Origin of the sequence: Nonomuraea sp. NPDC049637, from assembly GCF_040675235.1 — a bacterium.
In the GTDB taxonomy this organism is placed as follows: Bacteria; Actinomycetota; Actinomycetes; order Streptosporangiales; family Streptosporangiaceae; genus Nonomuraea.
Map to the genome: position 1 here is coordinate 167,505 of NZ_JBFAOM010000012.1, position 53,386 is coordinate 220,890.

64 protein-coding genes and 1 pseudogene (1 of these 65 running past the window's edge) are annotated in these 53,386 nt (G+C 70.3%); 15 read left to right on the top strand and 50 right to left on the bottom strand.

Annotated elements, in window-relative coordinates; genetic code table 11:
• The 4 genes from AB0J71_RS19090 to guaB all read right to left on the bottom strand — a co-directional run.
• A protein-coding gene (locus tag AB0J71_RS19090) for an SDR family NAD(P)-dependent oxidoreductase (protein WP_364415216.1) crosses the window boundary here: on the bottom strand, positions 1–612 show its 5' portion. It extends 75 nt beyond the left edge of the window; only the first 612 of its 687 coding nucleotides appear in the window; it begins with the start codon at positions 610–612; its stop codon lies beyond the left edge, outside the window.
• Between the two features lies 1 nt (position 613).
• Entirely contained in the window at positions 614–1,825 is a 1,212-nt protein-coding gene (locus AB0J71_RS19095; RefSeq protein ID WP_364415218.1) for a sigma-70 family RNA polymerase sigma factor, read from the bottom strand.
• A 198-nt stretch (positions 1,826–2,023) separates the two neighbouring features.
• On the bottom strand, positions 2,024–3,145 hold the full coding sequence (locus AB0J71_RS19100) for a GuaB3 family IMP dehydrogenase-related protein (protein ID WP_352318695.1): 1,122 nt from the start codon (positions 3,143–3,145) through the stop codon (positions 2,024–2,026).
• Positions 3,146–3,149: 4 nt separating this feature from the next.
• Positions 3,150–4,631 (bottom strand): IMP dehydrogenase, encoded by a 1,482-nt coding sequence (guaB, locus tag AB0J71_RS19105; RefSeq protein ID WP_352318693.1) that lies wholly within the window; start codon positions 4,629–4,631, stop codon positions 3,150–3,152.
• Positions 4,632–5,066: 435 nt separating this feature from the next.
• On the opposite strand from guaB, the gene AB0J71_RS19110 reads away from it, so the two are divergent.
• Positions 5,067–6,077, top strand: a complete 1,011-nt coding sequence (locus AB0J71_RS19110; RefSeq protein WP_352318691.1) for a LuxR C-terminal-related transcriptional regulator — start codon at positions 5,067–5,069, stop codon at positions 6,075–6,077.
• Positions 6,078–6,116: 39 nt separating this feature from the next.
• The gene (locus AB0J71_RS19115) at positions 6,117–6,494 is read left to right on the top strand and encodes a DUF5319 domain-containing protein (protein WP_090930411.1); all 378 of its coding nucleotides are present in this window, start codon (positions 6,117–6,119) and stop codon (positions 6,492–6,494) included.
• On the opposite strand, the gene AB0J71_RS19120 is transcribed toward AB0J71_RS19115, so the two are convergent.
• Positions 6,455–6,637 (bottom strand): hypothetical protein, encoded by a 183-nt coding sequence (locus tag AB0J71_RS19120; protein ID WP_352318689.1) that lies wholly within the window; start codon positions 6,635–6,637, stop codon positions 6,455–6,457. The genes AB0J71_RS19115 and AB0J71_RS19120 overlap by 40 nt on opposite strands.
• A complete protein-coding gene (locus tag AB0J71_RS19125; protein ID WP_090930520.1) occupies positions 6,634–7,269 on the bottom strand; it encodes a sigma-70 family RNA polymerase sigma factor in 636 nt (211 codons plus the stop codon). Before AB0J71_RS19125 ends, AB0J71_RS19120 begins: the two co-directional genes overlap by 4 nt.
• Before the next feature lie 551 nt (positions 7,270–7,820).
• Here AB0J71_RS19125 and AB0J71_RS19130 point away from each other — a divergent pair.
• Positions 7,821–8,061, top strand: a pseudogene (locus AB0J71_RS19130) (hypothetical protein); the annotation flags it as partial.
• Here the strand turns inward: AB0J71_RS19130 and AB0J71_RS19135 are convergent.
• The 5 genes from AB0J71_RS19135 to AB0J71_RS19155 form a co-directional block, all read right to left on the bottom strand.
• Positions 8,028–8,333 carry a GNAT family protein gene (locus AB0J71_RS19135; RefSeq protein ID WP_364415244.1) on the bottom strand — a complete coding sequence of 102 codons (306 nt, stop codon included), beginning with the start codon at positions 8,331–8,333 and terminating at the stop codon, positions 8,028–8,030. The pseudogene AB0J71_RS19130 and the gene AB0J71_RS19135 sit on opposite strands and share 34 nt — an antisense overlap.
• A 9-nt stretch (positions 8,334–8,342) precedes the next feature.
• Complete coding sequence (locus AB0J71_RS19140; RefSeq protein ID WP_364415220.1) at positions 8,343–8,585, bottom strand: hypothetical protein; 243 nt, start codon at positions 8,583–8,585, stop codon at positions 8,343–8,345.
• A 218-nt stretch (positions 8,586–8,803) separates the two neighbouring features.
• Positions 8,804–10,423 carry a chaperonin GroEL gene (gene groL / locus AB0J71_RS19145; RefSeq protein WP_352318685.1) on the bottom strand — a complete coding sequence of 540 codons (1,620 nt, stop codon included), beginning with the start codon at positions 10,421–10,423 and terminating at the stop codon, positions 8,804–8,806.
• Positions 10,424–10,492: 69 nt separating this feature from the next.
• Entirely contained in the window at positions 10,493–10,807 is a 315-nt protein-coding gene (gene groES, locus AB0J71_RS19150) for a co-chaperone GroES (protein WP_226899011.1), read from the bottom strand.
• A gap of 171 nt (positions 10,808–10,978) precedes the next feature.
• A complete protein-coding gene (locus tag AB0J71_RS19155) occupies positions 10,979–11,833 on the bottom strand; it encodes an NAD-dependent epimerase/dehydratase family protein (RefSeq protein WP_352318683.1) in 855 nt (284 codons plus the stop codon).
• Between the two features lie 104 nt (positions 11,834–11,937).
• On the opposite strand from AB0J71_RS19155, the gene AB0J71_RS19160 reads away from it, so the two are divergent.
• The 3 genes from AB0J71_RS19160 (at position 11,938) to AB0J71_RS19170 (ending at position 15,698) form a co-directional block, all read left to right on the top strand.
• Positions 11,938–12,432: a MarR family transcriptional regulator gene (locus tag AB0J71_RS19160; protein WP_352318681.1), complete on the top strand. Its 495-nt coding sequence runs from the start codon at positions 11,938–11,940 to the stop codon at positions 12,430–12,432.
• A gap of 98 nt (positions 12,433–12,530) precedes the next feature.
• Positions 12,531–13,694, top strand: coding sequence for a class I SAM-dependent methyltransferase (locus AB0J71_RS19165; protein ID WP_364415222.1), 1,164 nt, complete (start codon positions 12,531–12,533; stop codon positions 13,692–13,694).
• A gap of 258 nt (positions 13,695–13,952) precedes the next feature.
• Positions 13,953–15,698: a hypothetical protein gene (locus AB0J71_RS19170; RefSeq protein ID WP_364415224.1), complete on the top strand. Its 1,746-nt coding sequence runs from the start codon at positions 13,953–13,955 to the stop codon at positions 15,696–15,698.
• A gap of 80 nt (positions 15,699–15,778) precedes the next feature.
• Here the strand turns inward: AB0J71_RS19170 and tsaD are convergent, their stop codons facing one another.
• From tsaD to AB0J71_RS19230, 12 genes are all read right to left on the bottom strand, one after another.
• Positions 15,779–16,810, bottom strand: coding sequence for a tRNA (adenosine(37)-N6)-threonylcarbamoyltransferase complex transferase subunit TsaD (tsaD, locus tag AB0J71_RS19175; protein ID WP_352318676.1), 1,032 nt, complete (start codon positions 16,808–16,810; stop codon positions 15,779–15,781).
• Positions 16,803–17,234 carry a ribosomal protein S18-alanine N-acetyltransferase gene (rimI, locus tag AB0J71_RS19180; protein WP_352318789.1) on the bottom strand — a complete coding sequence of 144 codons (432 nt, stop codon included), beginning with the start codon at positions 17,232–17,234 and terminating at the stop codon, positions 16,803–16,805. Before rimI ends, tsaD begins: the two co-directional genes overlap by 8 nt.
• 11 nt (positions 17,235–17,245) lie before the next feature.
• Entirely contained in the window at positions 17,246–17,890 is a 645-nt protein-coding gene (gene tsaB / locus AB0J71_RS19185) for a tRNA (adenosine(37)-N6)-threonylcarbamoyltransferase complex dimerization subunit type 1 TsaB (protein WP_352318674.1), read from the bottom strand.
• 27 nt (positions 17,891–17,917) lie between these two features.
• On the bottom strand, positions 17,918–18,847 hold the full coding sequence (locus tag AB0J71_RS19190) for an aminoglycoside phosphotransferase family protein (protein ID WP_364415226.1): 930 nt from the start codon (positions 18,845–18,847) through the stop codon (positions 17,918–17,920).
• Positions 18,848–18,857: 10 nt separating this feature from the next.
• Positions 18,858–19,394, bottom strand: coding sequence for a class F sortase (locus tag AB0J71_RS19195; RefSeq protein ID WP_352318670.1), 537 nt, complete (start codon positions 19,392–19,394; stop codon positions 18,858–18,860).
• Between the two features lie 3 nt (positions 19,395–19,397).
• Positions 19,398–20,057 carry a hypothetical protein gene (locus AB0J71_RS19200; protein WP_364415228.1) on the bottom strand — a complete coding sequence of 220 codons (660 nt, stop codon included), beginning with the start codon at positions 20,055–20,057 and terminating at the stop codon, positions 19,398–19,400.
• Between the two features lie 211 nt (positions 20,058–20,268).
• A complete protein-coding gene (gene tsaE, locus AB0J71_RS19205) occupies positions 20,269–20,721 on the bottom strand; it encodes a tRNA (adenosine(37)-N6)-threonylcarbamoyltransferase complex ATPase subunit type 1 TsaE (RefSeq protein WP_364415230.1) in 453 nt (150 codons plus the stop codon).
• On the bottom strand, positions 20,721–21,773 hold the full coding sequence (locus tag AB0J71_RS19210; protein WP_352318664.1) for an alpha/beta hydrolase: 1,053 nt from the start codon (positions 21,771–21,773) through the stop codon (positions 20,721–20,723). Before AB0J71_RS19210 ends, tsaE begins: the two co-directional genes overlap by 1 nt.
• A gap of 19 nt (positions 21,774–21,792) precedes the next feature.
• On the bottom strand, positions 21,793–22,941 hold the full coding sequence (alr, locus tag AB0J71_RS19215) for an alanine racemase (protein WP_352318787.1): 1,149 nt from the start codon (positions 22,939–22,941) through the stop codon (positions 21,793–21,795).
• Between the two features lie 61 nt (positions 22,942–23,002).
• Entirely contained in the window at positions 23,003–24,466 is a 1,464-nt protein-coding gene (locus AB0J71_RS19220; RefSeq protein ID WP_364415232.1) for an NAD(P)H-hydrate dehydratase, read from the bottom strand.
• A 113-nt stretch (positions 24,467–24,579) separates the two neighbouring features.
• Positions 24,580–24,930, bottom strand: coding sequence for a holo-ACP synthase (locus AB0J71_RS19225; RefSeq protein ID WP_352318661.1), 351 nt, complete (start codon positions 24,928–24,930; stop codon positions 24,580–24,582).
• Between the two features lie 13 nt (positions 24,931–24,943).
• Positions 24,944–26,347 carry an alkaline phosphatase PhoX gene (locus tag AB0J71_RS19230; protein WP_352318659.1) on the bottom strand — a complete coding sequence of 468 codons (1,404 nt, stop codon included), beginning with the start codon at positions 26,345–26,347 and terminating at the stop codon, positions 24,944–24,946.
• Positions 26,348–26,551: 204 nt separating this feature from the next.
• On the opposite strand from AB0J71_RS19230, the gene coaA reads away from it, so the two are divergent.
• Positions 26,552–27,454: a type I pantothenate kinase gene (coaA, locus tag AB0J71_RS19235; RefSeq protein WP_352318785.1), complete on the top strand. Its 903-nt coding sequence runs from the start codon at positions 26,552–26,554 to the stop codon at positions 27,452–27,454.
• Here the strand turns inward: coaA and AB0J71_RS19240 are convergent.
• The gene (locus tag AB0J71_RS19240) at positions 27,426–27,560 is read right to left on the bottom strand and encodes a hypothetical protein (RefSeq protein ID WP_352318657.1); all 135 of its coding nucleotides are present in this window, start codon (positions 27,558–27,560) and stop codon (positions 27,426–27,428) included. The genes coaA and AB0J71_RS19240 overlap by 29 nt on opposite strands.
• 63 nt (positions 27,561–27,623) lie before the next feature.
• Here AB0J71_RS19240 and AB0J71_RS19245 point away from each other — a divergent pair, with 63 nt between their 5' ends.
• Genes AB0J71_RS19245 through AB0J71_RS19265 form a run of 5 tightly spaced genes read left to right on the top strand, consistent with a single transcriptional unit; the run spans position 27,624 to position 31,974 of the window.
• The gene (locus AB0J71_RS19245; protein WP_352318656.1) at positions 27,624–28,550 is read left to right on the top strand and encodes a DUF389 domain-containing protein; all 927 of its coding nucleotides are present in this window, start codon (positions 27,624–27,626) and stop codon (positions 28,548–28,550) included.
• A gap of 40 nt (positions 28,551–28,590) precedes the next feature.
• Positions 28,591–29,499 (top strand): ABC transporter ATP-binding protein, encoded by a 909-nt coding sequence (locus tag AB0J71_RS19250; protein WP_352318655.1) that lies wholly within the window; start codon positions 28,591–28,593, stop codon positions 29,497–29,499.
• A complete protein-coding gene (locus AB0J71_RS19255; RefSeq protein WP_352318653.1) occupies positions 29,492–30,346 on the top strand; it encodes an ABC transporter permease in 855 nt (284 codons plus the stop codon). The genes AB0J71_RS19250 and AB0J71_RS19255 overlap by 8 nt, the downstream gene beginning before the upstream one ends.
• Positions 30,343–31,257 (top strand): ABC transporter ATP-binding protein, encoded by a 915-nt coding sequence (locus AB0J71_RS19260; protein ID WP_364415233.1) that lies wholly within the window; start codon positions 30,343–30,345, stop codon positions 31,255–31,257. The genes AB0J71_RS19255 and AB0J71_RS19260 overlap by 4 nt, the downstream gene beginning before the upstream one ends.
• On the top strand, positions 31,258–31,974 hold the full coding sequence (locus tag AB0J71_RS19265; protein ID WP_352318650.1) for an ABC transporter permease subunit: 717 nt from the start codon (positions 31,258–31,260) through the stop codon (positions 31,972–31,974).
• Positions 31,975–32,017: 43 nt separating this feature from the next.
• Here AB0J71_RS19265 and glmM read toward each other — a convergent pair whose 3' ends face one another.
• The 3 genes from glmM to rplM are packed head-to-tail and all read right to left on the bottom strand — an operon-like array spanning position 32,018 to position 34,360.
• The gene (gene glmM / locus AB0J71_RS19270) at positions 32,018–33,367 is read right to left on the bottom strand and encodes a phosphoglucosamine mutase (protein WP_364389329.1); all 1,350 of its coding nucleotides are present in this window, start codon (positions 33,365–33,367) and stop codon (positions 32,018–32,020) included.
• Position 33,368: 1 nt separating this feature from the next.
• On the bottom strand, positions 33,369–33,890 hold the full coding sequence (gene rpsI / locus AB0J71_RS19275) for a 30S ribosomal protein S9 (RefSeq protein ID WP_125644639.1): 522 nt from the start codon (positions 33,888–33,890) through the stop codon (positions 33,369–33,371).
• 26 nt (positions 33,891–33,916) lie between these two features.
• A complete protein-coding gene (gene rplM, locus AB0J71_RS19280; RefSeq protein ID WP_352328322.1) occupies positions 33,917–34,360 on the bottom strand; it encodes a 50S ribosomal protein L13 in 444 nt (147 codons plus the stop codon).
• Between the two features lie 322 nt (positions 34,361–34,682).
• Here rplM and AB0J71_RS19285 point away from each other — a divergent pair, with 322 nt between their 5' ends.
• The 3 genes from AB0J71_RS19285 to AB0J71_RS19295 all read left to right on the top strand — a co-directional run bounded on the left by AB0J71_RS19285 (position 34,683) and on the right by AB0J71_RS19295 (position 39,975).
• A complete protein-coding gene (locus AB0J71_RS19285; protein ID WP_352328321.1) occupies positions 34,683–35,444 on the top strand; it encodes a CAP domain-containing protein in 762 nt (253 codons plus the stop codon).
• 24 nt (positions 35,445–35,468) lie between these two features.
• Positions 35,469–36,587, top strand: coding sequence for a hypothetical protein (locus AB0J71_RS19290; RefSeq protein ID WP_352328320.1), 1,119 nt, complete (start codon positions 35,469–35,471; stop codon positions 36,585–36,587).
• 817 nt (positions 36,588–37,404) lie between these two features.
• The gene (locus AB0J71_RS19295; RefSeq protein ID WP_364415235.1) at positions 37,405–39,975 is read left to right on the top strand and encodes a hypothetical protein; all 2,571 of its coding nucleotides are present in this window, start codon (positions 37,405–37,407) and stop codon (positions 39,973–39,975) included.
• Here AB0J71_RS19295 and truA read toward each other — a convergent pair.
• The 23 genes from truA to rplN form a co-directional block, all read right to left on the bottom strand.
• A complete protein-coding gene (gene truA, locus AB0J71_RS19300; protein WP_364415237.1) occupies positions 39,940–40,818 on the bottom strand; it encodes a tRNA pseudouridine(38-40) synthase TruA in 879 nt (292 codons plus the stop codon). The two genes, AB0J71_RS19295 and truA, sit on opposite strands and share 36 nt — an antisense overlap.
• An 80-nt stretch (positions 40,819–40,898) precedes the next feature.
• Positions 40,899–41,444 (bottom strand): 50S ribosomal protein L17, encoded by a 546-nt coding sequence (gene rplQ, locus AB0J71_RS19305; RefSeq protein ID WP_364389332.1) that lies wholly within the window; start codon positions 41,442–41,444, stop codon positions 40,899–40,901.
• A 159-nt stretch (positions 41,445–41,603) separates the two neighbouring features.
• Positions 41,604–42,620 (bottom strand): DNA-directed RNA polymerase subunit alpha, encoded by a 1,017-nt coding sequence (locus AB0J71_RS19310; protein ID WP_043623495.1) that lies wholly within the window; start codon positions 42,618–42,620, stop codon positions 41,604–41,606.
• A gap of 122 nt (positions 42,621–42,742) precedes the next feature.
• Entirely contained in the window at positions 42,743–43,369 is a 627-nt protein-coding gene (gene rpsD / locus AB0J71_RS19315; RefSeq protein WP_352327498.1) for a 30S ribosomal protein S4, read from the bottom strand.
• A 23-nt stretch (positions 43,370–43,392) separates the two neighbouring features.
• Positions 43,393–43,797 (bottom strand): 30S ribosomal protein S11, encoded by a 405-nt coding sequence (rpsK, locus tag AB0J71_RS19320; RefSeq protein ID WP_020542285.1) that lies wholly within the window; start codon positions 43,795–43,797, stop codon positions 43,393–43,395.
• A 42-nt stretch (positions 43,798–43,839) separates the two neighbouring features.
• Positions 43,840–44,220 carry a 30S ribosomal protein S13 gene (rpsM, locus tag AB0J71_RS19325; protein WP_125644650.1) on the bottom strand — a complete coding sequence of 127 codons (381 nt, stop codon included), beginning with the start codon at positions 44,218–44,220 and terminating at the stop codon, positions 43,840–43,842.
• A gap of 213 nt (positions 44,221–44,433) precedes the next feature.
• On the bottom strand, positions 44,434–44,547 hold the full coding sequence (gene rpmJ / locus AB0J71_RS19330) for a 50S ribosomal protein L36 (RefSeq protein WP_003956441.1): 114 nt from the start codon (positions 44,545–44,547) through the stop codon (positions 44,434–44,436).
• Between the two features lie 24 nt (positions 44,548–44,571).
• Positions 44,572–44,793 (bottom strand): translation initiation factor IF-1, encoded by a 222-nt coding sequence (infA, locus tag AB0J71_RS19335; protein WP_012887858.1) that lies wholly within the window; start codon positions 44,791–44,793, stop codon positions 44,572–44,574.
• A 276-nt stretch (positions 44,794–45,069) separates the two neighbouring features.
• Complete coding sequence (locus AB0J71_RS19340) at positions 45,070–45,447, bottom strand: hypothetical protein (RefSeq protein ID WP_352327497.1); 378 nt, start codon at positions 45,445–45,447, stop codon at positions 45,070–45,072.
• Positions 45,448–45,555: 108 nt separating this feature from the next.
• Positions 45,556–45,981, bottom strand: a complete 426-nt coding sequence (locus AB0J71_RS19345) for a DUF1707 domain-containing protein (RefSeq protein ID WP_352327496.1) — start codon at positions 45,979–45,981, stop codon at positions 45,556–45,558.
• 17 nt (positions 45,982–45,998) lie between these two features.
• Entirely contained in the window at positions 45,999–46,808 is an 810-nt protein-coding gene (gene map, locus AB0J71_RS19350; protein ID WP_352327495.1) for a type I methionyl aminopeptidase, read from the bottom strand.
• 126 nt (positions 46,809–46,934) lie between these two features.
• Positions 46,935–47,585, bottom strand: coding sequence for an adenylate kinase (locus tag AB0J71_RS19355; RefSeq protein ID WP_352327494.1), 651 nt, complete (start codon positions 47,583–47,585; stop codon positions 46,935–46,937).
• Entirely contained in the window at positions 47,585–48,889 is a 1,305-nt protein-coding gene (gene secY / locus AB0J71_RS19360) for a preprotein translocase subunit SecY (protein ID WP_352327493.1), read from the bottom strand. Before secY ends, AB0J71_RS19355 begins: the two co-directional genes overlap by 1 nt.
• Positions 48,890–49,060: 171 nt before the next feature.
• Entirely contained in the window at positions 49,061–49,516 is a 456-nt protein-coding gene (gene rplO / locus AB0J71_RS19365; protein ID WP_352327492.1) for a 50S ribosomal protein L15, read from the bottom strand.
• Positions 49,517–49,518: 2 nt separating this feature from the next.
• Positions 49,519–49,701, bottom strand: coding sequence for a 50S ribosomal protein L30 (gene rpmD, locus AB0J71_RS19370; RefSeq protein ID WP_080043226.1), 183 nt, complete (start codon positions 49,699–49,701; stop codon positions 49,519–49,521).
• A 2-nt stretch (positions 49,702–49,703) separates the two neighbouring features.
• Positions 49,704–50,333, bottom strand: a complete 630-nt coding sequence (rpsE, locus tag AB0J71_RS19375; RefSeq protein WP_049572667.1) for a 30S ribosomal protein S5 — start codon at positions 50,331–50,333, stop codon at positions 49,704–49,706.
• A gap of 25 nt (positions 50,334–50,358) precedes the next feature.
• The gene (rplR, locus tag AB0J71_RS19380; RefSeq protein WP_125644663.1) at positions 50,359–50,742 is read right to left on the bottom strand and encodes a 50S ribosomal protein L18; all 384 of its coding nucleotides are present in this window, start codon (positions 50,740–50,742) and stop codon (positions 50,359–50,361) included.
• A 2-nt stretch (positions 50,743–50,744) separates the two neighbouring features.
• Entirely contained in the window at positions 50,745–51,287 is a 543-nt protein-coding gene (gene rplF / locus AB0J71_RS19385) for a 50S ribosomal protein L6 (RefSeq protein ID WP_352327491.1), read from the bottom strand.
• Positions 51,288–51,303: 16 nt separating this feature from the next.
• Positions 51,304–51,702, bottom strand: coding sequence for a 30S ribosomal protein S8 (rpsH, locus tag AB0J71_RS19390; RefSeq protein WP_125644666.1), 399 nt, complete (start codon positions 51,700–51,702; stop codon positions 51,304–51,306).
• 145 nt (positions 51,703–51,847) lie between these two features.
• Positions 51,848–52,033, bottom strand: a complete 186-nt coding sequence (locus AB0J71_RS19395; protein ID WP_020542298.1) for a type Z 30S ribosomal protein S14 — start codon at positions 52,031–52,033, stop codon at positions 51,848–51,850.
• A 4-nt stretch (positions 52,034–52,037) separates the two neighbouring features.
• On the bottom strand, positions 52,038–52,613 hold the full coding sequence (gene rplE, locus AB0J71_RS19400; RefSeq protein ID WP_352327490.1) for a 50S ribosomal protein L5: 576 nt from the start codon (positions 52,611–52,613) through the stop codon (positions 52,038–52,040).
• Positions 52,613–52,900, bottom strand: coding sequence for a 50S ribosomal protein L24 (gene rplX, locus AB0J71_RS19405; RefSeq protein ID WP_352327499.1), 288 nt, complete (start codon positions 52,898–52,900; stop codon positions 52,613–52,615). Before rplX ends, rplE begins: the two co-directional genes overlap by 1 nt.
• 8 nt (positions 52,901–52,908) lie before the next feature.
• Entirely contained in the window at positions 52,909–53,280 is a 372-nt protein-coding gene (rplN, locus tag AB0J71_RS19410; RefSeq protein WP_090769698.1) for a 50S ribosomal protein L14, read from the bottom strand.
• Positions 53,281–53,386 lie beyond the last annotated feature (106 nt).

The following is a 53,386-nucleotide window of genomic DNA, read 5'->3' on the forward strand; positions in this document are numbered from 1 at the left end:
CACGCTCCGCGCGCCCTCGGCGACCGGCCGCCCGCCGGGGCCGCCCATGTCGGTCGCCACCCATCCCGGGCAGACGGCGTTGACCAGGATGCCGTCCCCGCGCAGCTCGGCCGCGAGCATCCTGGTCAGCGCGTTCAGCGCGGTCTTCGACACCGTGTACGCGGGCGTGCCGCCGCCCATCGGGGCCAGCGAGCCGATCTCGCTGGAGACGTTGACGATCCGGCCGTGCGCGCTGCCGCGCAACAGCGGCAGCAGCGCGAGCGTGACCCGCCAGGCGCCCAGCAGGTTCGTCTCCAGCGCCTCCGACACCACGCCCAGGTCCGCGTCGCTGGCCCGCTGCCAGGTGTCGTAATGGATGGCGGCGTTGTTGACCAGCACGTCGACCCGCCCGTGGGTCTTCTCCAGCTCCCGCGCCAGGTCGGCCGCCGACCGCTCGTCGGCGACGTCGAGCCGCCGCGCCAGCACCTCGCCGCCGATCCCGGCCGCCGCCTCGGCGGCCTTGCGCTCGTCCCTGGCGGTCAGCACCACCGTGTCGCCCGCCGCCGCGAGCTGCCTGGCCACCTCCAGCCCGATCCCCCGGTTGGCCCCCGTGACCACGCACACCCGGTCCATCTCACGTCCCCCTCAACGTCGCGCGCCTGCGGCGCAGGAACTCCCGCTCGACCTCGTTGCCCGCACGGGCGATGGCCTCGCCGTACGCCTGCGCCGCCTCCTCGTCGCGTCCCAGCCGTCGCAGCAGGTCGGCCCGTACGGCGTGGAACAGGTAATAGCCTGTCACCTCCAGCCCCTCCACCAGCGCAAGCCCCGCCTCGGCGCCCTCCGCCTCGGCCACCGCCACCGCCCGGTGCAACGCCACGACCGGCCCCGGCGTGAACGCCAGCAGCAGGTCGTAGAGCTGGACGATCTGCCGCCAGTCGGTCTCCCCCGCGCTCGCCGCGTCGCCGTGCACGGCGTTGATCGCGGCCTGCACCTGGTAGGGCCCCGGCCGCCCCCACCGCAGGCAGCGCCGGACGATCGCCTGCCCCTCCTCGACCAGCGCGCGGTCCCACAGGGCGCGGTCCTGCTCGGGCAGCGGCACCAGCTCGCCGCCGTCCCCGGTGCGCGCCGCCCGGCGCGACCCAACCAGCAGCATCAGCGCCAGCAGGCCCCACACCTCGGGCTCGTCCGGCATCAGCTCGGCGAGCAGGCGGCCGAGCCGGACGGCCTCCGCGCACAGGTCCTCGCGCACCAGCCGCTCGCCCGAACTGGCCGTGTAGCCCTCGTTGAAGATCAGATAGAGCACCGCCAGCACCGCGCGCAGCCGGTCGGGCAGGTCCGCCGCCGCCGGCACCCGGTACGGGATCCCCGCCTGCCGGATCCTGCTCTTGGCCCGGACCAGCCGCTGGGCCATGGTCGCCTCGGGCACCAGGAACGCGTGCGCGATCTCGGCCGTGGTCAGCCCGCCGAGCAGCCGCAACGTGAGCGCCACCCGCGCGTGCGGAGCGAGCGCCGGATGGCAGCAGGTGAAGATCAGGCGCAGCCGCTCGTCCCGTACGGGCCCCTCCTCCGCGGGCTCGTCCCGGGCGTGCAGCAGCGCCGCCTGCACGTACTTGTCGTGACGGCCCGACTCCCTGCGCAGCCGGTCGACGGCCCGGTTCCTGGCGGTCGTGATGATCCAGCCGGCCGGGCTCGGCGGCGGGCCGGCCTGCGGCCACTGCCGCAGCGCGATCGCGAGCGCCTCCTGCACCGCCTCCTCGGCGACGTCGATGTCACCGAACACGCGGACGAGCACCGCCACCGCCCGGCCGTACTCCTCCCGGAAGGCCCGTTCGACCTCATCGGACATCCTGCGACCACCTCGCCGGCACGTGCGTCACCCTTGCATGTCCTACACGAACGGCGGTGTCCCGATTCGACACGGCGAGCCGGCAGAACCCCCGGAAAGCACTCGGTTCGGGCGGGCAGGTGAGGACCCCCGGAAAGCACTCGGCTCCCGGAGGCCGCAACCCCCGGGAGCCGTCGCGGACGTCGGTCGGCCGCCGCCTCAGCGCTGGATCGGCGCGACCACGACCTCGACCCGCTGGAACTCCTTGATGTCGGAGTAGCCGGTGGAGGCCATCGTGCGCTTGAGCGCGCCCATCAGGTTCATCGAGCCGTCGGCCACGCTGGAGGGGCCGTGCAGGATCTGCTCCAGCGTCCCGACCGTGCCGAACTCCACGCGACGGCCGCGCGGCAGGTCGGGGTGGTGGGCCTCGGAGCCCCAGTGGAAGCCGTGGCCGGGGGCCTCGGACGCCCTGGCCAGCGGCGAGCCCACCATGACGGCGTCGGCCCCGCACGCGATGGCCTTGGCGATGTCGCCCGAGGTGCCCATGCCGCCGTCGGCGATCACGTGCACGTACCGGCCGCCGGACTCGTCCATGTAGTCGCGGCGCGCCGCGGCCACATCGGAGATCGCGGTGGCCATCGGCACGGCCACGCCCAGCACGTTGCGGGTGGTGTGCGAGGCGCCGCCGCCGAAGCCGACCAGCACGCCCGCCGCGCCCGTGCGCATCAGGTGCAGCGCCGCGGTGTAGGTGGCGCAGCCGCCGACGATGACCGGCACGTCGAGCTCGTAGATGAACTGCTTGAGGTTGAGCGGCTCGGCGCGGCCCGAGACGTGCTCGGCCGAGACGGTGGTGCCGCGGATGACGAAGATGTCCACGCCGGCGTCGATCACGGCCTTGTGGTACTGGACCGTGCGCTGCGGCGACAGGCGGACGGCCGTCGTCACCCCGGACGCCCGGATCTCCTCGATCCGGCGCCCGATCAGCTCCTCCTTGATCGGCGCGTTGTAGATCTCCTGGAGCCGCCGGGTCGCGGCCGCGGCGTCGAGGGCGGCGCACTCCTCCAGCAGCGGGGACGGGTCTTCGTAGCGCGTCCAGAGCCCTTCGAGGTCGAGGGGGGCCAGGCCGCCGAGCCGGCCGATCTCGATCGCGGTGGCGGGCGAGACCACGCTGTCCATGGGGGCGACGACGACGGGCAGCTCGAACCGGTAGGCGTCGATCTGCCAGGCGATCGACACCTCCTCCGGGTCACGGGTGCGTCGCGAGGGCACGAGCCCGATCTCGTCGAGCGCGTACGCCCTCCGCCCGGTCTTGCCCCGGCCGATCTCCACCTGCTGAGTCATGAACTTACCTTCTGTGATAGTTCGGAGCTTCCACGGTCATCTGGATGTCGTGGGGGTGGCTCTCCTTGAGGCCCGCTGCCGTGATCGGCATGAGCTCGCAGTCGGTGTGCATCTGCTCGATCGTGCGGCAGCCGGCGTACCACATGCCCTGGCGCAGCCCGCCGATGAGCTGGTGGGCGACGGCCGCGACCGGCCCGCGGTAGGGCACCTGGCCCTCGATGCCCTCGGGGATGTACTTGTCGTCGCCGCCGACGTCGGCCTGGGCGTAGCGGTCCTTGCTGAAGGAGGTGCCGCCGCGCTCGCGGTTGCGCACCGCGCCGAGCGACCCCATGCCCCGGTACGACTTGAACTGCTTGCCGTTGATGAAGATCAGCTCGCCCGGCGACTCCTCGCAGCCGGCGAGCAGCGAGCCCAGCATGACCGTGTCGGCGCCGGCCGCGATGGCCTTGACGATGTCGCCCGAGTACTGGAGGCCGCCGTCGCCGATCACCGGCACCCCGGCCGGGGCGCACGCCTTGGACGCCTCGTGGATGGCTGTGACCTGCGGCGCGCCCACGCCGGCCACCACGCGGGTGGTGCAGATGGAGCCGGGGCCGACGCCGACCTTGACCGCGTCGGCGCCCGCGTCGACCAGCATCTGGGCGCCCGCCCTGGTCGCGATGTTGCCGCCGATGACCTGGACCTTGCTGTTGGCCTTGAGCTTGGCGATCATGTCGGCCAGGCCCTTGGAGTGACCGTGGGCCACGTCGACGACGACGACGTCGACCCCGGCCTCGATCAGCGCCTTGGCCCGCAGCTCCGCGTCGCCGCCGACGCCCACCGCCGCGCCCACCAGCAGGCGGCCGTCGGCGTCCTTGGTGGACAGCGGGTACTGCTCGCTCTTGGTGAAGTCCTTGACCGTGATCAGGCCGCGCAGCCTGCCGTCGGGGTCGACGAGCGGAAGCTTCTCGATCTTGTTCTGCCGCAGCAGCGCGAACGCGTCGTCGCGCGAGACCCCCACCGGCGCGGTGACCAGCGGCATCTTGGTCATGACCTCGCGCACGGGACGGGTCTGGTCGGTCTCGAAGCGCATGTCGCGGTTGGTCACGATGCCGACCAGCGTGCCCGCCACGTCCGTCACCGGCACGCCGGAGATCCGGTACGTCGCGCACAGCCGCTCGACGTCGGCCAGCGTGTCGTCGGGGCTGCAGGTCACCGGGTTGGTCACCATGCCGGCCTCGGACCGCTTGACCAGATCGACCTGCTGGGCCTGCTCCTCGACCGACAGGTTGCGGTGGAGGATGCCGATGCCGCCCTGACGGGCCATGGCGACCGCCATGCGGGCCTCGGTGACGGTGTCCATGGCCGCGGAGATGAGCGGGATGGACAGCGTGATGTCCCGTGACAGACGGGATCTGGTGTCGGCCTCACCTGGTTGGAGATCGGAGTAGCCGGGCACCAGCAGCACGTCGTCGAAGGTCAAACCCATCTCGGTGAACTTGGACATGCCTCGGCCCCCTCCTGACCTCTGCGCTGATTGACCTAAGTCTAGGGCCTGCCTCCAAAACGCAACGAAGCCGGGAGCACGACGGCCCCACGCCCCGTCGTGCGCCCGGCCTCGCCGTCCGGAACGCGCAAAGTGCAGGGGGATGGGACGGTCGGTGATCCGTCCCATCCCCCGGCCACCGGCACCCAGGCCTGGCGGCGTGTTCACGCCACCGAACCCCCCTCCGCGTCCTGATGGCGGCTGCCGCAAGGCCCCGCTTCAGGGTGCCGACGCTAGGTAAAGCCTGCGTCACTCAACGGCACGACGCAATGTGAAAACGTGCAATTGCACGAAGTTGCACGTTCCGCCGACGATTCCGCGGCAAGCCCCGGACACACAGGCGGTACGGGGTTATCCTCGCGGCACGCCCGTGTCCCCCCGACGGAGCCGCCCATAATGCGTAATCAGCCCAGGCGCGTTGCAGAGCCCTTCGAGACGCTGGGGCTCGACCCGGCGCAGACCGCCCTTTACACGGCGCTGCTACGCCTGCACAGGGCCACGCGCACCGACCTCGCCCAGGCCATGGACGGCCCCGTCGAGAAGGTCGGCCGCCAGCTCGACGACCTGGTCAGGCTGGGGGTGGTCGACGAGCAGTCCGGCGAGTACCTGGCCAGGCACCCGGCGGCGGCGCTCGGCCGGGTCATCGCCGAGCGGCTCGACCGGCTGGCCGAGGAGAGCCGCCGGATCGACTCCGCGCTCGGCTCCATCCGCGGCCTGATCCACGACTACGACGCCGGCCGCGATTATCAGAGCGGCACATTCCCGGTGGAGATGGTGAACGGCGCGGACGTCCTCTACGAGAGCGTCGTCGGCATAGCCGTGCAATCGCCGCCCATGGAGTTGTTGACCGCAATCCCGGACGAGCGCACAATGGCAGATTTTGTTCGTAAATTTGCGGACCCATGGATTGATGCGCAAAAACGGCAACTTCTTACCGTTCAGGCGATCATTCCGGTCTCCACGCTGAGCCTGCCGGGCGTACGCGAGCAGCTCACCCGGCTCCTCGACACCGGCGGCAAGGTACGCACGCTCGACCGGGTGCCGAGCTGGTTCATGACGGCCGGGCCCGAGGTCGCCGGCCTGCCCGCGCTGTGGGGCGGCAACCTGCCCGACCACGCCTACAACTTCTACCTGGTGCGCACGCCGATCGTCGTCGGCATGCTGCGCTCGCTGTTCCAGGAGCTCTGGGGCCGGGCCGTGCCGCTGCCCTGGGGGCGCAGGGGCGACGGCATGGTCCAGGTGCTCCGCCTGGCCGCGCAGGGCGTGTGCGACGACTCCATCGCCCGCCAGCTCGGCGTCTCGGTCCGCACGGTGCGCGCGAGGTTCGCCGACGCCATGGCCGAGCTGGGCGCCCAGTCGCGCTTCCACGCCGGTGTGGAGGCCGCCAGACGGGGATGGCTCAGCTAATACTCTCCGCCGGGGCCGCTTCGGTCATATGGTGGGAAGGTGCTGGAAGACGTCCCCCGCGACCCGTTCGCGGACGACCCGAACGACCCGTCCTCGGCGATGGGCGCTCTCGACGACGCCGAGCCACTCACCGCGGCCGAGCGCGACGAGGCCATCACCGACCTGGCAGACGTCGAGGTCTTTCGCTCCCTGCTCGAACCGCAGGGGGTGCTGGGCCTCGTGCTCGACTGTCCCGAGTGCGGCGAGCAGCACTTCTTCGACTGGGAGCTGCTGCGCGGCAACCTTCGCCAGATGATCGAGAAAGGCCAGCCCCAGGTGCACGAGCCGGCCTTCCACCCCGACCCCGCCGACTACGTCAGCTGGGAGTACGCCCGAGGCTACGTCGACGGCGTCATCGACACGGAGGAGCGCCGCTGATCGACTTCCTCCGAGACATCGTCCAGTAGCGCGCCCAGCAACCGCACCGCAGGGTCGGACGAATCCCGCGCCCGGCCCCGCGCGACCGCGTCGAGCAGCTCGTCGGTCTGGAGAAGCGCATGGAACTCGTCCTCCGGCGTCAAGCCGACTCCAGCTCGGCCATCTGCCGCAACCTGGCCAGCGCCCGATGCTGGGCTACGCGGACCGCACCTGGTGACATGCCGAGTACATTACCGGTCTCCTCGGCCGACAGCCCCGACACCACCCGCAACAGCAGCAACTCCCGCTGGTTGTCGGGCAGCCTGGCCAGCAGCCTGCGCGCGTGCTCGACCTCGATGTAGCGGACCACCGTCTCCTCGGGCCCGGGGCCGTCGTCGGGCCCGTCGGGCAGATCCTGGGTGGGCACGGCCGAGCGCACCGAACTGCGCAGCGCGTCGGCCACCTTGTGCGAGGCGATCCCGAACACGAAGGACGCGAAAGGCCGCCCCATGTCCCGGTATCGCGGCAGCGCGGACAACACCGCGATGCACACCTCCTGGGCTACGTCATCGGCAATGTGATATTGCCCTGAAACCCTGCCCAGCCTGGCGCGGCAATACCGCACCACCATGGGACGCAACTCCCCGAGCAGGGATTCGATCGCACTGCGATCTCCCTGCACGGCGAGGCTCGTCAGTTCCCTAAGGTCGGAGTCATCCGTCCGTGCCGGAAGTCTCGACGCGAGCCTTACCCCAATTTTGGCGTCGGCGACGCTTCCCTCGCTCACGATAGGCATGATGCCCGCACTGATCCGGCCTGTCCCCCTGGCGAACGGCTACGGATTGGTCACATTGAAGCGACGATAACTAGCAGTAATCGACTGACCACACTAAGCCTGATGAGCTGACATAATGTTTCACTCGATAAGCCGAAATGCACGACAATTGCCAGACCCCGACGCTTAACCCGCACTGCCGGTTTACTCCAATAATCCACCTCTTCCCCCATTTTTCCCCGCCCCCACCCCCTTCCACCCCACAAGCCCCACCCACATTTCCAAGCCCCCAAAACCCATCAGTCCCCCACCGGCGCCCGCCCTGCCCAGCCGACGCCCCGATGAGGGGGCTTCCGGGAGGACCTGGGAACGCGCACAGGGAAGCGGCCCAGCAGCGCCGCCAGAGCACCCCATGGTGGTCGGGCCGCGACGCCGAGAGCATGCACGACGCACATCTTGGGCGCTCCCGAACCTGGCATCAGGGCCCCGAGATGGGCGGCACCACGAGTTCAACGGTCGCCACCGACATGCCCGTACCTGGGCGATCCGGTCAGCCCACAGCAACGCGGCTCAACGGCCTGCCACCTCAGGACGTCCCCAAGGGCGCCGACCTGTCAGCCCACACTCGCGACCAGCTCGACGCTGTGGCCGCCGAGCTGAACGCCAGCCCCCCGCAAGGCGCTCAACAGGGACACCCCGGCAGAGGTGGCTCGCCGAGCCCCTGGCACACCCACCTCGACCCCGCTTTCCGACCCGGGAGGCGGGGGTGTGAGGGATGCTCAGGAGGCCAGATCCGTGGCCAGGCAAGCATGAAGGTGTTCATCATGAAGCCGGCCGTCCCCGAACCTCTTCGCTGATCGCATCACGCCTTCCAGCACGAACCCCGACTTCTGCGCCACCCGGCACGAGGCGTGATTCTCGACGGCATGCGTGAGGACGATCCGGGCGAGCTGCAGCGTGGTCATCGCCCATGTCGTGACTGCCTGGACGGATGCGGTGGCGGCGCCTCGGCCGCGCGCCCAAGGCGCGATCCGGTATCCGATCCGGGCCTGGGCGTTCTCCAGGTCAAGCCCGTGCAACGCGATGTTGCCGACCTAACGCCCGGACTCGGCGTCGAGGATCGAGAACGTGGCGTGCGTTCCGTCTGACCAGTCGGCGCCCTTGAGGCAGTCCGCAACGGCTCCGGCCTCGTCCTCGATGCGGCAGCGGGGGTTCCAGAGAAGCACGTCCGGGTCCCTGGCAAGGCGCAGGACCTCCGGAGCGTCCGCCGTACTGGGCGGCCGGAGGACGAACTGCGCTGTGGACAGCTCGACCAACGCGGGCGGAAACGGTGGCATATCCCGAAAGGATGCCATGAAGATCGCCGAAAGCGCCCGTGCTTGGACATCCTTCGAGCGACCTGGTCGGCATACGAAGACACCGAAAGTGCACACCATCGCCGGGTCGGCCGCCGACCAGGCCGAATCCACCAGGCCAGGGACGGGCCATGGAAAGCCGACGGCCCGCGCCGGAGGGAACCGGGGCGGGCCGTACGGGCGCGGGGGAAACAGGCGGGTCAGTGGCCGTGACCGTGGCCGTGGCCCTGGCCGGCGGCCGGAGCCTCCTCCTCGGGCTTGTCCACCACGAGCGCCTCGGTCGTCAGGAGCATGCCCGCGATCGAAGCCGCGTTCTGCACCGCGGACCGGGTCACCTTGACGGGGTCGATGACACCCTGGGCGATCAGGTCGACGTACTCGCCGGTGGCGGCGTTGAGGCCCTGGCCGGCGGGCAGCTCGGCGACCTTGTGGGTCACCACGTAGCCCTCCAGGCCGGCGTTCTCGGCGATCCAGCGGGCCGGCTCGACCAGCGCGCGGCGCACGACGCCGACACCGGTGGCCTCGTCGCCGGTCAGGCCGAGGTCGTCGAGCTCCTTGCCCACGTGGATGAGGGCCGAGCCACCGCCGGAGACGATGCCCTCCTCGATCGCGGCGCGGGTCGCGGAGATCGCGTCCTCGAGGCGGTGCTTCTTCTCCTTCAGCTCCACCTCGGTGGCGGCGCCGACGCGCAGCACGCACACACCGCCGGCGAGCTTGGCCAGGCGCTCCTGCAGCTTCTCGCGGTCCCAGTCGGAGTCGGACTGCTCGATGGCAATCTTGATCTCCTTGACGCGGTCCTCGATCGCCTGCTGGTCGCCGGCGCCGTCGACGATGGTCGTGGCGTCCTTGGTGACGACGACGCGGCGGGCCGTGCCGAGCACCTCGAGACCGACGTGCTCCAGCTTGAGGCCGACCTCTTCGCTGACGACCTGGCCGCCGGTGAGGATCGCCATGTCCTGGAGCATCGCCTTGCGGCGGTCGCCGAAGCCCGGGGCCTTGACGGCCACGGAGGTGAAGGTGCCGCGGATCTTGTTGGTGACCAGGACGGCCAGGGCCTCGCCCTCGACGTCCTCGGCGACCACGAGCAGCGGCTTCTTGGTCTGGGCGACCTTCTCCAGCAGCGGCAGGAAGTCGGCGATGGAGGAGATCTTGCCCTGGGTGAGCAGGATGTACGCGTCCTCCAGGACGGACTCCATGCGCTCGGGGTCGGTCACCATGTAGGCCGACAGGTAGCCCTTGTCGAACTGCATGCCCTCGGTGAACTCGAGCTCCATGCCCATGGCGTTGGACTCTTCGACGGTGAGGACACCGTCCTTGCCCACCTTGTCGAACGCCTCGGCGATCAGCTCGCCGATCTTGGCGTCCTGGGCGGAGATGGTGGCGACGTTGGCGATCTCCTTCTTGTCGCCCACCTCGCGCGCGCTGGCCAGCAGCCGGTCGCTGATCTCCTTGGCGGCCTTGTCGATGCCACGCTTGAGCGACAGCGGCGAGGCGCCGGCGGCCACGTTGCGCAGGCCCTCGCGGACCATGGCCTGGGCCAGCACGGTGGCGGTGGTGGTGCCGTCGCCCGCGATGTCGTTGGTCTTGGTGGCAACTTCCTTGGCGAGCTGGGCGCCGAGGTTCTCGTAGCGCTCCTCCAGCTCGATCTCACGAGCGATGGTCACACCGTCGTTCGTGATCGTCGGCGCACCGAACTTCTTGTCGATGACGACGTTACGGCCACGCGGGCCGAGGGTTACCTTCACGGCGTCCGCGAGGGCGTTGACACCGCGCTCAAGCGCGCGACGGGCGTCCTCGTCGAACTGCAGGATCTTCGCCATGCTGAAAGTCCTCTCCTGGCGTCGAAAGCCCCGGGCCCTCAAGAGCGCCCGGGGCTCGACACAACCGGCTTACTTCTCGATGATCGCGAGAACGTCGCGGGCGGAGAGCACGAGGTACTCCTCGCCGCCGTACTTGACCTCGGTGCCGCCGTACTTGCTGTAGAGGACGACGTCGCCCTCGGAGACGTCGAGCGGAATACGCTTGTCGCCGTCCTCATCCCAGTTGCCGGGGCCCACCGCGAGGACCTTGCCCTCCTGCGGCTTCTCCTTGGCGGTGTCCGGGATGACCAGACCGGAAGCGGTGGTCTGCTCTGCCTCAAGCGGCTGAACCACGATGCGGTCGCCGAGCGGCTTAACGGGAACCTTGGTGGCGGTCGTCACGATCGGACCTCCCCTTCAGATTTGAATGATCTAGAAGAGGCGACCAGCGGGGCCTGCCGTCGCGGGTGTCAGACCTGCCTCGTCGCACGTTGGCACTCTCAAGGTGAGAGTGCCAACAGGAAACATATGCAAGAGGGCCTTGACAGTCAACACGAACGCGTCTGCTCACAGCGATCAGACGTAGGAACCCTCGGTCAGATCGGCGACGACGCCGGGCCGGGAGGGGTTCCAGCCGAGTTCGGCGCGCGTGCGTGTCGCGCTGATGCGCTGGCCGAGCGCCAGGGCCTCGGCGAAGCCGGCCCCCAGCACCTGGGCCGCCTCGGCCTGCGGCCAGGGCTCGGCCTGCGGCTTGACGCCCGCGGACCGGGCCGCCGCCTCGGCCACCTCGGCGACCGGCACGGCCTCCTCGCTGATGCCGTGGTAGACGCGGGCGCCGCCCCTCTCCAGGACGGCCACGACGAGGTCGGCCAGGTCGTCGACGTGCACGAACGTCCAGGTGTGCGGCTCGCCGCCGTCGGTGACGTAGACGCCGGCGCCGCGCTCGGCGGCCTGCGCGCGCATCATGGCGGGAATGCCGCCGCCGCGCCCGTGGACGACGGCGGGCCGGATCACCGAGCCGCCGCCGTCGATGACCAGCTGCTCGATCTCGTGCCGGTACGCCACGAGCGGAATCGGGTCGGCCGGGCTTTCCTCGTGCCCGTCGGCGGTGGCGCCGAGCACCCACACGCCGCTGGTGAAGACGACCTTCCGGCCCGACGCGGCGAGCACGCCGATCGCGGCGAGGTCGGCCTCCTTGTCGCCGCCGAGCTGGGCGGCGACCACGATGGCGTCGATGTCCGGGGTGATCGCGGCGGCCAGCCCCGCGACGTCGGCCAGGTCTCCGTGACGCTCGTCCGCCACGCCCGGCACGCGCCGGGACCCGTCGGCGGCGGGCCGCACCAGGACGGCCACCTCGTGCCCCTGCTCGGCCAGCCGCTCGACCACCGCGCCGCCGATGTACCCCGTCGCGCCCAGCACCAGCACCTTCATGATGAACCTACCTCGAAAACTTCTACGTTGAACATTTCGACGTCGTGGACAGTACCGCACGATGCCGAACATTTCAACATCGAAGCTTTGGTAGGGTGATCCCCGTGGATGACGCGGTGGACGTGATTCTCGGACAGTGGGCGCGGACACGGCCCGACGTCGACGTGTCCCCGATGGGCGTGATCGGCCGGGTCTCGCGCGCCTCGCGCCTGCTGGAGCGCGGCGTGAAGGACTTCCTGGCCGAGCACGGGCTGGAGGCGTGGGAGTTCGACATGCTGGCCACGCTGCTGCGCAGCGGCGCCGACGCCATGTGCATGAAGGACCTGTCCGCCTCGGCCATGGTCAGCCCCGGCGCGCTCACCAACCGGATGGACCACCTGGTCCGGCGCGGCCTGGTCCACCGCTGGCCGGCGCCGAACAACCGGCGCATGACGCTGGTCGCCCTCACCGACGAGGGCAGGAGGGTCGCCGACGAGATGCTCGTCCTGCACGCCGCCAACGAGGAGCGGCTGCTCGCCGGGCTGTCCGGGGGCGAGCGCGAGGCCCTGGCCGGGCTGCTGCGCAGCCTGCTGGTCTCCCTGGGCGACACCTCCCTGTGAGCGAGCCCGAGTCGTGAGCGGGCCCCGGATCACGAGCGGTCCGGATCGCGAGTGGCCCCTGGTCGTGAGCGACCCTGAGTTGTGAGCGGAGTGCGTACATGGATCTCGACGCCTTCGGCGAGCTGCTGACCCCGCGCGGGCAGCGGGCGCTCGCCGAGGCCGCGGAGCTGGCCGGGACCGATCCGGTCGCGGCGGCGACCAGGCTGCGCCGCACCTACGACGCGGCGCTCACCTCCGCCGCGCTGACGCAGGCGGCGCTGCGCGAGCGCGCCGCGGCGAAGTTCGGCGCGGACGCCGCGGTCATGTACTTCACCCCGCACGGCCTGGAGCAGTCCACCCGCCGGGAGGTCGCCGACCACCGCGCCCGGCGCATGGGCGCCGGGCGGGTGATCGACGCCTGCTGCGGGGTCGGCGGCGACCTCCTGGCGCTCGCCCGCGCCGGTTGCGAGGTCGACGCCGTCGACCTCGACCCGCTGACGGTCGCCGTGGCAAGCGCCAACGCCGACGCGCTCGGGCTGGCCGACCGGGTGCGCGTGCGGGTGGGCGACGCGGCGCTGGTCCGGCCCGAGGAGTACGACGCGCTGTTCGCCGACCCGGCCCGGCGCAGCGGCAAGGGCCGCACGTTCGACCCCATGGCCTACTCGCCGCCCTGGCCGGTCGTGCTCGACCTGGTCGCGCGGGCGCCGCGGGCCTGCCTCAAGGTCGCCCCCGGCATCCCGTACGAGTTCATCCCCGAGGGGGCGGAGGCCGAATGGGTCTCCTACAAGGGCGAGGTCAAGGAGGCCACCCTCTGGACCGGCCCCCAGGTCGGCCCCGTCCGGCGCGCCACCCTGCTGCCCGGCGGCCACACGCTGGCCGCCACCGGGGTCCAGGCGCCGGTCGGCCCGATGGGCCGCTACGTCTACGAGCCCGACGGCGCCGCGATCCGGGCCCACCTCGTGGGCGAGGTGGCCGAGCTGATCGGCGGACGCCTGCCCGACCCCATGATCGCCTACATCACCGCCGACGAGCCCAGCCACACGCCCTGGGCCTCCGGGTACGAGGTGGACGAGGTCATGCCGTTCTCGCTGAAAAAGCTGCGCGCCGCTCTCCGTGAACGCTGGATCGGAAATGTCACCATCAAGAAACGCGCGTCGGCGATCGACATCGAACGCCTGCGCGCCGATCTCCGCCTTTCCGGCGAGAACGCCGTCGTCATTATCCTGACCCGCATTCTCGATAAGCCTTCAGTTATCATCTGCAACCCCCTCCCACCTGCCTGAACAATCCAAAGCGGGCATTCTTCCGCTAAATACGATCTTTCACTTCGACGCCGCCTGACCTTGATCGAAAGGCTAAGGTGGACGGGCGGGAGTTCTCCCCCTTATGCGGTAACCCGCGTACTCGCCCTTTCATCTGCAAACCGGACCTATCCCACCGCTGCGCGGCAGACCGTCGGCGAGCGAAGGAGCCTTTCGGTGGACCATTCCAACCACACCACCCTTCTTCAGGCAGGCGGCCAGTCCGCCATCTCCGAGAGGATGCGAGACCTCCTCGCGCGCGCCGCCCAGGACCATGTCTACGAGCAGCGCACCCAGGGAGCCGTGCTCGACGAGATCCGCCAGCGTCTTGAAGGCATGGAGTGGCTGCTGCGCGAGGTGCGCGAACGCGAGCTCGGCGGCCTGAGCGGCACCCTTGAGGCGGTGAGCGGGCGGCTCGACGACATCACCGCCAAGCCGCCGATGTGGGCGGAGGGCCTGGCCCAGCACGTCGAGGCCGTGCGCGACCACGTCGACGCGGTCGGGGAGAAGATCGGCCACGTCGACGCCCGGGTCGCGCCGGTGGCCGAGTTGCCGAGCCTGTGGGCGGACCTGGGCACCGTGGGCGAGGCGGTCGACGAGGCGCTCAAACGCCTGCAGTCGGTGCTCGACACCACCGACGGCATCACCCAGAACATGTCCGGCTTCGCCGCCAAACTGACGCAGCTCAACTCCAGCATGGAGGCCGCGGCCAGCCGCTTCACCCGGCTGGACAAGTCGGTGGCCGACCTGTCGGGCCGCGCCGAGCGGGTCGAGAGCGTGGTCGGCGAGCTGGCCGAGAGCGTCGCGGCCACGTCGCAGCAGGTCGCCGTCAAGATTGACGCGGCCGAGCAGCGCCTGACCGGCCGCCTCGACGACACCGACCTGCACATCGCCGCCCGCCTCGACGAGGCCGACAAACGCCTGGCCGGCCGCCTCGACGAGACCGACGAGCGGCTGACCCGGCGCCTGAACGAACGGCTCGACCGCGCCGACGAGCGCCTGGCCGCCAAGCTCGACGAGGGCGACCAGCGGCTCACGGTCCGGCTGGCCGACGTCGAGCAGCGCCTCACCGCCCGCCTCGACGAGGCCGACCAGCACCTCGCCGTCCAGCTCGGGGAGAGCGAGCTGCGGCTCAGCGGGCGGCTCGACGGCGTCGACTCCCGGCTCGACCGGGTCGAGGGCCGGCTCATGGGGCTCGACACCCGGCTCACCGGGTTCGACAGCCGGCTGGAGTCGGCCGACGAGTGCCTGGCCGACATCGACACCAGGCTCGACGGCGTCGACGGCCGCATCAGCGGCGTCGACAAGCGCCTCACCTCGGTCGACGGCCAGCTCGGCGGCCTCGGCAAGCGCATGGGCACCATCGACGGCCACCTCGTCCGCCACGACGACCGCTTCGACGCCCTCGACGGCCGCCTGAGCGCGCTCGACGACCGCGCCTCGGCCACCGACCAGCGCCTGGCCGAGACCGCCGTGCGCAGCGAGGGCCGCTTCAACAAGCTCGACAACCAGATGGAGTCGATCGACGAGCGCCTGGTCGAGGCGGAGGAGCACCTGATCACCCGGTTCGACACCCTCGACGGCCAGTTCAGCGGGCTCGACAGCCGCTTCAACGGCCTCGACACCCACCTCAACGGCCTGGCCGCCCGCGCCGATCAGGCCGGCGAGCACCTGGAGTCGGTCGACGACCGCATCGAGGCCATGAACCAGCACGTCAGCCAGCTCCCGGCCGCCCTGGCCATCCCCGAGCGGGTCGGCGAGCTCATCGAGTCGCAGGCCGGCGCGCAGGCCGACCGCCTGTCGGCCGCCGCCGACGCGCTGACCGAGCTGGTGCGCTCCCGGCCCGACCGCGACGAGCTGAGCGAGACGGTCAGCGGCATCGTGCAGCCGGCCACCGACGACCTCACCAAGCGGCTGGCCGCGCTGGAGGAGACCATGCTGGCGCTGGCCGAGGCCCTGCTCCGGCCCACCAGGACCAAAGACTGACCCGCCAGGACCCAAGACTGACCCGCCCGGCGGTGGGGCACGCCCCGCGCCTCACCGCCGGCCGCCGGCCCCGCCGGGGCTCAGACGTGGACCGTCGTGATCGGCAGCGACGAGTCCGCCGGGATCTCCAGCGTCGAGGGGGTGACCCCCGCCGCCACCAGGTCGGAGCCCAGGGCGGCGACCATGGCCCCGTTGTCGGTGCACAACCCCGGCCGGGGCACCCGCAGCCGCACGCCCGCCGCGTCGCAGCGCTCCTGGGCCAGCGCCCGCAGCCGCGAGTTGGCCGCCACGCCGCCGCCGATCAGCAGGTCGTGCACGTCGTACTTCTTGCACGCCTGCAACGCCTTGCGGGTCAGCACGTCGACCACGGCCTCCTGGAAGGAGGCGGCCACGTCGGGCACGTGGATCGACTGCCCGGACGCCTCGCGCGCCTCGACCCAGCGGGCGACGGCGGTCTTGAGCCCGGAGAAGGAGAAGTCGAGCGTGCCGTCGTCGATCTTGCCGCGGGGGAAGGTCACGGCCGTGCCGGAGCCCTCGCGGGCGGCCCGGTCGATGTGCGGGCCGCCGGGGAAGGGCAGCCCGAGCACCCGGGCCACCTTGTCGAACGCCTCGCCGGCCGCGTCGTCGACGGTCGAGCCGAGCGAGATGACGTCTTCGGCCACGTCGGGCACCAGCAGCAGCGAGGAGTGGCCGCCGGAGACCAGCATGGCGATGCACGGCTTGGGCAGCGGCCCGTGTTCGAGCTGGTCGACGGCCACGTGGGCGGCCAGGTGGTTGACGCCGTAGAGCGGCACGCCGAGCCCCAGCGCGTACGACTTGGCGGCGGCCACGCCCACCAGCAGCGCCCCGGCCAGGCCCGGCCCGGCGGTGACGGCGATGGCGTCGATGTCGGAGAACTTGAGCCCCGCCTCGGCCAGCGCCGCCTCGACCGTGGGCGTCATGGCCTCCAGGTGGGCGCGGGAGGCGACCTCGGGCACCACGCCGCCGTATCTGGCGTGCTCGTCCATGCTGGAGGCGATGGTGTTGGCGAGGAGCGTGTGGCCTCTGACGATGCCGATGCCGGTCTCGTCGCACGACGTCTCGATGCCCAGGACCAGGGGTGCGTCAGCCATCCAGCTTCCTTCTCATCATGATCGCGTCGGTGCCGTCGTCGTAGTAGCGGCGGCGGGTGCCGATCTCCTCGAACTCGAAATGCCGGTAGACGGCCTGGGCGCGCGGGTTGTCGGCGCGTACCTCCAGGAAGATCTCGCGCGCGCCCCTGCGCCGCGCCTCGGCCAGCAGCTCGGTCAGCATCGCGCTGCCGATGCCGGTGCCCTGATGCTTCTCCAGCACGGCGATGGTCTGCACGTCGGCCTGGTCGGCCGCGACCGCGATGCCGCTGTAGCCGACGATCTCGTCGTCGGCCAGGGCCACCACGTAGTGGCGCGAACGCGGCATGTCGGCCAGCTCGCCGCGCATCATGCCCTCGCTCCACGCGTCGAGCGGGAACGTGGCCCGCTCGATCGCCATGACCGCGGGCAGGTCGGCCTCGGTCATCGGCCGCAGTCTCACGCCGTCACCCTCTTGGGCGCGCCCGGCACCACGGCGTCGGGCCTGCGCAGGTAGATGGGCCGCGGCGGGTCGAGCGGGACGCCCGCGGCCAGCCGCTCGGCGGCCAGCGCGGCCAGCGCGCCCGCGTAGGGGTAGGGCGGGGCGTCGTGGCGGCCCAGGACGTCGGGGTAGAGCCCGGCGCCGGCGCCCACGACCGGCAGGCCCTCGACGGGCACCTCGGCGGGCCGGTCGACGAACGGGCCGTCGGCACGGGTGCGCATGTCCTGGTAGCGCGCCCAGAACACCTCCTTGCGCCGGGCGTCGGTGGCGACCAGGAACGGCTCGCCGAGCCCGCTGCCGTAGGCGACCGCGTCGAGGGTGCAGATGCCGTACGCGGGCACGGAGAGCGTCGTCGCGAGCCCCTGGGCGGTCATCAGCCCGACGCGCAGGCCCGTGTAGGGCCCGGGGCCGCTGCCCGCGACGACGGCCGTCACGTCGCGCAGGGCGGCGCCCGATTCGGTCAGCACGCGTTCGATGGTGGGGACGAGCAGCTCGCCGTGGCGGCGAGCGTCGATCGTCGTGGACTCGGCGAGCACCCGCTCGCCGTCGTGGAGGGCGGCGGTGACGGCGGGCGTCGCGGTATCAAAGGCCAGGACCAGCACGACTGTTTAGCCTACCCGCCGGACGGGTCAGACCCAGCCGGTACGCCGTTTCAGCCACTCCAGCGCGACCACTCCCTGCGCCCGCTGGAACGCCCTGAGCGTGGGCAGGCCGGGCGGATCGGGCAGCCGGCCGTTCCGGACGAAGTAGCCGCTGTGGGCCGCGACGACCGCGGTGACCGCCGGGTCGGGATCGTCGAACAGCTCGTGGGGGGCGGGACCGCCCTGCATGCCGACCGACGGCAGCATGGCCACCTGGTCGTACCAGGGAGCGGCCAGGCAGGCCCACGGCCAGTCGACCACGTACACGCGGTCGGGCGTGAGCAGGATGTTGTCGGCCCGCAGGTCGGCGTGGACGAGGGTGTCGCCGGCCGCCGCCGTCTCCCAGCCGGACTCCAGCTCGGCCAGCTCGGGCAGGTGGCGCAGCGCCCACGGGTCGAGCCCGGCGGTGTCCTCGCCGAGCAGTTTGCGCCAGCCCTGGAAGGAGTCGCCCATGACCTCGCCGACCGTGGGAGCCTCGATCGGCGACGGGGTGAGCGCGGCGGACATCTCCTTCAGTGCCGTGAACACCCGGTCGAGCTCGTCGCGCCGCCACGGCATCGCGGGGTGCACGGCCTCGACGTCCTCGAAGACCAGGGCGACCCAGCCCTCCAGCTCGAACGCCGTCAGCAGCTTCGGCGCGGGGACCGACTCGGGCAGCGCGGCGGCGTTCCTGAGCTCGGAGCGGTAGATGCGCACGCTGTCGGGGTTGGGCTCGGGGCCGACGGCCTTGACGAACGCGCGCCGGCCGTCCTCGGTCCGCACGCGCACCGCGGCCGCCGGGGAGAAGCCGCCCTCCTGGGTGACGGCCGCCACGACGCGGCCGCCGAGGAAGCCCTCGACCGCCTCGCGCACCAGCGGGTGGACCTCTGGCCAGGGCACGCGGGCGCCGGACGCCGGCGGGTTGTGGTCAGTGCTCATCGTTCCATGATCAGGCTCGGGACGCGTAGACGATGATGTTGTCGACATATTCGCCTCTGGCGTAGTCGAACTTACCGCCGCAGGTCACGAGTTTGAGCCCGTCGTCGACGTACACCCGCCGGGCCGGGAAGTGGTCCTTGGAGACCTGCTCGATGGCGTCCACCTTGAAGCTGACGACCTTGCCGTCGCTGCGTTCCACCTTGACGGTCTCGCCCTTGCGCAACTGCCTGAGCTTGTAGAACACGGCGGGGGCGGTCTTGGTGTCGACGTGGCCGATGATCACCGAGGCGCCCTTCTCGCCGGGCACCGCGCTGCCGCTGTACCAGCCGGCCATCTTCGGCTTCTCGTACGGCGGCAGCTCGACCTCGCCGTCCTTGCTCAGCCCGAGCTTCATCAGCGGGGCCTCAAGGTCGAGCGACGGGATGTCGATGCTCTTGGGCACCACGCTCGCCGCCGGGGTGGAGGAGTTCTGCATGCTCTTGCCGAAGGCGACCAGCAGCAGGCCCGTGACGGCGCCCGCGAGCACCACCCGTCCTGGACGTGCCATCGGTCAAGCCCGGCTGCGCCGCTTGACCATCACGACCGCGCCGCCGACGAGGACCAGGGCCACCAGCGCGCCGGCCGGGCCCAGCGGGATCGAGGACTCGTCGTCGACGTCACGGCCGAAGGTGCCGCCGCCGCCCGCCCTGGGCGCCTTGGTGGGCACGCCGGTCGGATCGGCCTCGGCCCTGACCACCTTGAGCGTGGCCTTGCCGACGTCGTTGGTGCCGTCGCACTTGACGTCGACGGTGTACGAGCCGCGCTTGACCGTGCCGGAGACCGTCGCCTCGCCCCGGACCCAGGGCGAGCCGTTCGCCGGGCTGCCGGTCGTGGCCGGCGTGGCCGACCCGGCCGGCACGGGGTTGAGCGGGACGCCGTTGAGGAACGCCCGCGAGGTCGCGGTGCCGGTGTGGGCCGGGCCGCCGGACGGCAGCGGGCAGTTGGCCAGGATCCACACCTTGGACGTCTCCCCCGCGGTGACCCGGTCGGGGTTGACCTGGACCGCGATGCTCGGCCTCTTGGTGGGCGGCGGGGCGGTGGCCGTGGTCGTCGCGGTGGTCGTCGCCGTGGTCGTCGCGGTGGCGGTGGTGGACGTCGTGGCTGTGGCCGTCGGTGTGCCTGTCGGTGTGGTCTCGGCCGAGGCCGCACACCCGGTCAGCCCGACCACCATGATGGCACCCGCGTACGCGACTCGCCTGACCCTGAGCACCGCCGCACCCCACTTTGCCGTCTTGCACCCAGCATCCACCAAAAATGTGGATGTCGCCCCTCCTGATACCCAGAAATTCTGGGCAAATCCCTGACCAACGATCATGATTTATGTCTTCGGCCAGATACGTCAAGGGTGACAGCTTTGCCGGAAATTGACGGACGTTTTAGCCTTAGGCCGGATCAGACGGCGTGTCGGCCCATCGCTCGCCCACCCCGCGCAGGGTCACCAGGCGGGCGTCGTCGCCGGTCTCCCGGTCGATGTGGATCTCCAGCCGGTCTTCGGCCAGCCCCTCGACCAGGCCCTCGCCCCACTCGACCACGGTGACCGACTCCTCCAGCGAGGCGTCGAGGTCGAGGTCGTCGACCTCCAGGTCGCCGCCGAGCCGGTAGGCGTCGACGTGCACCAGGGGCGGGCCCTGCCGCAGCGACGGGTGCACCCTGGCGATCACGAAGGTGGGCGAGGTGATCGGCCCGCGCACCTTGAGCCCTTCGGCGATGCCCTGGACGAGCGTGGTCTTGCCCGCGCCGAGCGGGCCGGACAGCACGATCAGGTCGCCGGGCCGCAGGTGGGCCGCCAGGCGGGCGCCGTAGGCCCGCATGTCCTCCGCTGTCGCCAGTCGCACTACAACTCCACTCGCTTGATCAGGTCGCGCAGCGCGTCGTTGACGATCCCCGGGCGCTCCAGCTGGATCAGGTGGGAGGTGTCGGGGATCTCGGTGACCTGCGCCTTGGGCAGCGCCGCCGCGATGGCCCTGCTGTGGTCGGGCGGGGTCAGCCAGTCGCGCTCGCCGTAGACGATGGCGGTCGGGACCGGGTCGAGGACGTGCAGCGCGGACAACTTGTCGTGGTTCATCAGGGCCGGGTAGAAGGCGGCGAACACCTCGGTGGGGGTCTGCCTGATCATCGACTCGGCGAAGTCGACCACGGTCGGGCTCACGTTCGCGGAGTCGCCGAAGCCCATGTAGCGGGTGATCAGGAACGCGATGTCGCTGCCCGCGTGCCGGGTCTTGTCGATCAGCGAGCCCTTCCTGCCCAGCAGCGACACGGTGGACGGCGCGACCTTGTGCACGGCCTTGGACACCATCGCCGGCAGCCCCAGCGTCAGCTCGGCCAGTTTGCCCGCCGAGGTCGCGATGAGGGCGACCGCCCGGATCTTGTCGCCGAACAGCTCAGGGTGGCTGTCGGCGAGCGCCATGATCGTCATGCCGCCCATCGAGTGGCCGACCACCACGCACGGGCCGGGCACGAACTCCTCGATCACCTCGGCGAGGTCCTGGCCCAGCCGGTCGATCGTGCTGTCGTCGGCCGTGCCGCGCTGCGAGCGGCCGTGGGAGCGGATGTCCCACAACACCAGCCGGTGGTTCTCGCGCAGCTCCTTGCGCTGGTAGTGCCACGATTCGAGGTTGAGGCAGTAGCCGTGGCACATCACGATCGTCAGCGGCGCGTCCTCGGGGCCGTCGATCTCGACATGGAGCGCCACCCCGTCGGAGGTGACGAGCGTGCGCTCCCTGCCGCGCAGCTCGCCGAACGGCTCGCTGGCCTCCTCGTCGGGCCGCAGCCTGATCCGGCCGACCGCGTAGCGCTTGGCCAGAGCCGCCGCCGCGACACCGGCCGACGCCGCTCCGACGATCGCGCCGGCGATTCCGACCCTGCGCCGCCGTGTTGTCGTCGTCATGTCCCCGATCCTTCTCCGCTCATGGCCGCTCCGGAGTGCCCGCCGTCACATGCTGGTGGACCCGCGGCACCCGGGAACCGATCCTGGTCACGATCTCATGCGTGATCGTGCCGAGGGTATCCGCCCATTCCTGGGCAGTCGGCTCGCCCCCGTCGCCGGGACCGAACAGGACCACCTCGTCGCCCGGCGACAAGGGGTCGTCGCCGACGTCGATCACGAACTGGTCCATGCACACCCGGCCCGCCACTTTCCGGCGGCGCCCGCCCGCCAGCACCTCGGCTCTTCCCGACGCGTGCCGGAGTATGCCGTCGGCGTAGCCGAGCGGCACGAGGCCGAGGGTGGTCTCGTGGTCGGTGACGTAGAGGTGACCGTAGGAGACGCCCGACTCCTGAGGGACGCGCTTGACGAGCGCGATCCTGGCCGTCAGGGTCATGGCCGGACGCAGCCCGAAGTCGCCCAGCTCGGGGACGGGGCTCAGCCCGTACATGGCGATGCCCGTCCTGACCAGGTCGAAGCGGGCGGCCGGCAGGGTCAGCACGGCGGCCGAGTTGGCCAGGTGCCTGATCACCGACGACCCGGCGGCGCCCGCCTGCTCGGCCTGCTTCAGCGCGCTCTCGAACGCCTCCAGCTGCTGATCGACCGACGGATGGCCGGGCAGGTCGGCGCAGGCGAAGTGGGACCACAGGCCGACGATCTCGACGACGCCCTCCGCCCGCAGCTCGAGCGCCCTGCTCAGCAGGCCCGGCCAGGCGGCCAGCGGCGCGCCGCCCCTGCTCATGCCGGTGTCGGCCTCCAGGTGCAGCTTGGCCGGACGGCCCACGCGGCGGGCGGCGGCCGCGATCTCGTCGAGCAGGCCCTCGTGGGCGGCCGACAGCTCGATGTCCTGGGCCACGGCCCGGTCGAGAGGCTCGCCGGGGGTGATCAGCCAGGCCAGGACGGGCGCGGTGACGCCGCCCTCGCGCAGCGCCAGCGCCTCGGCGACGAAGGCCGTGCCCAGCCTGGACGCGCCGCCCTCGAGGACGGCCCTGGCCGAGGGGACCAGCCCGTGGCCGTAGGCGTCGGCCTTGACGGCCCCCATCAACTCGGCGCCGCCCGCCCGCTCCTTGAGCAGGGCCACGTTGTGCCGGATGGCGGACAGGTCGACCCGCGCCTCGGCGGGGGTGGCCATCGAGGAGTACATCTCTCCAGTGTGGCAGCTCAGACGGGTGGTCGAGCGCGGTTCGCACCGCTCAGGGACGAGGTTCGCCGTGGACGGACCGGATGGCCTCCGGGACGGCCGCCGCCACCCCGGCCGCGGTGAGCGGGGCGCCGCGGGCGGCCAGCCGGCCGGCCAGCCCGTGCACGTACGCGCCGGCCGAGCCCGCGTCGTAACAGCACAGCCCCTGGGCCAGCAGCGCGCCCGCCACGCCCGACAACACGTCGCCGGTGCCCCCGGTGGCCAGCCACGACGTGCCGGTCTCGTTGACGCGGACCGGCCTGGCCTCCTCGGCCACCACCGTGGTCGAGCCCTTGAGCAGCACGGTCACGCCCAGCTCGGCCGCGGCGCGGCGGGCGTGCTCCAGCCGGGCGGCCTCGATGTCGTCGCGGCTCACGCCGATCAGCCGCGACAGCTCGCCCGCGTGCGGCGTGATCAGCACGGGCGCCCGCCTGCGCAGCAACGACCGGTCGCGGGCCACCAGCGAGAGCCCGTCGGCGTCGATCAGCACCGGGACGTCCGAGGCCAGCACGCGGGCGGCCAGCTCGTGCGCCCAGTCGCCGGTGCCGAGCCCCGGCCCGAGCAGCCACGCCTGGACGCGGCCCACGTCCTCGACGGACGGCCGGTCGAGCGGCGTGATCACCGCTTCCGGCCAGTGGGCGCGCACCTGCTGGACCGGCTCGTGGGTGCCCGCGTAGCGGACCAGGCCCGCGCCCGCCCGCAGCGCTCCGCCCACGGCCAGCACGGCCGCGCCGGTGTACTGGTCGCTGCCCGCGGCCACCCCGAGCACGCCCCTGCGGTATTTGTCGGACTCGTTGCCGGGCCTGGGCAGCAGGTCCTCCACGTCCGCCCGGGTCAGCGCCGCGACGTCGGGGTCGGGCAGGAAGGGGCCGAGCCCGATGTCCACCAGCTCGACCCGGCCCGTGTGCGCGGCGCCCGGATCGACCAGCAGCCCCGTCTTGTACGCCCCCATCGTCACCGTCACCCGCGCCCGCACCGCCGCGCCCGCGACCCGCCCGGTGCTCGCCTCGACGCCGCTCGGCACGTCGACCGCGACGATCGTGCCGTGGGCCGCGTTCGCCTCCTCGGCCAGCCGGGCGTACGGCTCGCGCAGCGCCCCCGTGGCCCCGATGCCGACCAGCCCGTCCACGATCAGGTCGGCGTCGTGGACGTCCTGGACGGCTGAGGGGCCGGCCACGCGGCCTCCCGCGTCGAGGAAGGCGCGCAGGCCGCCCTCGTGCGTCCTGGCGCCGGCCAGGACCGCCTCGACCCTGGCTCCCCGGCGGGCCAGGCGCTCGCCGGCGTAGAGGGCGTCGCCGCCGTTGTCGCCGCTGCCGACCAGCAGCACGACGCGGGCGCCGTAGACCCGGCCCAGCAGGTCGGCGCAGACGGCGGCGAGGCCGTGGGCGGCCCGCTGCATGAGGGCGCCCGCGGGCAGGCGCGCCATCAGCGTGCGCTCGGCGTCCCGGATCTGGTCGGCGGTGTAGGCGGTCTTCATGGCCTCACTCCGTTCGGCTGCTCGGTCGCCATATGCCGCCTTCCCCCGCTCCGGTCGCTCCGCTCCAGCTGCCGCTCCACGCGACGGCGCCGCCGCGCGCGCATGATCCGAAACTATCCCTCCGCGATCACGTAGGCCACGGCGACGCCCCCGTCATGGCTGAGCGACAGGTGCCAGCGCTTGACCCCGAGGCCGTAGGCCACCTCGGCGACCTTGCCCGACACGTGCAGCTCGGGCTTGCCCAGCTCGTCGCAGCGCACCTCGGCCTCCAGGTGCCCGAGCCCCCTGGGCGCGCCGAGCGCCTTGGCCACGGCCTCCTTGGCGGCGAACCTGGCGGCCAGCGAGTGCGCCGGCAGCGGCCGTTCGAGGTCGGTGAACAGCCGCTCGCGCAGCTGCGGTGTACGTTCGAGAGCCGCCTCGAAGCGGGCGATGTCGACGATGTCCACTCCGATACCCAGGATCATCGTCCCAGGCTACTCAGAACAGGCCGCGCTCCCACGGCCCCCAGATGGCGAACGACCGCCCCTGGACGGCCTGGACGTTGACATAGAGCGTCCGGCCGCCCGGCCCGAACGTCGAGCCGGCGAACTCGGCGCCCGGATCGCCGGGGATCGGCTGGAGGCGGCAGAAGTCGAAGATCTCGCCCGTCCTGGTGAGGCCGCGCAGGAAGTTGTCGCCGTCGCCGTCCTCGCAGAGCACCAGCGTGCCGCGCCGGCTGACGGTCACGTTGTCGGGCAGGTCGAGCGCCGACGAGCGCGGCGACTCGTAGACCAGCCGCAGCCGCCCGCTCCACGTCTCGTACGCCCACACCTGGCCCCGCCCGTCGCCGAACCCGGGAGGCGGCCGGTCGCCCGGCGCGGTGGCCCCGCCCTGGGTGGAGACGAAGTACACCACGCCCTGGTGGAAGACCGCGCCCTCCAGCCTGGCGAAGATCGCCGCGCCGCCCGCGCGCCCCTGCCGGCCCACCGCCTGGACGGCCTCCTCGTAGGGCGGCCTGCCGGTGAAGCGGGGGTCGGGCTCGTCGATGTGCACCCAGCGCGTGGCGTAGGAGGCTCCCGCCCGCTGCCCGCGCGACAGGTCGGCGCGGTCGGCGCCGACGACGGCGAGCATCTGCAGCCGGCCGCCGTCGAGCAGCCGCCCCTCCCGCATCGGGTGCTTGGGCGGCAGGTAGCGGTAGAAGCCGGAGGGGAAGGAGAAGTTGTCCTCGGTGAGGTAGACGGCTCCGGTGGCGGGGTCGAAGGCGGCCGACTCGTGCGGGAAGCGGCCGGCCGACCTGATCGGCCGCGCGCTCGCGACCCCGTCGACCGGCACCTCGAACAGGTAGCCGTGCCTGCGCTTGAGCTTGCTGTTGTCGCTTCCGGACGGGTCGTCGCCCACGTCGGGGCCGTTGACCGTCTCCTCGCAGCTCACCCAGGCCCGCCACGGCATGGGGCCGCCGGAGCAGTTGGTCATGGTGCCGTTGAGCGAGGGACCGCTGCTGATCACCTCGCCGTGGCGGGTGACGTGCAGGGTCGAGGTGCCGCCGCCGGCGGCCGGGTCGTAGGCGGTGTCCTTGTCGCCGAACGCGCCGACCGGGCCGGTGACCTCGTGGTTGCGGACGAGGATCGTGCTGCCCTCGGGGCCGCTGAAGGCCGCCATGCCGTCGTGCCTGCCCGGGACGGTGGAGCCGTCGGTGAACCGCTCGCCCGCGGCGCTGAACGAGCGGTACCGGAAACCGTCGGGGAGGTGCAGGCGCACCTTGCCGTCGCGCAGGTCGGCGACCGGTCGCAGCGGCCCGTAGCCGACGGCGGGCCGCACGCCGCCCCTGGCCCCGGCGCAGGCGACCCCGGCGAAGGGCCCGGCCACGGCCAGGGCGTTGGCGAGGAAGCGACGGCGATCCACAAGACCTCCCGGGAGGCTACGTCCGGAACAGTAGCCGCCCGCCGGTTCCGGCACGCCCGGATCGTCGGGACCGGTCTTTCTTCCCGGAATCATGCTTTGGTAATCCCACGTTTTTGTCCACAGGCTGTGGACGACCCCGCGCCGTACCCGCCCATGATCGCATTTGTCCCCCATCGCTACGCTGCCTAGGTGAACAACGGCTACGTGGAACTGAGCAGGGAGCAGTGGAGCGAGCTCCGCAAGAACACGCCCTTGACTCTCACCGCAGACGAGCTGGAAGACCTGCGCGGCGTCGATGACCCCATCGACCTCACCGAGGTCACCGACATCTATCTCCCCCTGACCCGGCTGCTCAACCTGCACTTCACCGGGTCCAGGCAGCGCAGCAGCGTGCTGAGCGCCTTCCTCGGCGACGCGGGGGCGCGCGTGCCGTACATCCTGGGCATCGCCGGGAGCGTCGCGGTCGGCAAGTCGACCACGGCACGGCTGCTGCACACCCTGCTGGCCCGCTGGCCCGAGCACCCGCACGTGGAGCTGATCACCACCGACAGCTTCCTCTACCCCAACGCGGTGCTGGAGGCCAAGGGCATCATGCAGCGCAAGGGCTTCCCGGAGAGCTACGACCGGCGCGCGCTGGTCAGGTTCGTGGCGGAGGTCAAGGCGGGCGCGCCCGAGGTGTACGCGCCGGTCTACAGCCATCTGGAGTACGACATCGTCCCCGGCGCCCGCCAGGTCGTGAAAAATCCAGACATCTTGATCATCGAGGGGCTGAACGTGCTCCAGCCGGCCCCGCCCACGTCCCTGGCCGTCAACGACTACTTCGACTTCTCCATCTACGTGGACGCCAAGGTCGAGGACATCCGCACCTGGTACGTCGAACGGTTCCACAAGCTGCGCCGCACGGCCTTCGAGGACCCGAAGTCCTACTTCAAGTACATCGCCGAGCTCACCTACGAGCAGGCCACGGACTTCGCGGTCAACGTCTGGCGCGACATCAACGAGCGCAACCTGGTCGAGAACATCGCCCCCACCAGGGGACGCGCCGACCTCGTCCTGCAGAAGGGCGCCGACCACGCGGTCAGGCGGGTACGGCTTCGCCGGACCTGAACACCTCGTCGAAGACGTAGGCGGCGAACCGGCCCGCGCACTCCTGGTCGTCGATGTCGGCGAACCAGCAGTCCTCACCGTGATCGTGGCATCTGAAGCGAGTCATGTGAGGCAGCCTCGCGTACGGCGGTCAACACGACGTCAATGTCCGATGGACGACAATGGCGGAGTGCTGCATCTGCGACTGATCACCCCCGCCGACCGCACCGACGAGGCCGTCGCGCTGTTGCAGGGGTGCACGGGCGTCACCAACGTCATTGTGCTGCCCGGGGCGGCCCGCGAGCCGGCGGGCGACGTCGTCCTCTGCGACGCCGCCCGCGAGGCGGCCAACGAGGTGATCAGCAGGCTCAAGTGGGTGGAGGACGTCGGCTCGATCGCCATCGAACAGGTGGACCTGTCGTTGTCCAGGGCCGCCACGGCGGCGGTCGAGGAGGCGCCCGGCGACCCCGACGACGCGGTGGTGTGGGAGGAGCTGGCCCACAAGGTCTCCAGCGAGTCCCGCATCACCTGGGCCTACCTGGCCTTCCTGGCCATCGCGACGCAGCTCGCGGGCATCGGCGTGCTGCAGAACTCGCCCATCCTGATCGTCGGCGCGATGGTGCTCGGCCCGGAGTTCGGCGCGATCGCCGCGATCTGCTTCGGCCTGCTGGGCCGGCGCGGACGCCTGATCACCACCGCTCTGCGGACGCTGGTCATCGGCTTCACCGTCGCCATCGCCATCACCTTCGCCTGCGCGCTGGTCTCCAACTGGCTGGGCTGGATCGACCTCGGCAATTTGAAGGTGAACGCGGAGGTGCAGTTCATCGTCAAGCCGGACAAGTGGTCGTTCATCGTGGCGCTGCTGGCGGGGGCGGCGGGCGTCCTGTCGGTGACGGCGGGCAAGTCCTCGGCCCTGATCGGCGTGTTCATCTCGGTCACCACCGTCCCGGCGGCCGGCTACCTCGCCGTCGCGCTGGGGCTCGGCGACTGGGCGGAGGTCGCGGGGTCGGTCTCGCAGCTCGCGGTGAACATCCTCGGCATGGTCATCTCGGGCACCGCCACGCTGTTGGTCCAGCGGAAATTCTGGCCTCAAGTAGGACAGCGTTCATCCGTGTGAACGAGGCCAGGCCCACCCCGCGACGGGTAGGGTCCGCCACATGCACATCCTCGCCACCGAGGGGCTGACCAAACGTTTCCCCACCGTCACCGCGGTCGACGGGCTCACGGTGACCGTGGGATCCGGCGTCACCGGGCTGGTGGGGGCGAACGGCGCGGGCAAGTCGACACTGATCAAGATGCTGCTCGGCCTGCTGCCGCCCAGCCAGGGCGCCGCGCGGGTGCTCGACCTCGACGTCACCGCGCAGGGCGCCGAGATCCGCCGGCTCGTCGGCTACATGCCCGAGCACGAATGCCTCCCTCCCGACGTCTCCGCGACCGAGCTGGTCGTCCACCTCGCCAGGATCTCCGGGCTGCCGCGCACGGCCGCCCGCGAACGCGCCGCCGACGTGCTGCGCCACGTGGGCCTGGCCGAAGAGCGCTACCGCCCGATCGGCGGCTACTCCACCGGCATGAAGCAGCGGGTCAAGCTGGCCCAGGCTCTCGTGCACGACCCCAAGCTCGTCTTCCTCGACGAGCCCACCAACGGGCTCGACCCGCGCGGCCGCGACGAGATGCTGACGCTGATCAGGCGCATCGGCACCGAGTTCGGCATCAGCGTGCTGGTCACCTCCCACCTGCTGGGCGAGCTGGAACGCGTCTGCGACCACGTGATCGTCATCGACGGCGGCCGGCTGCTGCGCTCGTCGGCGATCTCGGAGTTCACCCAGGCCACCCAGACGATCACGGTCGAGGTCGAGGACGGCCTGGAGCCCCTGGCCCGGCGCCTGACCGAGACCGGCCAGACCGTCTCCCAGCAGGGCCGCCTGCTGGTGGTCAAGGTGCTCGGGCCCGAGACCTACGACGCCGTCCGCGACGCCGCCGTCGACCTCGACCTGTGCCTGATCCGCCTCGAACAGGGACGCCACCGCATCGAGGACGTCTTCAGGGAGGAGGCGGCCAATGTCTGAGATCTACGACATCGGCTACCGGCACTACGACGGCCCCCGCATGGGCGGCGCGTACGCCACCCGCGCGCTCACCGTCCACAGCCTGCGCGGCATCTTCGGCCTCGGCCGTCCGGCGCGCAGCAAGATCGTGCCGTTCGCGCTGGTCGTCATCATGCTGCTGCCGATGGTGGTGTCGATCGCGCTCATGGCGCTGGCCAAGCAGCGCGGCATCCCCTACAGCGGGTTCGCGGTGCTCATGCAGGCCGTGGTGGCCATCTTCCTGGCCTCCCAGGCCCCCACGGTCGTCGCCCCCGACCTGCGCCACCGCGTGCTGCCCCTGTACCTGTCGCGGCCGATCTCGGTCTTCCAGTACGTGGCGGCCAAGGTGATCGCGATGACCGCCGCGTTGTTCCTGCTGGTCGCCGGGCCGCTGACGCTGCTGTGGATCGGCGAGCTGGTCGTGGACATGCCGGGGCCGCCCGCCACCGGCGAGTACGTCGGCGCGCTGCTCATGGCGCTGGTGCTGGCGCTGCTGCTGTCGGCGTTCGGCCTGGCCCTCGCCTCGTTCACGCCGCGGCGCGGGCTCGGGGTGGCCTCGGTGATGACGGTCTACCTGCTGTCCTCGGCGTCGGTGCCGCTGCTCTACGGCACGATGCTCAGCACCGGGAACGAGTCGTCGGCTCCCTGGGCCTGGTTGATGAACCCGTTCTGGCTGGTCGACTCCGTGCAGTCGTGGCTGTTCGGCACTCCGTCCCACGCCGACGGCCCGTACCCGAACGGTCCCGCCTCGGCGGCGATCCTCGTGGTGCTGATCGGCGTCGGCCTGGCCGCTCTCGCGCTGCGCTACAGGAAGGCGGCCTCGCGATGAAGATCGAGCTCTCCCAGGTGTCCCGCTGGTACGGCAACGTGGTGGCGGTCAACGACGTGACCATGACGATCGGCCCCGGCGTCACCGGCCTGCTCGGCCCCAACGGCGCGGGCAAGTCGACGTTGCTGCACATGATGGCCGGGTTCCTGGCGCCGTCCGGCGGCTCGGTCACACTGGACGGCACCCAGGTCTGGAAAAACCACCATATCTATCGAAATATCGGCCTGGTCCCGGAACGCGAGGGCGTGTACGGCTTCCTCACCGGCTGGCAGTTCGTCCTGTCCGCCGCCCGCCTGCACGGCCTCCCCGACCCCGTCGAGGCCGCCCGCAAGGCCCTGGCCACGGTCGAGATGGAGGAGCCGAAGGACCGCCGGGTGGAGACGTACTCCAAGGGCATGCGCCAGCGGGTCAAGGTGGCCGCCGCCCTCGTCCACGACCCGGCCGTGCTGCTGCTCGACGAGCCGTTCAACGGCATGGACCCGCGCCAGCGCCTCCACCTGATGGACCTCATCCGCGCCATGGGCACCGCGGGCAAGACGATCCTGTTCAGCTCGCACATCCTGGAGGAGGTCGAGCGGGTCGCCCAGCACATCGAGGTCCTGGTGTCCGGCCGGCACGCGGCCTCGGGCAACTTCCGCGAGATCAGGCGCCTGATGACCGACAGGCCCCACCTGTTCGTCATCCGTTCCAGCGACGACAGGAAGCTCGCCGCGGCCCTGATCCGCGACGAGTCGGCCGGCGGCATCACGCTGCGCCCCGACGGCCTGGAGGTCCAGGCGACGGAGTTGCGGCGCTTCGCCTGGCTGCTCCCGCGCGTCGCCCGCGACGAGGGTGTGCGCCTGCACCAGGTCTCCCCCGCCGACGAGGACCTGGAGAGCGTCTTCGCCTACCTGATCAACAGGAGCACCTGAATGAACACCGTGGTCGCGGGCATCACGTACCGCTCACTGCTCGGGCGTCGCCGCATCATCCTGCTCCTGCTGCTCCCGCTGGCGCTGATCGCCCTGGCCGTGCTGCTGCGCGTGGCGACCGGCGCCGACCAGAAACTGGCCGTGGACCTGATGCAGAAGTTCGCCGTCCAGGCCATGCTGCCCCTGCTGGGGGTCATCGCGGGCACGGGCGTCATCGCGCCGGAGATCGACGACGGCACCGTCATCCACCTGATGTCCAAGCCCATCTCCAGGCCCGTGATCGCCCTGACCAAGTTCGGGGTGGCGGCCTCGCTCATGGCCGTGTTCGGGGCCCTGCCGACGTACGTGGCGGCCTGGATCCTGGTGGGCGGCGAGGACGGCATCGCGGCCGGCTTCGCCCTCGGCGCCCTGGTCGCCGGCATCGCCTACGCCGCGCTCTTCCTGGTCCTCGGGGTCGTGACCAAGCACGCGGTCACGATCGGCGTCATCTACGCCCTCGTCTGGGAGGTCACCGTGGTCAACCTCATCCCGGCGGCGGGCAGGTACTCGATCCAGGCGTGGGCCGCGTCCATCGCCGACCAGATCTCCGACTCGCCGTTCCTGGAGTCGAAGGTCGCGATCGGCTTCGCCGTGCCGGCGCTGGTCGTCGTGACCGTGGGCGCGGTCTTCTGGGCCGGCCGCAGGCTGCGCGTGTTCGCCCTCACCGGCGACGAGTAACGGCCCGGCGGGTACGGCACGAGGCCGTACCCGCCCAGGCGCGTCAGGAGGCGCAGGCCGTACGGACCACGTCGGCCAGGCGGCCGGCCACCTGGTTGGCGTGCTCCTCGGAGGCGGCCTCCACCATCACCCGGATCATGGGCTCGGTGCCGCTCGGCCGGATCAGCACCCGGCCGGTCTCCCCCAGCTCCGCCTCGGCCTCGGCCACGGCGGCGATGAGCTCGGGCACCGACGCCTTGCCCTTGTCGACGTCCTTGACGTTGATCAGGATCTGCGGCAGCGGGGTCATCACCGAGGCCAGCTCCTTCAGCGGGACGCCCGACTTGGCCACCACGCCCAGCAGGTGCAGCGAGGTGAGCAGGCCGTCGCCCGTGGTGGCGTGGTCGAGCATGATGACGTGGCCGGACTGCTCGCCGCCCAGGTTGAACCCGTCGGACTTCATGCGTTCGAGGACGTAACGGTCGCCGACCGCGGTCTCGATCACGGTGATGCCGGCCTCGCGCATCGCCAGCTTGAAGCCCAGGTTGGACATGACGGTCGCGACCACGGTGTCCTTGGACAGCAGGCCGTCGCCGTGCATGGCGGCGGCGAGCACCGCCATGATCTGGTCGCCGTCGACGACCGTGCCGGTGTGGTCGACCGCCAGGCAGCGGTCGGCGTCGCCGTCGTAGGCCACGCCGAGATCGGCGCCCCTGGACACGACCACCTGCTGGAGCTTGTCCAGGTGGGTGGAGCCGTGCCCGGCGTTGATGTTGAGCCCGTCGGGTCTGGCGCCGATGGCCTCGACCCGGGCGCCCGCCCGCACCAGCGCCTCGGGCGCGACCATGTGGGCGGCGCCGTGCGCGCAGTCGACCACGACGTGCAGGCCGTCGAGCGCGGCGGTCATCGTGGTCAGGACGTGCGAGATGTAGCGGTCGGCCTCGCCGTACGCGTCGCGCACGCGGCCGACCCCCGAACCGACGGGGAAGGACCAGCTCTCACCGAGCCGGCGCTCGATCTCGTCCTCGACCGCGTCGGACAGCTTGAAGCCGCCCCTGGCCAGGAACTTGATGCCGTTGTCCGGCGCCGCGTTGTGCGAGGCGGACAGCATGACGCCGAGGTCGGCGCCGAGCGCGGCGGTGAGATGGGCGACGGCCGGGGTGGGCAGCACGCCGAGGCGCAGCACATCCACTCCGGACGCCGCGAGGCCGGCGACCACTGCGGCCTCCAGGAACTCCCCGGAGGCTCGCGGGTCCCGGCCCACGACGGCCACGGGACGACGTCCCGTGGCCGCGAACGCGCCCGCATCACCGAGTACATGGGCGGCCGCCACGGACAGGTCCATGGCGAGCTCGGCCGTGAGGTCGCGACCAGCGACCCCACGGACCCCGTCGGTGCCGAAAAGGCGCGCCAATTTAGCGCTTGCTGTACTGCGGAGCCTTGCGGGCCTTCTTGAGGCCGTACTTCTTCCGCTCCGTGGCGCGGGCGTCACGGGTGAGGAAGCCGGCCTTCTTCAGCGGCGGGCGGTTGACGTCGACGTCCAGGATCGCCAGGGCGCGGGACAGGCCCATGCGCAGCGCGCCGGCCTGGCCGGTGACGCCGCCGCCGTCGATGCGCGCGATGACGTCGAACGCCTCTTCGGCGCCGAGCACCACGAAGGGCTCGTTGACGATCTGCTGGTGGACCTTGTTCGGGAAGTAGACGTCCAGCGAACGACCGTTGATCGTCCACTTGCCGGTGCCGGGGACGATGCGCACGCGGGCGATCGCCTCCTTGCGGCGACCGGTGCCGTACGAGTTACCCGTGGTGACGGGCTTGCGCACGGGCGCGTCAGCGCTGGCAGCGGACTCGGTGGTGTACTCGGACGGGAAGTCCTCGCCGGAGAATTCCTCCAGCTCGGTCTCGACGACCGTCTCGACACCGGTGGGCTCAGCCACGGTTCTCCTCTAACTCTTTCGAACTACTACTGGGCGATCTGGGTGATCTGGAACTGCACCGGCTGCTGAGCCTGGTGCGGGTGGTCGGAACCCGCGTAGACCTTCAGCTTCTTGGCCATCTTCCGGCCGAGGGAGTTCTTCGGCAGCATGCCCTTGACGGCCTTCTCGACGGCCTTCTCCGGCCGCTTGTCCATGAGCTCGCCATAGGTGACGGAACGCAGACCGCCCGGGTAGCCCGAGTGACGGTACGCCTTCTTCTGCTCACGCTTGTTACCGCTCAGCGCAATCTTGTCGGCGTTGATGACGATGACGAAGTCACCGGTGTCGACGTGGTTGGCGAAGATCGGCTTGTGCTTGCCGCGGAGCAGGTTCGCGACGTGGCTGGCCAGCCGGCCCAGCACGACATCGGTCGCGTCGATGACGTACCACTGACGCTGGACGTCGGCGGGCTTCGGTGAGTACGTGCGCACGGTCGTAGCCTTCTTTTGCTCGCGTCTTCGGCGCTGTCGGATGCGACAGCTACATGGGTCGGTCGGTGCGGGCACACGGCAGCCCGGACCTTCCGTCTCCCGAGCCCGATGGGCTTGACGATGGGAGATGACGCCGGACGCGCCGCGCATCGGTCACGCTGGACCTATGCACACAACGAACGATTAGGTTACCCGCCTACAGGCGCGCAGGTCAAAAGACCGGTAACCCTGCACGAGTCTACCTGACAGCAGAACGGTTCCATTTCGTTTCCCTGGGATCCCTTCTTTCGCAGTACCCGACATCTCTATCGTTAGCTGCGGTATGTGGCGGAACTCTCACACCCGGCAAACCCAGCGGGGCGCGCGGCGCCGGAACAGCCTGGGCGTGCTGGCCTGCCTGATGGCCGCGCTGTTCACCGGGGTGCTGCTCGGCCGGCTGTCCGACGACGTCGAGCCCACCGCCCACATCTACCTCAACGAGACCGCCCCGCCGGCCGCGGCCACCGCGCGTCCCGCCCCCACCGCCGGCCAGAAGGCCCAGCCCGAGCTGGACCGCATCCCGCGCCAGGCCAGCACGGTCAGGACGCCGCGCGGCAGGTCCACCCCCAGGCCAGCCAGGACCCCCGAGGGGCAGATCGCCGGCTTCGACGCCGACGACGACCCCACCCAGGTGTTCACCGGCGGCGGCGACCAGGCCAAGGTGATCCCCGGCATGGCCGCCCGGGTCGTCACGCTCACCAACGCCGCCCGCGCCGAGCACGGCTGCGGGCCGCTGCGGGTGGACGGCAGGCTGGGACGCTCGGCGCGCGAGCACTCGCTGGAGATGGCGCGCACCGGGCAGCTCGCCCACAACTCCCCCGACGGCGCCTCACCCTGGGACCGCATGGACCGCGCCGGCTACCACTGGGGCGCCGCCGAGAACATCGGCAACGGCTACAGCACGCCCGAGCAGGCCGTACGCGGCTGGCTGGACAGCCGCGACCACCGCAGGAACATCCTGGACTGCACCCTCAAGGCCATCGGCGTCGGCGTCGCCGCCGGACCGGACGGCCCATGGTGGACCCAGGACTTCGGAACTCAATGACGAACATCACGGTAATGTCTCCGCATGGTTTCCAACGGCAATGAGGAACGTGGCACGGACAGCGGTCCCCGCCGTTCGCGCAGGGAGCGCGCCGCCGAGAGCGAGACCACTCAGCAGTCTCCGTTCCCGCCGCCGCCGTCCTCGCAGTCCCCTTTCCCCGGGCCTTCGCAGCCGCCGCAGTCCGGCCGCACCGGCCAGTTCCTGCCGCCCGAGCAGCCCGGCCAGCCGGGGCCGTTCGGTCAGTCCGGATCGTTCGGCCAGTCGGGGTCGTCCGGCCAGTCGGGATCGTTCGGCCAGCCGCCGTATTCGTCGCAGTCCGAGCAGTCGACGCAGTCGGGACAGCCGGGACAGTCAGGGCAGGCGGGGCAGTCCGAGCAGTCGCCGCAGCCGCAGCAGAGCCGGGTCGGCTGGAGCCCCTACGACGAGGGCCGGCGCTCGCGCGCCCCGCTGTGGTTCGCGATCGGCGGCGTCCTGCTGCTGGGCCTGCTCGGCGGCGGCCTGGCGCTGATGTGGAACGCCGACGGTCCCAGCACCGCCGCCGCCGGCGCCCCCACCAGGACCTCCGCGCCGCTCCCCTCGGCCCCGCCCGGCAAGTACGGCTTCGCGGCCGAGCGCAAGACCGACCCCGACCCGATCACGGTCAAGGAGATCTTCGGCTCGACCAAGAAGATCAACGTCTCGGGGCGCTCGTACGAGATGACGGTCACCAGCAAGGACAAGAAGTGCACCGACGGCGCCCTGGGCGACAAGCTCCAGAAGGCGCTCAAGTCGGGCAAGTGCACCCAGCTCCTCCGGGCCAGCTTCCGCGACAAGTCCGGCAAGGTGATCGGCACGATCGGCGTGGCCAACCTCAAGACGAGCGGCACCGCCAGCAAGGTGGCCAAGGTCGGCGACGCGAGCAACTACGTCAAGCCGCTGGCCGGCAAGGACAGCGTCACCAAGATGCTCGGCTCGGGCAGCGGCGGCGCCAAGATCTCGACCCACGGCCACTACGCGATCATGGTGTGGTTCCAGAACAAGGACGGCAGCAAGCCGGACAAGAAGGAATCGAAGCGCATCCTCGAAGCCATCAAGGACCTCAGCGACGCGACCGTCTTCAAGGCTCTGGACAACCGTTCGATGACGGGAAGCGCCCTCAGCTGAACCGGCATCCTGCCCGATAACCCCCCAAAGGGGACGGCGGATCCCGCGGGGAACCCCCATACCGACATAACGATCTCGCTACTCTCGCTAGGCTCGCCCTATGCGTGGCCAGGAACCCGGGTCCGAGCACGATCGCAGGGAAGCCGACCGTACGACCGCATCGCCGATGCCACCGCCGAGTTTCGGCCGCATCGGCAGCGGCGTCCCGTCGGCGTTCTCTCCGTCAGGTGAACCGACCGGCGACGAGGCGCGGGTTCCAGGTGGCACTCCACCGGAGCCCGCGGAGGCGTCCACCGGCGTACAGCCGTGGGAGGTGGCCGGCGACGACTCGGCCCCCTACGACTGGTTCGCCGACGACGCCCCCGACACCACCGCTCCCGCACCCCCGAGCTCCTCCGGGGCCGGCGCCTTTCCCGAGACCTCCGGCCCCCGAGCGGGCGGCCCCTCCGAAGCCTCCGGCTCCTTCAACGTCCCTGGGCCTCACGCCCCTTACGGAGCACCTGTCCCCGCCGCCGGCGCCCCCTTCGCGCCTCCCGAGGCGGGCGGCGCTCCGCAGGGCCCGGGAGTCGACGAAGACACCGTCGCCGCCCCTCGGTCCCCCCGCAGAAACACCGGCCCTTGGCCGACCGGCACGCCGAACACCCCCGCAGCCGCTTCCCCCACCCCCACGGGTGCTCCCCCCACCCCGGCCGCGCCCTCAGGCCCCCCGGCCGCCGGATCCGGCATCCCCGGCACTTCGGTCCCGGGAGCCCCTGGAGCGCCCGGAGCCCCCACCTCTGCCCCCGGCAGCTGGGGATCGCCTGCGTCCGCGTCCCGGATGCCCGGAACGCCCGTCTCGGCTTCCGACCCCGCAGGGGTTGCCGATGCCCCCGAGTGGGCTGTTGACGCCCCGACGAGGCCCGCCTGGGCCCCCCAGGTTTCCGACGCTGCGGGCGAGTCGTCCCGCTCGTCCGCCCGGCCCGCCTGGGCGCCCCAAGCTCCCGACCAAGCCGCCTCGCCGCCCAGAGCCGTCCCCGGCCCCGGACGCCCCCTCGGCACCCCCACCGAAGCCGGATGGGGCCCGAAGCCGTCCAGCGAGACCGGGCCGAGCGCAGGCGCCGCCGACACACCCGCCTGGACCCCTAGAAACGCCACCGAAGCCACCTGGGGCCCGCACCCCCAGGACGACGCCGGCCAGGGCCCGCGCCCCGGCAACAACCCTGCCCGGGGTCCGCAACCGGAGGACGACGTCTCCTGGACCCCTGACCCCGGCCAGTGGGCCGCCACCCCGGAGGAAGACCCTCCCGCCTGGCCGGGCCAGTCGGCCGCGCCGGGCACTCCGCAGTGGGAGCAGCCGGAGCCGGTCGTGCCGGGCGCGCCGCAGAGGGAGCAGCCGGAGCCGGTCGTGCCGGGCGCGCCGCCGTGGGAGCCGCCGCCGGCGTTCACAGCCGCCGCCGCGGGCCTTCAGGTGTGGCCCGCCCCGGTCGCCGACCCGCACACCATGCCTCCATGGCCCGCCGCCACGGGCGAACTCGTGGCCGAGCCGGACACCGACGAGCCGTCCCTCGGCGACCCCACCGCCCGATTCCCCACCCCCCAGGCCGGTCACCCTGGGCCCCCGGCGGCGGCCGGCAATCAGCCCACGCAGTTCCCCACCCCGCCGACCGACACCCCGACCGGCCCATCGACCGGCCGCCCCACGGAGCCGACCGGCCCATCGACCGGCCGCCCCACAGCGCCGCCGGTCCCCCCGTCGTCCGCCGCGGCCGCCACCTCCGCCACCGGCGTGCCCACCGACCCGAACGCCACCGCACCGGCGTTCCCCCACGACCCCGCAACGCCGTACGACCAGGACGCCGCACCGTACGCCCCCGGCCGCCCGCCGTACCCCGCCGACGCCCGCGACACCCCGGACACCGCACCACACGACGCCCCTGACGCCGTACGGTTCGGCACCGAGCCCGGACACTCCGGCCCCGACGCCGGACGTTTCACCCCCGAGGCCGGCTCGTACGATCCCGAGGCCGGTTCACCCACCCCCGAGGCCGGTTCGTACGACCCCGATGCCACCCGCCCGGGCGGCATCCCCAAGGCGGCCCACTACTTCGACCCCGAGGCCGCCAAGCGCGACGCCGCCGCCACCGTCCAGCAGCACGCCACCCCGGCCGCTCCGCACGACGAGCACGACCCGGCAGCCCTGGACACCCCGCCCCAGGGCATGCGCGCGTCCGACCCCCGCGAGCAGCCCACCGGCCCGATGCGGACGGCCCACCACGTCGAGCCCCACCCCACCAACCCGACGGGTCGCCCCCCGGAGCCGGGCGACGTACCCGTCTGGCCCCCGGTGCCCCCCGCCGAGGAGAAGCGCCCGGAGGACAGGCACCCGGACGAAAGGCCCGACGCGGCGACGCAACGCGCAACCGGCCACGCTCCCGACACGCCTGCACAGACCGCCCACCCAGCGGAGCAGGACGAACCCCGGCGTTCACCGGAGCTGCGCCCGGACCCGTCCCCCACCCAGGAGAGACTCCCCGACCTGCCCTTCAACCAGAACCTGTGGACGAAGAGGCCCGGCACCGCCATCGACCTCCCCACCCCGCCCCAAGGCACGCCCGCCTTCCCGCCCGGCGCGTTCAGGCAGCCCCCGTTCCAGATCCCACCGCCACCGCCTCCGGCCCGCGGCAAGAGCAAGCGCGCCCTGCTCGTGACCCTCGGCGCCCTGGCCCTGGCAGGCGTCGCGACCGGCGGCTTCTTCGCCTACCGCGCGCTGAGCACCGCCCCGCCGGCCGCCACGACCGCGGGCGCCACCCCCGCCCCGCCCACGCTGCTGCCCACGACGGAGCTGACCACCAGCCCGCCCGCCGACGTCCCGGGCGCGTCCATGCTCAATTCGGAGGAGACCGACCCGAAGAAGATGTCCGTGACGGAGGCGTTCCCGAAGAAGAAGGTCTCCGCCGCCGGCACGACGTTCACCAGGGTCAAGACCGACACCGAGACGAGCTGCGACAAGGCGGCGACCGGCGCGTTCGCCGACGCGCTGCGCGAGCGCAAGTGCAGCCGGATCATCCGGGCCACCTTCGTCGACAGCAAGCGCCGCTACGCCGTGACCACCGGCATCGCGGTGCTGCCGACCAAGGAGGACGCCGTCCAGACCGACCTGGCCAAGAACCTTCCGCGCAACGTCTGGTTCCGCGCGCTGCCCGGCGCTAAGGGAAGCGGCGGCGAGCGGGTGTCCATCGCCGGCGGCTACGCGGCCGGTCTGGTGTGGGGCAGGTACATCGTCTTCAGCTACGCCACCCACGCCGACGGCCACACCCCGGACGCCGGCGACAAGACGCTGGCCAAGGTCAGCGGGGCGTTCCGGGACCAGACCTCACTCGTCCTGGAGCGCCGCGTCACCAAGGGCTGAGAGCGTGCGGACCCGGCGGGTGGCGGCGGCCCGGGCGGCGAGTTCGTCGGCCGCCGGGTAGCCCACCTCCTCCAGGCACAGCCCGTGCGCGGGCGCGACGTGCACCCCGGAGTCCCGTACGGCCCGCGTCAGCACCTGGCCGGGCCACTCCACCGGCCGCCGCCCGTCGCCCGCGGCCAGCAGTGAGCCCACCAGCGCCCGGACCATCGAGTGGCAGAACGCGTCGGCCACGACGGCGGCGACCAGCACGCCGTCCGCCTCGCGCGTCCACTCCAGGCGCTGCAGTTCCCTGATCGTCGTGGCGCCCTCGCGCTTCTTGCAGAACGCCGCGAAGTCGTGCTCGCCCACCAGCCGCCGGGCCGCCTCGTTCATGGCGTCGAGGTCCAGCGGACGGCTGTGCCAGACCACCTCGTGCCGCCGCAGCGGATCGGCCCCGCCCGCCGTGTCGCACACCCGGTACGCGTACCGCCGGAACATCGCGGAGAAACGGGCGTCAAAGCCCTCAGGAGCCACCGAGACCCGATGAACGCGTACATCCAGCGGCAGAATTCCACCCAGCCGCCGGACGAGCGCAGAGAGCCGCTCATCGAGTTCCAGCGGCCCGCGGTTGCCGTCGAGCTCGGCCAACGACGCGGCCGGCACGTCCACGTGCGCCACCTGGCCGCGCGCGTGCACGCCCGCGTCCGTCCGCCCGGCCACGGTCAGCGCGGCGGGCTCGCCGAGGCGCAGGATCCTGGTGAGCGCCAGCTCGATCTCACCCTGGACCGTACGGCGACCGGGCTGCCTCGCCCATCCGGAGAAGTCGGTCCCGTCGTATGCCAGATCCAGGCGGAGCCGTAGCACGATCGTCCCTTTCGCGTTCACGGAAAAGGGCCCGGACCCCCGCGAAGGGGGTCCGGGCCCGATTCAACCAGCCTGAGAGATCAGGCCTCGTCCTTCTTCGCCTCGGCCTCGGCGGCCGGAGCCTCCTCGGCGGCAGCCGGGGTCTCCTCGGCGGCGGCCTCGGGGGCCTCGGGCGCCTCGGTCTCGGCGGCCTCGGTCTCCTCGGCGGCCGGAGCCGGAGCGGCAGCGGCGGCCGGAGCCTCGGTACGGCGGGTGGTGACACCGTTCAGCGGCTCGGACACCAGCTCGATGACGGCCATCGGAGCGTTGTCGCCCTTACGCGCGCCGACCTTGGTGATCCGGGTGTAACCACCCGGACGCTCGGCGAACGTCACCGCGATCTCGGTGAACAGGTGGTGAACCACGCCCTTGTCCTTGACCACGGTCAGGACCTGGCGACGGTTGTGGATGTCGCCCTTCTTCGCCTTGGTGATCAGGCGCTCCGCCAGCGGGCGAAGGCGCTTGGCCTTGGCAACCGTCGTACGGATCTTGCCGTGGCGGAACAGGTCCGTGGCGAGGTTCGCCAGGATCAGCCGCTCGTGCGCCGGGCTGCCGCCAAGACGTGCACCCTTGGTGGGCTTGGGCATTGCTTTCTCCTCTTGGGTTAACCCGCCCCGGCCGTACCAGGTACCGGAGTCGGGCCGGCCGCAGTCACCACGACTGGGCCGTTACGTTCGTCACGCGCCGAGCGGCTGGGCCACTCGGCGCGTGCGGGGCACGTGCGGAGACGGGTCTCCGCACGAGGCTCAGTACTGCTCGGTCTCGACGTACGCGCTGTCGTCGTCGTCGTAGCCGCCGCCGGCCACCGCGCTCGGGTCGAACCCGGGCGGGGAGTCCTTGAGCGCCAGCGACATCTCGTGCAGCTTCTGCTTGACCTCTTCGATCGACTTGGCCCCGAAGTTCCTTATGTCGAGAAGGTCCTGCTCACTGCGGGCGACGAGCTCACCCACGGTGTGGATGCCCTCGCGCTTGAGGCAGTTGTAGGAGCGAACGGTCAGGTTCAGCTCCTCGATCGGCAGCGCCAGGTCGGCGGCCAGGGCGGCGTCGGTCGGCGACGGGCCGATGTCGATGCCCTCGGCCTCGACGTTGAGCTCACGGGCCAGGCCGAAGAGCTCGACGAGGGTCTTGCCGGCCGAGGCCACCGCGTCGCGAGGCTTCATGGCGGGCTTGGTCTCGACGTCGAGGATGAGACGGTCGAAGTCGGTGCGCTGCTCGACTCGGGTCGCCTCGACCTTGTAGGTGACCTTGAGCACCGGGGAGTAGATCGAGTCGATCGGGATGCGCCCGATCTCCTGGCCCGGCTGCTTGTTCTGGGCGGCGGAGACGTAGCCGCGACCGCGCTCGACGGTCAGCTCCATCTCCAGCTTCGCCTTGCCGTTGAGCGTGGCGATGCGCAGCTCGGGGTTGTGCACCTCGACACCGGCCGGAGGCGCGATGTCGGCGGCGGTGACCTCACCCGGGCCCTGCTTGCGCAGGTACATCACGACCGGCTCGTCGTGCTCGGAGGAGACGACCAGCTCCTTGAGGTTCAGGATGATGTCGGTGACGTCTTCCTTGACCCCGGGAACGGTCGAGAACTCGTGCAGCACGCCCTCGATGCGGATGCTCGTCACGGCCGCGCCCGGGATGGACGACAGCAGCGTGCGGCGCAGCGAGTTGCCGATGGTGTAGCCGAAGCCCGGCTCCAGCGGCTCGATGACGAACCGGGACCGGGTCTCGTCGATCGACTCTTCGAGGAGAGTCGGGCGCTGAGCGATCAGCATGGTGTGGGTTCTCCCCTTGTCGTGTGGCGCCCGCTATATGACGCCACTCCGATAAACAGTCTAGTTCGGGCACGGAAGACCGCGTATAGCGGTCTTCCGTGCCCGAACTAGGACGTCAGTGACTACTTGGAGTAGTACTCGACGATGAGCTGCTCTTGGACCTGGGTGTCGATCTGCTGGCGAACCGGCAGCTGGTGGACCAGGACGCGGAGCTTCTCCGGCACGACGCCGAGCCACGCGGGAACCGTGCGCTCGCCCGCGGTCGCCCGAGCGACCTCGTAGGGCAGCAGGTTGCGCTTGGTCTCGCGGACCTCGATGATGTCGTGCTCGCGAACGCGGTACGACGGGATGTCGACCTTCTTGCCGTTCACCAGAATGTGGCCGTGGCGCACCTGCTGGCGGGCGGCGTCACGCGACTGGGCGAAGCCGGCGCGGTAGACGACGTTGTCGAGACGGCTCTCCAGGATCTGGAGCAGCACCTCACCCGACTTGCCGCTCTTGCCCGCGGCCTCCTCGTAGTAGTTGCGGAACTGCTTCTCGAGGACGCCGTAGATACGACGGGTCTTCTGCTTCTCGCGAAGCTGAAGCTGGTACTCGGACTCCTTGGGGCGTCCGCGGCCGTGCTCACCCGGCGGGTAAGGACGGATCTCGATGGGGCACTTGGCGGACTCGCACTTGCTGCCCTTGAGGAAGAGCTTGGTCTTCTCGCGACGGCAGAGCTTGCAGTCCGCGCCCGTGTAACGAGCCATTTCTCAATATCTCCTGGGGAAATTCAGACGCGGCGGCGCTTCGGCGGACGGCAGCCGTTGTGCGGGACCGGCGTGACGTCCTGGATCGAACCCACCTCGAGGCCGGTGGCCTGGAGGGAGCGGATCGCGGTCTCACGGCCGGAGCCGGGACCCTTGACGAACACGTCGACCTTCCGCATGCCGTGCTCCATGGCGCGGCGGGCGGCGTTCTCGGCGGCCATCTGAGCGGCGAACGGGGTGGACTTACGGGAGCCCTTGAAACCCACGTGGCCGGCGCTGGCCCAGGAGATCACGTTCCCGTTGGGGTCGGTGATCGAGACGATCGTGTTGTTGAACGTGCTCTTGATGTGGGCGTGCCCGTGAGCGACGTTCTTCTTTTCCTTGCGGCGCACCTTCTTCGGGGCACCCTGACGGCTCTTAGGAGGCATTGTTTGCCATTACTCCTGAGATCTTCGGTCCGCGGCTGTGGACTACTTCTTACCGGGCTTCTTCTTACCGGCGACGGTCTTCTTCTTGCCCTTACGGGTACGCGCGTTGGTCTGCGTGCGCTGACCGTGGACCGGAAGGCCCTTGCGGTGCCGGATGCCCTGGTAGCAACCGATTTCGATCTTGCGACGGATGTCGGCCTGGACCTCGCGGCGCAGGTCACCCTCGATCTTGAAGTTCGCCTCGATGTAGTCACGCATCGGGACGAGCTCGGTGTCGGAGAGCTGGTGCACGCGGAGGTCGCCGCTGACACCGGTCGCCTGGAGGATCTCCTGAGCGCGGGTGCGGCCGATTCCGTAGATGTAGGTGAGAGCGATCTCCAGCCGCTTCTCGCGGGGGAGGTCGACGCCAACCAGGCGAGCCATGGTCGGGCATTCTCCTTCTTTTTGGCGGAGGTCTTGCGCCGCACTACCCCTCCCCATGCCCGGGGTGAGGGCCCCGGCCTCCGACCGGGGGTCTCCTGGGTGGTACGGAATGCTCCGCCTGCCCAGGTGTGGGACGCGATTACTGTCGCGGGCTCCTCATGCGTCGAGCCCGCTCCCTAAATCGGGGCGGACTCGGAGAAACCTTGCGTACGACTAACCCTGACGCTGCTTGTGGCGCAGGTTGTCGCAGATCACCATGACGCGACCGTGCCGGCGAATCACCTTGCACTTGTCGCAGATCTTCTTGACGCTCGGCTTTACCTTCATTGTCCTTCGTGTTCCTCAGACGTCTTACTTGTATCGGTAGACGATCCGCCCACGACTCAGGTCGTAGGGGCTCAGTTCAACGACTACCCGGTCGTCCGGCAGAATCCGGATGTAGTGCATCCGCATCCGTCCGCTGATGTGGGCCAGGACCTTATGGCCGTTGTCGAGCTGCACCCGGAACATGGCGTTCGGGAGCGACTCAACCACAGTGCCCTCGATCTCGATGGCGCCGTCTTTCTTGGCCAAAATCCCTCGCGTTTCACTGATCGGTCGTCTGAGGCTCCGGTTCACTAAGCAGCCGCGACCTCACGCTTCGAAGAGAGCGGCGATCGGCAAAGACCGCCGACGCGTGATAGTCATAGTGAGCCGACTAAGGAGTGTACGACACCTGAGCCCAAAACGCGAAACGCGTGCCAGGTGTCCTGACACAACCATGTAAGAGTCTACCCCACGGCCCCCACTCCTTCGACCGTACACCGAAGGGCCCGCCGGGCGGACCGGCGAGCCCTTCGGGGGGTGCTCCTAGTAGATGCGGTGCCGGTCACCGCAGTACGTGGACGACCCGCCCCAGCACGTCCAGGTGTAGATCTTCCTGATCCCCCGGCCCGACCAGGTCTCGTCGTGGCTCCCGTCCCACTTCCTGGAGAACTGGTGCCAGCTTCCGTTCGCGTAGTACCGGAACCACACGTAGCCGAACTTCGGCGTGGACTCCTTGCCGTACCAGTGGGTGTAGACCTTGCCGTGCGACCGGTACGTGCTGCCGTGCGTGAACGCCTTGTGGTTGGCCGAGCTGAACGTGCCCCACCCGCCGGACGAGGCCGCCTGGGCGGCGGGGGCGACGGCGAGACCGGTGACGGCGATCGAGCCGGCGAGGGCGGCGGCTGCGAGGACCTTGCGCATCTGATTCCTCCGTGAGTCGTGTTCCCGACACGGCACACGCTAGGAACCAGCGCCGTCCCGTACTGCGGAGGAATACACACAGTGCATTACGGCACACACGGCTCCGGGCTAACTGCGCTTCTGCCCGTTCCCGAAGATCGTGCTCATCAGCAGGATGGCGCCCCAGGGCCCCATGACCCACAGCGGCCACGGATAGATCATGTGACCGGACGAGACGCTCACGATCAGCCAGATCACCCAGTTGACGGCGCTGGCCGCGGCCCAGGCGCCCCAGGCCGCCCGCATGCCCGGATGCAGGTTGCCGCGCGTGGCGGGCACCGCCTCGGGCTTCGCCGGCCGGTGGCGCAGGTCGACGTCGGGCAGGTCGGCCGTCAGCTTGGCCAGGTCACCGTAGGTCTTGCTCTTGTAGAGCTCTTCGAGCCGCTCGTTGAACTCGTCCATCGTGATGCGGCCCTGCGCGGTGTGCTCCCGGAGGATGGCGGCGACCCGGTCGCGGTCGACGTCCGAGGCACGCATCTCGGGGCTGTTCGCCATTCCACCACTCCCGGGGGTCAGGGCTGAAGGTGACTCAGGCGCTCTTCGCCACCGTCCAGGGCGGTAAGCACCCAAGGTCCATTATGTGTCACGGCGACGCTGTGTTCGAAGTGCGCCGAGGCCTTCCCGTCGATCGTCACGACCGTCCAGTCGTCGGCCAGCACGCGGGTGCGCTCGGTGCCGAGGTTCACCATGGGCTCGATGGCCAGGCACATGCCCTCCTCCAGCAGCGGACCGCGGCCCGGCTTGCCGTGGTTGGCGATCCACGGGTCCATGTGCATCTCGGTGCCGATGCCGTGGCCGCCGTACTCCGGCGGGATGCCGAAGCGGCCCTGGGACTTGACGTAGCGCTCGATCTCGTAGCCGATGTCGGACAGATGCCGGCCGACCTTCAGCGCGGCGATGCCGCGCCACATGGCCTCCTCGGTGACCCGCATCAGCTCGGTCAGCTTCGCGTCGACCTCGCCGACCGGCACCGTGACGGCGGAGTCGCCGTGCCAGCCCTCCAGGATCGCGCCGCAGTCGATGGAGATGACGTCGCCCTCACGCAGCTTGCGGGCGTTCGTGGGGATGCCGTGCACCACCTCGTCGTTGACGGACGCGCAGATCGTCGCCGGGAAGCCCTGGTAGCCCTTGAACGACGGGATCGCGCCTTCGTCCCTGATCGCCTTCTCGGCGATGGAGTCGAGGTCGAGCGGCGTCATGCCGGGCTCGACGGAGCGCTTCAGCAGATCGAGCGTGCGCCCGACCACCAGGCCGGCGGCCCGCATCTTCTCCAGCTGCTCGGGCGACTTGATCTGGATTCCGTGTCGGTTTCTCTTGAACATCGTTCGGCACCCCCCGGGGTTTCTGACGGGCCTCGTGGGAGCCCTAATTCCCCCACAATAGCCGCACACAAAAAAGCAAGGTGGCACGGAGATCCGTGCCACCTTCGCAGGAGATCGTGTCCGGCGTCATCCCAGGTACGGGCGGATCGCCTCCATGGCCCGCTGCGTCACCTCTTCGACCGGCCCGGTCGCGTCGACGCCCACGAGGATGCCCTCGTCGACGTAGTACGAGACCAGCGGCGCGGTCTGCTCCTGGTAGACCTCCAGGCGGTGCCTGACGGTCTCTTCCTTGTCGTCGTCCCGCTGGAACAGCGCGCCGCCGCAGGCGTCGCACTTGTCGTCCTTCTTGTCGTCGAACTCCACGTGCCAGATACGGCCGCACTGACTGCACGTGCGCCGCCCCGCCAGCCGCCGGACGACCTCGTCGTCGTCCACGACCAGCTCCAGCACCAGGTCGAGCTCCAGACCCCAGTCCTTGAGCATGTCGCGCAGGATCTCCGCCTGCGCGACGTTCCTCGGGAAGCCGTCGAGCAGGAACCCGTCCTGCGCGTCGTCCTCGGACAGTCGGTCGCGGACCATGGCGATGGTGACCTCGTCGGGCACGAGATCGCCACGGTCCATGTAGGTTTTGGCCAGCTTGCCGAGGTCCGTGCCGCCCGAGACGTTGGCACGGAAGATGTCACCTGTCGAGATCTTCGGGATGGACAGGTTCGATGCGATGTACTGGGCCTGTGTCCCCTTACCCGCTCCGGGGGGCCCGACGAGAACGAGACGCACTACCGCAGGAAACCTTCGTAGTTACGCTGCTGGAGCTGGCTCTCGATCTGCTTCACCGTGTCCAGGCCGACACCAACCATGATCAGAATGCTCGTCCCTCCGAACGGGAAGTTCTGGCTAGCCCCGGCCACCGCCAGCGCGACGATCGGGATCATGGAGATCAGACCCAGATAGAGCGCGCCGGGCGCGGTCAGACGGGTGAGCACGAAGTTCAGGTATTCAGCCGTCGGACGGCCGGGACGGATGCCCGGAATGAACCCACCGTACTTCTTCATGTTGTCGGCGACTTCAGCGGGGTTGAAGGTAATCGACACGTAGAAGTACGTGAAGAAGACGATCAGCACGAAGAACGTGATCATGTAGACCGGGTGGTCGCCCCTGACCAGGTACTGGGAGATCCACTGGACGACCGCGTTGTTCGACGTCGGGAAGAGCGAGGTCAGCAGCTGCGGCAGGTAGAGCAGCGACGAGGCGAAGATGACCGGGATGATGCCGGCCTGGTTGACCTTGAGCGGGATGTACGTCGAGGTGCCGCCGTACATCCTGCGGCCCACCATGCGCTTGGCGTACTGGACCGGGATGCGGCGCTGCGCCTGCTCGACGAAGACCACGGCCGCGATCATGAAGACACCGACGACCATGACGACCGCGAAGGTGAACTTGTTCGCCTGGAAGATGTTGGTCAGCTCGGACGGGAAGACCGCGACGACCTGGGTGAAGATCAGGATGGACATGCCGTTGCCGACGCCGCGGTCGGTGATGAGCTCACCGAGCCACATGATCACCGACGTGCCGGCCGTCATGATGATGACCATCGTGACGATGCCGAAGATGTTGTCGGGGTCGAGCAGGACGTCCTGCTGGCAGTTGGGGAACAGCTGGCCGGACCGCGCGAGCGCGATGAAGGCGGTCGACTGGAGGACGCCGAGGCCGATGGTCAGATAACGCGTATACTGCGTGATCTTGGCCTGACCCGCCTGGCCTTCCTTCTTGAGAGCCTCAAGACGTGGAATCACCACGACGAGCAACTGGAGAATGATGCTCGCGGTGATATACGGCATAATGCCCAGCGCGAACACCGACAGCTTCAGGAGCGCACCACCACTGAAGAGCTGCACCATCCCATAGATGTTGCCGGTGGCTCCGTTACGGGCCTGATCGAAACAGGCCGCGAGGTTCTGGACGTGAACTCCCGGAGTCGGAAGAACCGAGCCGAGACGGAACAGCGCGATGATGCCCAGGGTGAAGAGCAACTTCTTGCGCAGGTCCGGTGTCCGGAACGCCCGGGTAAACGCGGTCAGCACGGTCCCTCCTGCGCGCCTTTATGGCGATGTGAGTATGCGGTGGTGCGGGGATCTGCCATGTCAAGTCTCAAGTCAAACGAGCCGGACAGAATCCTGCCGTCTCGCCGAACTCTAACGCACTAAGGGCGTGGGGGCCCATTGTCGGAACCCCCACGCCTCGTCATAGCGGAGCTACAGCTCGGTAACGGAACCACCGGCGGCGGCGATCTTCTCCTTCGCGGCGGACGAGAAGGCGTGAGCCGTAACGTTCACAGCGACGGAGATCTCGCCGGTGCCGAGCACCTTCACGAGCTGGTTCTTGCGAACGGCGCCCTTGGCCACCAGGGCCTCGACGGTGACGTCGCCACCCTCGGGGAACAGCTCGCCGAGCCTGTCCAGGTTGACGACCTGGTAGGTCGTCTTGAACAGGGCGTTGGAGAAGCCCTTGAGCTTCGGCAGACGCCTCTGCAGCGGCACCTGGCCACCCTCGAAACCGAGGGGGACCGTGGTACGGGCGTGGCTGCCCTTGGTGCCGCGACCGGCCGTCTTGCCCTTGGACGCCTCGCCACGACCCTTGCGGATCTTGGACTTGTTGGCACCCGGAGCAGGACGCAGGTCGTGAATCTTGAGCGGAGCCTTGTCAGTCATGACTAGTCGACCTCTTCCACCTCGACGAGGTGCGTCACCACGGACACCATCCCGCGAATCTCGGGACGGTCCTCCTTGACGACGACATCGCCGATTCGCTTCAGGCCAAGCGAACGCAGCGAGTCACGCTGGTTCTGCTTGCCACCGATCTTCGAGCGAACCTGAGTGATCTTCAGGCGTGCCATGACTAGCTCACCGCCTTCGCGGCCGCGGCCTCGGCGATGCCCTCGCGCTGAGCCTTGAGCATGCGGGCCGGAGCCACGTCCTCGATCGGCAGGCCACGGCGGGCGGCGATCTCCTCGGGGCGGGAAAGGCCCTTCAGAGCCGCCACGGTGGCGTGCACGATGTTGATCGGGTTGTCCGAGCCGAGCGACTTGGACAGCACGTCATGGATGCCGGCGCACTCCAGGACCGCGCGCACCGGGCCACCGGCGATGACGCCGGTACCGGCCGACGCCGGACGCAGGAAGACGACACCGGCCGCCTCCTCGCCCTGCACGGTGTGCGGGATGGTGCCCTGGATGCGGGGCACCTTGAAGAAGTGCTTCTTGGCCTCTTCGACGCCCTTGGCGATGGCCGCGGGGACTTCCTTGGCCTTGCCGTAACCGACGCCGACCAGGCCGTTGCCGTCACCGACGACGACGAGGGCGGTGAAGCTGAAGCGACGACCACCCTTCACGACCTTGGCCACTCGGTTGATCTTCACTACGCGCTCGATGTACGAGACGCCCTTGTCGGCGGCGCCACCGCGGCGATCGTCACGACGGTCCCGCCGCTCGCCACCGGTGCCGCCACCGCGACGCGGAGCTGCAGCCATCAGTGGTTCCTCTTCTCAGTTGCCATCAGAATTCCAGCCCGCCTTCGCGGGCGCTGTCCGCCAGGGCCGCGATGCGACCGGCGTAGCGGTTGCCACCGCGGTCGAAGACGACCTTGGTGATCCCGGCTTCCTTGGCCCGCTGAGCGAGGAGCTCGCCGACCTTCTTGGCCTTCTCCGTCTTGTCCGCCTCGAGCGTGCGCAGCGAGGCGTCCATGGTGGAGGCGCTCACCAGCGTGTGACCGACGGAGTCGTCCACGATCTGGACGAACATGTGACGGGTCGAACGGTTGACGACCAGGCGCGGACGCTCGGCCGTACCGACGACGAACTTGCGGACGCGGCGGTGACGGCGAGCCCGCGAGACGGTGCGGGCAGCCGTGTGCTTGCTGAACGCAGTCTTCGGAGCCATGCCTACTTACCAGCCTTTCCGACCTTGCGGCGGATCTGTTCGCCCTGGTAACGCACGCCCTTGCCCTTGTACGGGTCAGGCTTGCGCAACTTGCGGATGTTGGCCGCGACCTCGCCGACCTTCTGCTTGTCGATGCCGTCCACGTGGAACAGGGTCGGCTTCTCGACGCGGAAGGAGACACCCTCGGGGGCGTCGACGATGACCGGGTGGCTGAAGCCCAGCGAGAACTCCAGCTGCGTCGGGCCCTTGGCCTGGACGCGGTAACCGACGCCGACGATCTCCAGGGACTTCGTGTACCCCTGGGTGACGCCCTGCACCATGTTGGCGATCAGCGTCCGGGACAGGCCGTGCAGCGCACGGACCTTGTTCTCGTCGTTGGGCCGGGAGACGGCGATGGCGCCGTCGTCGTCACGACCGACCGTAATCGGGTCCGCGACCGTGTGAGAAAGCGTGCCCTTCGGGCCCTTGACCTGGACATCCTGGCCGGTGATCGTGATGTCTACGCCACTGGGCACAGGGATGGGCAGCCGTCCGATTCTCGACATGCTGTGTTCCTCCCCTCTACCAGACGTAGGCGAGGACTTCGCCGCCCACGCCACGCTTGCCGGCCTGCTTGTCGGTCATGAGACCGGCGGACGTCGAGATGATCGCGACGCCCAGTCCGCCCAGAACTCGAGGCAGGTTGTCCTTCTTCGCATAAACCCGCAGACCGGGCTTGGAAACCCGGCGCAGGCCCGCGAGCGAACGCTCACGGGTAGGCCCGAACTTGAGCTCCACCACGAGGTTCTTTCCAACCTTGGCGTCTTCGACGGCCCAGGACTGGATGTAACCCTCCTGCTGGAGGATCTCGGCGATGTGCGCCTTGATCTTCGAATACGGCATCGACACGCTCTCGTGGTACGCCGAGTTCGCGTTACGCAGACGCGTCAGCATGTCTGCGATCGGGTCGGTCATCGTCATGGCCAGTGGCCTTCCTCGCCGCGGTTTCCAGTCGGCCAAGCAGCGCTCTGCCGGTGGACCTTCGGCGCGGTCATGGACGCGAAGCGTCCTGTCTTCTTCTGAACATGGACTCCGGGGGACGACGCGGAGCCGCCCCCCAGAGTATCTACCAGCTCGACTTGGTGATGCCGGGCAGCTCGCCCCGGTGCGCCATCTCGCGGAAGCACACGCGGCACAGGCCGAACTTGCGGTACACCGCGCGCGGGCGACCGCAACGCGAGCACCGGGTGTAGGCCCGGACCTCGAACTTCTGCTTGCGCCCCGCCTTGGCGATCAGCGACTTCTTCGCCATTGGATCAGGCCTCCTTGAACGGGAAGCCGAGGAGCTTCAGCAGCGCCCGGCCCTGGTCGTCGTTCGTCGCGGTGGTCACGACCGTGATGTCCATGCCCCGCGGACGGTCGACCTTGTCCTGGTCGACCTCGTGGAACATGACCTGCTCGGTCAGACCGAACGTGTAGTTGCCGTTGCCGTCGAACTGCTTCGGCGACAGGCCGCGGAAGTCCCGGATACGGGGCAGCGCCAGCGCCAGCAGGCGGTCGAGGAACTCCCACATGCGGTCGCCGCGCAGCGTGACGTGCGCGCCGATCGGCATGCCCTCACGCAGCTTGAACTGCGCGATGGACTTGCGCGCCCGGACGACGGCCGGCTTCTGGCCGGTGATCGCGGTGAGGTCGCGTACGGCGCCTTCGATGAGCTTGGAGTCGCGAGCCGCCTCACCGACACCCATGTTGACCTTGATCTTGGTCAGGGCCGGGATCTGCATGACGTTCTCGATGCCGAACTGCTCGCGAAGCTGGGCCGCGATCTCCTCGCGGTACTTCGTCTTGAGTCGCGGCGTCGGGCGCTCGGTCTCAGTGGTCGTGGCGGTCATCAGCTGTCCTCACCCGTCTCCTCGGCCTTGTCGGCCTTCTTGTCGGCGGGCTTCTCGTCCTTGAGCTTCTTCACGTTGGACACGTGGATGGGGCCCTCCATCGTCTGCACGCCGCCGGTCTTGGCGCCACGCGGACCCTGGAGAGACTCCTTGGTGTGCTTCTTGATCATGTTGACGCCCTCGATCACCACGCGGTCCTCGCGCGGGTACGTGGCGATGACGTGACCCTTGGCACCCTTGTCCTTGCCGGCGATGACCTGAACCAGGTCACCCTTCTTCACATGCAGCTTCGGCATTACAGCACCTCCGGGGCGAGCGAGATGATGCGCATGAACTTCTTGTCGCGCAGCTCGCGGCCGACCGGGCCGAAGATACGAGTGCCACGAGGGTCACCGCTGTCCTTGATGATGACGGCGGCGTTCTCGTCGAAGCGGATGTAGGAGCCGTCGGGCCGGCGGCGCTCCTTGACCGTGCGGACGACGACGGCCTTGACCACGTCGCCCTTCTTGACGCCCGTGCTGCCCGGCAGCGCGTCCTTGACAGTGGCGACGATGATGTCGCCGATACCGGCGTAGCGTCGGCCCGAGCCACCGAGAACACGGATGCAAAGGATCTCCTTCGCACCAGTGTTGTCGGCGACCTTGAGCCGCGACTCCTGCTGGATCACTTGAACTCCTGTTAGTCGCGCCGGTTCTCATCTCTGAGCCTGGCGGAACCTGTCGTTGTCTTGTTCCCACGGCCACAGTCCACGAAGGGGCCGCACCGCAGGCGAC

Excerpts from the sequence above, each read along its gene's own strand:
- AB0J71_RS19095 (WP_364415218.1), bottom strand. The coding sequence starts at position 1,825 with ATGTCCGATGAGGTCGAACGGGCCTTCCGGGAGGAGTACGGCCGGGCG.
- guaB (WP_352318693.1), bottom strand. The coding sequence starts at position 4,631 with ATGTCCAAGTTCACCGAGATGGGTTTGACCTTCGACGACGTGCTGCTG.
- AB0J71_RS19155 (WP_352318683.1), bottom strand. The coding sequence starts at position 11,833 with ATGAAGGTGCTGGTGCTGGGCGCGACGGGGTACATCGGCGGCGCGGTG.
- rplF (WP_352327491.1), bottom strand. The coding sequence starts at position 51,287 with ATGTCGAGAATCGGACGGCTGCCCATCCCTGTGCCCAGTGGCGTAGAC.
- tsaD (WP_352318676.1), bottom strand. The coding sequence starts at position 16,810 with ATGGCTGACGCACCCCTGGTCCTGGGCATCGAGACGTCGTGCGACGAG.
- rimI (WP_352318789.1), bottom strand. The coding sequence starts at position 17,234 with ATGACCGAGGCCGACCTGCCCGCGGTCATGGCGATCGAGCGGGCCACG.
- AB0J71_RS19285 (WP_352328321.1), top strand. The coding sequence starts at position 34,683 with ATGTGGCGGAACTCTCACACCCGGCAAACCCAGCGGGGCGCGCGGCGC.
- AB0J71_RS19165 (WP_364415222.1), top strand. The coding sequence starts at position 12,531 with ATGGATCTCGACGCCTTCGGCGAGCTGCTGACCCCGCGCGGGCAGCGG.
- AB0J71_RS19110 (WP_352318691.1), top strand. The coding sequence starts at position 5,067 with ATGCGTAATCAGCCCAGGCGCGTTGCAGAGCCCTTCGAGACGCTGGGG.
- map (WP_352327495.1), bottom strand. The coding sequence starts at position 46,808 with ATGTTCAAGAGAAACCGACACGGAATCCAGATCAAGTCGCCCGAGCAG.
- rplQ (WP_364389332.1), bottom strand. The coding sequence starts at position 41,444 with ATGCCCAAGCCCACCAAGGGTGCACGTCTTGGCGGCAGCCCGGCGCAC.
- AB0J71_RS19140 (WP_364415220.1), bottom strand. The coding sequence starts at position 8,585 with ATGCCACCGTTTCCGCCCGCGTTGGTCGAGCTGTCCACAGCGCAGTTC.
- rplO (WP_352327492.1), bottom strand. The coding sequence starts at position 49,516 with ATGACTGACAAGGCTCCGCTCAAGATTCACGACCTGCGTCCTGCTCCG.
- AB0J71_RS19210 (WP_352318664.1), bottom strand. The coding sequence starts at position 21,773 with ATGACGACGACAACACGGCGGCGCAGGGTCGGAATCGCCGGCGCGATC.
- AB0J71_RS19240 (WP_352318657.1), bottom strand. The coding sequence starts at position 27,560 with ATGACTCGCTTCAGATGCCACGATCACGGTGAGGACTGCTGGTTCGCC.
- AB0J71_RS19225 (WP_352318661.1), bottom strand. The coding sequence starts at position 24,930 with ATGATCCTGGGTATCGGAGTGGACATCGTCGACATCGCCCGCTTCGAG.
- AB0J71_RS19340 (WP_352327497.1), bottom strand. The coding sequence starts at position 45,447 with ATGCGCAAGGTCCTCGCAGCCGCCGCCCTCGCCGGCTCGATCGCCGTC.
- AB0J71_RS19250 (WP_352318655.1), top strand. The coding sequence starts at position 28,591 with ATGCACATCCTCGCCACCGAGGGGCTGACCAAACGTTTCCCCACCGTC.
- AB0J71_RS19220 (WP_364415232.1), bottom strand. The coding sequence starts at position 24,466 with ATGAAGACCGCCTACACCGCCGACCAGATCCGGGACGCCGAGCGCACG.
- AB0J71_RS19290 (WP_352328320.1), top strand. The coding sequence starts at position 35,469 with ATGGTTTCCAACGGCAATGAGGAACGTGGCACGGACAGCGGTCCCCGC.
- AB0J71_RS19125 (WP_090930520.1), bottom strand. The coding sequence starts at position 7,269 with ATGCCTATCGTGAGCGAGGGAAGCGTCGCCGACGCCAAAATTGGGGTA.
- AB0J71_RS19295 (WP_364415235.1), top strand. The coding sequence starts at position 37,405 with ATGCCCGGAACGCCCGTCTCGGCTTCCGACCCCGCAGGGGTTGCCGAT.
- rpsK (WP_020542285.1), bottom strand. The coding sequence starts at position 43,797 with ATGCCTCCTAAGAGCCGTCAGGGTGCCCCGAAGAAGGTGCGCCGCAAG.
- groL (WP_352318685.1), bottom strand. The coding sequence starts at position 10,423 with ATGGCGAAGATCCTGCAGTTCGACGAGGACGCCCGTCGCGCGCTTGAG.
- AB0J71_RS19260 (WP_364415233.1), top strand. The coding sequence starts at position 30,343 with ATGAAGATCGAGCTCTCCCAGGTGTCCCGCTGGTACGGCAACGTGGTG.
- AB0J71_RS19395 (WP_020542298.1), bottom strand. The coding sequence starts at position 52,033 with ATGGCGAAGAAGTCGCTGATCGCCAAGGCGGGGCGCAAGCAGAAGTTC.
- AB0J71_RS19100 (WP_352318695.1), bottom strand. The coding sequence starts at position 3,145 with ATGACTCAGCAGGTGGAGATCGGCCGGGGCAAGACCGGGCGGAGGGCG.
- alr (WP_352318787.1), bottom strand. The coding sequence starts at position 22,941 with ATGGCCACCCCCGCCGAGGCGCGGGTCGACCTGTCCGCCATCCGGCAC.
- rplE (WP_352327490.1), bottom strand. The coding sequence starts at position 52,613 with ATGACCGCCACGACCACTGAGACCGAGCGCCCGACGCCGCGACTCAAG.
- rpsD (WP_352327498.1), bottom strand. The coding sequence starts at position 43,369 with ATGGCTCGTTACACGGGCGCGGACTGCAAGCTCTGCCGTCGCGAGAAG.
- rpsM (WP_125644650.1), bottom strand. The coding sequence starts at position 44,220 with ATGGCTCGCCTGGTTGGCGTCGACCTCCCCCGCGAGAAGCGGCTGGAG.
- rpsH (WP_125644666.1), bottom strand. The coding sequence starts at position 51,702 with ATGACGATGACCGACCCGATCGCAGACATGCTGACGCGTCTGCGTAAC.
- rpsE (WP_049572667.1), bottom strand. The coding sequence starts at position 50,333 with ATGGCTGCAGCTCCGCGTCGCGGTGGCGGCACCGGTGGCGAGCGGCGG.
- rpmD (WP_080043226.1), bottom strand. The coding sequence starts at position 49,701 with ATGGCACGCCTGAAGATCACTCAGGTTCGCTCGAAGATCGGTGGCAAG.
- AB0J71_RS19255 (WP_352318653.1), top strand. The coding sequence starts at position 29,492 with ATGTCTGAGATCTACGACATCGGCTACCGGCACTACGACGGCCCCCGC.
- rplR (WP_125644663.1), bottom strand. The coding sequence starts at position 50,742 with ATGGCTCCGAAGACTGCGTTCAGCAAGCACACGGCTGCCCGCACCGTC.
- AB0J71_RS19345 (WP_352327496.1), bottom strand. The coding sequence starts at position 45,981 with ATGGCGAACAGCCCCGAGATGCGTGCCTCGGACGTCGACCGCGACCGG.
- rpmJ (WP_003956441.1), bottom strand. The coding sequence starts at position 44,547 with ATGAAGGTAAAGCCGAGCGTCAAGAAGATCTGCGACAAGTGCAAGGTG.
- AB0J71_RS19310 (WP_043623495.1), bottom strand. The coding sequence starts at position 42,620 with ATGCTGATCGCTCAGCGCCCGACTCTCCTCGAAGAGTCGATCGACGAG.
- AB0J71_RS19265 (WP_352318650.1), top strand. The coding sequence starts at position 31,258 with ATGAACACCGTGGTCGCGGGCATCACGTACCGCTCACTGCTCGGGCGT.
- AB0J71_RS19170 (WP_364415224.1), top strand. The coding sequence starts at position 13,953 with ATGCGAGACCTCCTCGCGCGCGCCGCCCAGGACCATGTCTACGAGCAG.
- AB0J71_RS19190 (WP_364415226.1), bottom strand. The coding sequence starts at position 18,847 with ATGAGCACTGACCACAACCCGCCGGCGTCCGGCGCCCGCGTGCCCTGG.
- AB0J71_RS19200 (WP_364415228.1), bottom strand. The coding sequence starts at position 20,057 with ATGGTGGTCGGGCTGACCGGGTGTGCGGCCTCGGCCGAGACCACACCG.
- AB0J71_RS19195 (WP_352318670.1), bottom strand. The coding sequence starts at position 19,394 with ATGGCACGTCCAGGACGGGTGGTGCTCGCGGGCGCCGTCACGGGCCTG.